At 69.7% G+C, this 49,182-nt stretch carries 37 protein-coding genes and 5 pseudogenes; 21 read left to right on the forward strand and 21 right to left on the reverse strand.

Going from position 1 to position 49,182, the window contains the following annotated elements; genetic code table 11:
* The first annotated feature begins 273 nt into the window (after nt 1-273).
* From H8R17_RS29380 to H8R17_RS29390, 3 genes are all read left to right on the forward strand, one after another.
* Nucleotides 274-3,123 (forward strand): AAA family ATPase, encoded by a 2,850-nt coding sequence (locus H8R17_RS29380; RefSeq protein ID WP_187826255.1) that lies wholly within the window; start codon nt 274-276, stop codon nt 3,121-3,123.
* 202 nt (nt 3,124-3,325) lie between these two features.
* Nucleotides 3,326-4,117, forward strand: coding sequence for a trypsin-like serine protease (locus H8R17_RS29385; RefSeq protein WP_187826256.1), 792 nt, complete (start codon nt 3,326-3,328; stop codon nt 4,115-4,117).
* A 154-nt stretch (nt 4,118-4,271) separates the two neighbouring features.
* Nucleotides 4,272-4,919 (forward strand): LysE family translocator, encoded by a 648-nt coding sequence (locus H8R17_RS29390; RefSeq protein ID WP_187826257.1) that lies wholly within the window; start codon nt 4,272-4,274, stop codon nt 4,917-4,919.
* Between the two features lie 18 nt (nt 4,920-4,937).
* Here H8R17_RS29390 and H8R17_RS29395 read toward each other — a convergent pair whose 3' ends face one another.
* A complete protein-coding gene (locus tag H8R17_RS29395; protein WP_262505598.1) occupies nt 4,938-6,350 on the reverse strand; it encodes a winged helix DNA-binding domain-containing protein in 1,413 nt (470 codons plus the stop codon).
* Nucleotides 6,351-6,492: 142 nt separating this feature from the next.
* Between H8R17_RS29395 and H8R17_RS29400 the strand changes: the two genes are divergently transcribed.
* Nucleotides 6,493-7,653 (forward strand): magnesium and cobalt transport protein CorA, encoded by a 1,161-nt coding sequence (locus H8R17_RS29400; RefSeq protein ID WP_187826285.1) that lies wholly within the window; start codon nt 6,493-6,495, stop codon nt 7,651-7,653.
* A 170-nt stretch (nt 7,654-7,823) separates the two neighbouring features.
* Here the strand turns inward: H8R17_RS29400 and H8R17_RS29405 are convergent, their stop codons facing one another.
* The 6 genes and pseudogenes from H8R17_RS29405 to H8R17_RS29430 form a co-directional block, all read right to left on the reverse strand.
* Nucleotides 7,824-9,884: a beta-galactosidase gene (locus tag H8R17_RS29405; RefSeq protein WP_187826258.1), complete on the reverse strand. Its 2,061-nt coding sequence runs from the start codon at nt 9,882-9,884 to the stop codon at nt 7,824-7,826.
* 363 nt (nt 9,885-10,247) lie between these two features.
* Entirely contained in the window at nt 10,248-10,703 is a 456-nt protein-coding gene (locus H8R17_RS49435) for a transposase family protein (protein ID WP_399477440.1), read from the reverse strand.
* 8 nt (nt 10,704-10,711) lie between these two features.
* Nucleotides 10,712-11,366 (reverse strand): annotated as a pseudogene (locus tag H8R17_RS49440) (ISAzo13 family transposase); the annotation flags it as partial.
* A gap of 26 nt (nt 11,367-11,392) precedes the next feature.
* Entirely contained in the window at nt 11,393-12,301 is a 909-nt protein-coding gene (locus H8R17_RS29415; RefSeq protein ID WP_223125629.1) for a transposase, read from the reverse strand.
* A 383-nt stretch (nt 12,302-12,684) separates the two neighbouring features.
* A pseudogene (locus tag H8R17_RS29420) lies at nt 12,685-13,227 on the reverse strand (ISAzo13 family transposase); the annotation flags it as partial.
* A 444-nt stretch (nt 13,228-13,671) separates the two neighbouring features.
* Entirely contained in the window at nt 13,672-14,019 is a 348-nt protein-coding gene (locus H8R17_RS29430) for a hypothetical protein (protein ID WP_187826261.1), read from the reverse strand.
* Nucleotides 14,020-14,192: 173 nt separating this feature from the next.
* Here H8R17_RS29430 and H8R17_RS29435 point away from each other — a divergent pair, with 173 nt between their 5' ends.
* From H8R17_RS29435 to H8R17_RS29465, 7 genes are all read left to right on the forward strand, one after another.
* A complete protein-coding gene (locus H8R17_RS29435; RefSeq protein ID WP_223125630.1) occupies nt 14,193-15,224 on the forward strand; it encodes a LacI family DNA-binding transcriptional regulator in 1,032 nt (343 codons plus the stop codon).
* Nucleotides 15,225-15,854: 630 nt separating this feature from the next.
* On the forward strand, nt 15,855-17,975 hold the full coding sequence (locus H8R17_RS29440) for an ABC transporter substrate-binding protein (RefSeq protein ID WP_187826262.1): 2,121 nt from the start codon (nt 15,855-15,857) through the stop codon (nt 17,973-17,975).
* A gap of 46 nt (nt 17,976-18,021) precedes the next feature.
* Nucleotides 18,022-19,008, forward strand: coding sequence for an ABC transporter permease (locus H8R17_RS29445; RefSeq protein WP_187826263.1), 987 nt, complete (start codon nt 18,022-18,024; stop codon nt 19,006-19,008).
* A 6-nt stretch (nt 19,009-19,014) separates the two neighbouring features.
* Nucleotides 19,015-20,142, forward strand: a complete 1,128-nt coding sequence (locus H8R17_RS29450) for an ABC transporter permease (protein WP_187826264.1) — start codon at nt 19,015-19,017, stop codon at nt 20,140-20,142.
* 80 nt (nt 20,143-20,222) lie between these two features.
* Nucleotides 20,223-21,320, forward strand: a complete 1,098-nt coding sequence (locus H8R17_RS29455) for an ABC transporter ATP-binding protein (RefSeq protein WP_187826265.1) — start codon at nt 20,223-20,225, stop codon at nt 21,318-21,320.
* Nucleotides 21,317-22,354: an ABC transporter ATP-binding protein gene (locus H8R17_RS29460; RefSeq protein WP_187826266.1), complete on the forward strand. Its 1,038-nt coding sequence runs from the start codon at nt 21,317-21,319 to the stop codon at nt 22,352-22,354. Before H8R17_RS29455 ends, H8R17_RS29460 begins: the two co-directional genes overlap by 4 nt.
* Nucleotides 22,351-22,884, forward strand: a complete 534-nt coding sequence (locus H8R17_RS29465; protein WP_187826267.1) for a hypothetical protein — start codon at nt 22,351-22,353, stop codon at nt 22,882-22,884. Before H8R17_RS29460 ends, H8R17_RS29465 begins: the two co-directional genes overlap by 4 nt.
* 399 nt (nt 22,885-23,283) lie before the next feature.
* Here H8R17_RS29465 and H8R17_RS29470 read toward each other — a convergent pair whose 3' ends face one another.
* Complete coding sequence (locus tag H8R17_RS29470) at nt 23,284-24,315, reverse strand: LacI family DNA-binding transcriptional regulator (protein ID WP_187826268.1); 1,032 nt, start codon at nt 24,313-24,315, stop codon at nt 23,284-23,286.
* Nucleotides 24,316-24,617: 302 nt separating this feature from the next.
* The gene (locus tag H8R17_RS29475) at nt 24,618-26,348 is read right to left on the reverse strand and encodes an RICIN domain-containing protein (RefSeq protein ID WP_223125631.1); all 1,731 of its coding nucleotides are present in this window, start codon (nt 26,346-26,348) and stop codon (nt 24,618-24,620) included.
* A 522-nt stretch (nt 26,349-26,870) separates the two neighbouring features.
* Here H8R17_RS29475 and H8R17_RS45875 point away from each other — a divergent pair.
* From H8R17_RS45875 to H8R17_RS29510, 8 genes and pseudogenes are all read left to right on the forward strand, one after another.
* Nucleotides 26,871-27,122 (forward strand): annotated as a pseudogene (locus H8R17_RS45875) (beta-xylosidase); the annotation flags it as partial.
* 50 nt (nt 27,123-27,172) lie between these two features.
* Nucleotides 27,173-27,268: an RICIN domain-containing protein gene (locus H8R17_RS29480; protein ID WP_262505602.1), complete on the forward strand. Its 96-nt coding sequence runs from the start codon at nt 27,173-27,175 to the stop codon at nt 27,266-27,268.
* A gap of 135 nt (nt 27,269-27,403) precedes the next feature.
* On the forward strand, nt 27,404-29,395 hold the full coding sequence (locus tag H8R17_RS29485) for a DUF4978 domain-containing protein (RefSeq protein ID WP_187826269.1): 1,992 nt from the start codon (nt 27,404-27,406) through the stop codon (nt 29,393-29,395).
* 142 nt (nt 29,396-29,537) lie between these two features.
* Nucleotides 29,538-31,235: a substrate-binding domain-containing protein gene (locus tag H8R17_RS29490; protein WP_187826270.1), complete on the forward strand. Its 1,698-nt coding sequence runs from the start codon at nt 29,538-29,540 to the stop codon at nt 31,233-31,235.
* 341 nt (nt 31,236-31,576) lie between these two features.
* Nucleotides 31,577-32,683 (forward strand): Gfo/Idh/MocA family oxidoreductase, encoded by a 1,107-nt coding sequence (locus H8R17_RS29495; protein ID WP_316959559.1) that lies wholly within the window; start codon nt 31,577-31,579, stop codon nt 32,681-32,683.
* Nucleotides 32,676-33,599 carry a PmoA family protein gene (locus H8R17_RS29500; RefSeq protein WP_187826272.1) on the forward strand — a complete coding sequence of 308 codons (924 nt, stop codon included), beginning with the start codon at nt 32,676-32,678 and terminating at the stop codon, nt 33,597-33,599. The genes H8R17_RS29495 and H8R17_RS29500 overlap by 8 nt, the downstream gene beginning before the upstream one ends.
* Complete coding sequence (locus tag H8R17_RS29505; RefSeq protein WP_187826273.1) at nt 33,596-33,760, forward strand: hypothetical protein; 165 nt, start codon at nt 33,596-33,598, stop codon at nt 33,758-33,760. Before H8R17_RS29500 ends, H8R17_RS29505 begins: the two co-directional genes overlap by 4 nt.
* Nucleotides 33,761-33,791: 31 nt before the next feature.
* Nucleotides 33,792-35,282, forward strand: coding sequence for a glycoside hydrolase family 43 protein (locus H8R17_RS29510; RefSeq protein WP_187826274.1), 1,491 nt, complete (start codon nt 33,792-33,794; stop codon nt 35,280-35,282).
* A 194-nt stretch (nt 35,283-35,476) separates the two neighbouring features.
* Here H8R17_RS29510 and H8R17_RS29515 read toward each other — a convergent pair whose 3' ends face one another.
* Nucleotides 35,477-36,301 carry an SDR family oxidoreductase gene (locus H8R17_RS29515; protein WP_316959560.1) on the reverse strand — a complete coding sequence of 275 codons (825 nt, stop codon included), beginning with the start codon at nt 36,299-36,301 and terminating at the stop codon, nt 35,477-35,479.
* Between the two features lie 139 nt (nt 36,302-36,440).
* Here H8R17_RS29515 and H8R17_RS29520 point away from each other — a divergent pair, with 139 nt between their 5' ends.
* Nucleotides 36,441-37,328, forward strand: a complete 888-nt coding sequence (locus H8R17_RS29520) for a helix-turn-helix domain-containing protein (RefSeq protein WP_187826275.1) — start codon at nt 36,441-36,443, stop codon at nt 37,326-37,328.
* Between the two features lie 12 nt (nt 37,329-37,340).
* Here H8R17_RS29520 and H8R17_RS29525 read toward each other — a convergent pair whose 3' ends face one another.
* The 7 genes and pseudogenes from H8R17_RS29525 to H8R17_RS29555 form a co-directional block, all read right to left on the reverse strand.
* Nucleotides 37,341-37,805, reverse strand: a complete 465-nt coding sequence (locus tag H8R17_RS29525; RefSeq protein ID WP_187826276.1) for a molybdenum cofactor biosynthesis protein MoaE — start codon at nt 37,803-37,805, stop codon at nt 37,341-37,343.
* A 34-nt stretch (nt 37,806-37,839) separates the two neighbouring features.
* Nucleotides 37,840-38,829: a GTP 3',8-cyclase MoaA gene (gene moaA, locus H8R17_RS29530; protein WP_187826277.1), complete on the reverse strand. Its 990-nt coding sequence runs from the start codon at nt 38,827-38,829 to the stop codon at nt 37,840-37,842.
* Nucleotides 38,830-38,903: 74 nt separating this feature from the next.
* Nucleotides 38,904-40,058, reverse strand: coding sequence for an XdhC family protein (locus H8R17_RS29535; protein ID WP_187826278.1), 1,155 nt, complete (start codon nt 40,056-40,058; stop codon nt 38,904-38,906).
* Between the two features lie 138 nt (nt 40,059-40,196).
* On the reverse strand, nt 40,197-42,410 hold the full coding sequence (locus H8R17_RS29540; protein ID WP_187826279.1) for a xanthine dehydrogenase family protein molybdopterin-binding subunit: 2,214 nt from the start codon (nt 42,408-42,410) through the stop codon (nt 40,197-40,199).
* On the reverse strand, nt 42,407-43,387 hold the full coding sequence (locus H8R17_RS29545) for a xanthine dehydrogenase family protein subunit M (RefSeq protein WP_187826280.1): 981 nt from the start codon (nt 43,385-43,387) through the stop codon (nt 42,407-42,409). Before H8R17_RS29545 ends, H8R17_RS29540 begins: the two co-directional genes overlap by 4 nt.
* A 12-nt stretch (nt 43,388-43,399) precedes the next feature.
* On the reverse strand, nt 43,400-44,059 hold the full coding sequence (locus tag H8R17_RS29550; protein WP_187826281.1) for a (2Fe-2S)-binding protein: 660 nt from the start codon (nt 44,057-44,059) through the stop codon (nt 43,400-43,402).
* A gap of 76 nt (nt 44,060-44,135) precedes the next feature.
* Nucleotides 44,136-44,415, reverse strand: a pseudogene (locus tag H8R17_RS29555) (flavodoxin); the annotation flags it as partial.
* Nucleotides 44,416-44,616: 201 nt separating this feature from the next.
* Here H8R17_RS29555 and H8R17_RS29560 point away from each other — a divergent pair.
* Entirely contained in the window at nt 44,617-45,324 is a 708-nt protein-coding gene (locus H8R17_RS29560; RefSeq protein ID WP_262505599.1) for a hypothetical protein, read from the forward strand.
* 117 nt (nt 45,325-45,441) lie between these two features.
* On the opposite strand, the gene H8R17_RS29565 is transcribed toward H8R17_RS29560, so the two are convergent.
* The 4 genes and pseudogenes from H8R17_RS29565 to H8R17_RS29580 all read right to left on the reverse strand — a co-directional run.
* Nucleotides 45,442-46,524: a rhamnogalacturonan acetylesterase gene (locus H8R17_RS29565; protein WP_262505603.1), complete on the reverse strand. Its 1,083-nt coding sequence runs from the start codon at nt 46,522-46,524 to the stop codon at nt 45,442-45,444.
* A 62-nt stretch (nt 46,525-46,586) separates the two neighbouring features.
* Nucleotides 46,587-48,458 (reverse strand): rhamnogalacturonan lyase, encoded by a 1,872-nt coding sequence (locus tag H8R17_RS29570; RefSeq protein WP_399477442.1) that lies wholly within the window; start codon nt 48,456-48,458, stop codon nt 46,587-46,589.
* 92 nt (nt 48,459-48,550) lie between these two features.
* The gene (locus tag H8R17_RS29575) at nt 48,551-48,763 is read right to left on the reverse strand and encodes a hypothetical protein (protein WP_187826283.1); all 213 of its coding nucleotides are present in this window, start codon (nt 48,761-48,763) and stop codon (nt 48,551-48,553) included.
* Between the two features lie 25 nt (nt 48,764-48,788).
* Nucleotides 48,789-49,182 (reverse strand): annotated as a pseudogene (locus tag H8R17_RS29580) (mucin-2); the annotation flags it as partial.

The raw sequence follows: 49,182 nt of genomic DNA on the forward strand, positions 1-49,182 counted from the left end.
TCACCACCACCCGAAGGACGAACCAGGACGAATCCTCAACCCCGACCGACCACCCCAGGCCGGCGCGCGCACGTGAATGATCGAGGCTGGCGCTGTTCGGTATTTCGAGAAGCTCAGGTCACAGCGCCGCTCTCCCACCCGTATTCAATCCGCCGACCGCCGGAATTCCGTCCATGCCCGCGCACACTGTTATTTCCCTCACGACACCAACCGTCCGAAATTCAATGAACCATTGCCTAACATTGGCCAGGACACGACACACGGAGGGGAGCGGTGACCGTGCCACGGGACTTCCAGGAGCCTGCGAGATGCCGCCCCGACCTGGTCATCGGCCGGGAGGAGCTGTTCGCCGCGGCGCGTGAGCAACTCGGCCGCGGCGGCAGCGTGCTGCTCCACGGGCCCGCCGGAATAGGAAAATCGACCGTCCTGCGGGCATTGGCCGCGGAATACGCCCCCACGGCGCGGACCGTCTTGCGCTGTTCGGCCACCGAGTCCGAATCCCATCTCCCCTTCCTCGCCCTCGCCGACCTGCTGGGCCTCGCCCTCGACCAGGTCGCGGGCCGGCTGCCCGCCGCCCAGCGCACCGCCCTGGAGTCGGCGCTCACCGGCCGCGGCGAGTCCACCCTGCAACGCGACGGCCTCGCACTGCGCCTGGCGGTGCTGTCCGCGCTGCGCGCGCTGGCCGCCGACGGACCCGTCCTGGTCGTCGCCGACGACCTGCAGTGGCTGGACCCGGCCAGCGCCGAACTCCTCGGCTTCGCCGCCCGCCGCCTCGGCGACACCCCGGTACGGCTGCTGTGCGCGGTGCGCACCGAGGGGCAGGAGTACGACCGGCATCTACGCGCGTCCCCGCCGGACACCCTCGCCGTCCGCCTCGGCCCGCTCTCCCGCGCCCAGGTCTCCGCGCTGCTCGACCACCGCGGCTACACCGGCCTGTCACGCTCCACGGTGCGCGACATCCACCGCACCAGCGGCGGCAACCCGCTGTTCGCGCTCGAGCTGGGCCGCGTGCTGGCCGAGAACCCCGCCCCGCCGCGGCCGGGCGAGCCGCTGCCGGTGCCGACCTCGCTGCGGGCCCTGGTGCTGCACCGGCTGGAGATGCTGTCCGCCGAGGCCCGCCGCACCCTGCTCGTGGCCAGCGCCGGCGCCCGCCCCACCCTGGCCCTGCTGCACGCGGCCGGCCGGGAGAACGCCGAGTCCGAGACCGCCCAGGCCGCCGAACTGGGGCTGCTCGCGACCGAGTCCGGGGGGTCCGCCGTACGGTTCGCGCATCCGCTGATCTCGGCCGCGCTGTACGCGGAGACCCCGGCGCACGAGCGGCGGGCCGCGCACGCGGCGCTGTCCACGGCCGCCTCCGACCCGATCGAGCGGGCCCGGCACCTGGCGCTGGCCACCACCGGCACCGACCCGGAGGTGGCCGCCCGGCTCGGCGAGGCCGCCGCGCTGGCCCGGGACCGCGGGGCCCCGTCGGTGGCCGCCTCGCTCGGCCTGCTCGCCGCCCGGCACACCCCGGCGGACGGCACGCCGGACCCGGACGAACGGCGCCTGCGGGCCGCCGAGGACGCGATCACCGCCGGCGAGGCGGACCTCGCCCGGGACGTGGCCCGCGAGGTGCTGACCCGGGCGACCGTGCCCGCGGACCGGGTGCGGGCCTGGATGGTGGTGCTGGAGTCGGCCGGTCAGGCTCTCGGCGAGGTCGACGCGGTCTTCCCGCAGGCGCTGGCCGACGCGGGTGACGACCCCGGCCTGCTCGCGCTGGTCCACTACCAGCTGGCGTGGCGGGGCCTGGTCGTGGAGGGCGACTTCGAGGAGGGCCGGCTGGAGGCCGCGCATGCGGCGGAGCTGGCCGCGCGGGCCGGCGACCGGCGCACCGAGCTGCTGGCTCTCGCCTTCCGGGCGCAGGCCGAGATCCTGATGGGACACCCGGACGCCCCCGCGACCATCAAGCGGGCGCTGAAGGAGCCCCAGGACCCGGGGGTGGCCTGCCACCACAACGGCGCCGGTTCCGCCCGCTTCCGCTGGCTGATCATGAGCGACCGGCTGGCCGAGGCGCGCGGCGTCATCACCGCGCTGCTGCGCGAGGTGCGGCGGCGCGGCATGGTCGAGAGCGAGGTGCACTTCCTGCGCTTCCTCGCCGAGACCGAACTGCGCTCCGGGCACTGCGGCCGGGCCCTGGACCTGGCCCGGGAGAGCCTGCGGCTGGCCCGGGACGCGGGTATGGGCGAGGGCGCCGGGGCGATGCTCACCTCGCTCGCCGAAGCGGCCGGCGGCGATGTGCAGCGGGCGCTGGCGCTCGCCCGGGAGGCGGTGGGCCGCGCCGAGGAGGACGGCGACGCCGTCTACCTGTCGCGGGCCCTGGCCGCGCTCGGGCACGCCCAGCTGGTGGCGGGGAACGCGCGCGAGGCGGTGCACGCGCTGCGCCGGCTGCGGGAGCTGGAGCACGGCATCGGCATCACCGATCCGGCGCGCGGGCGCTGGCAGGGCGACCTCGCCGAGGCACTGGTGCGGATCGGGGAGACCGCCGAGGCGCAGAACGTCATCGAGGTCACGCGCGGGCACGCGCTGCGGCTGGGCCGGGAGAGCGTGCTGGCGGTGCTGGACCGGGCGGAGGCGCTGGTGCGTGCGGCACGCGGCGAACACGAGGCCGCCGCCGCCCAGCTGACGTCGGTTCAGGACCGGCTAGCCAAGCTGGGCCTCGGCCTGGAGGAGGCGCGGGCCGCCTTCGCACTGGCCCGGCTGCGCCACGTCCCCCAGGCTCTCGGCTTCGCCCGAGCCGGGGGCATCTCCGTCCCCGGGCCGGTGTCGTACGACGAGGCGGCCCGCCTGTTCCGGCGCTGCCGGGCGCTGCCGTGGCTGCGTCAGGTGGACGCGGCCGCGGCGGAGCGCCCCGCGGAACCGGCCCGCGCGCCCGCGGTCGTGCCGGACTCCCTGGAGTGCCTGGCGTCGATGGAGCGTCAGGTCGCCTCGCTCGTCATGGAGGGGGCGACCAACCGGGAGATCGCCGGGCGTCTGTTCATCAGCGTCAAGACGGTCGAGGCGACCCTGACGCGGGTCTACCGCAAGCTGGGGATCCGATCGCGGGTGGACATCGTCAGACTGGCGGCCGGGCGGCGTACGAGCTGAGCCCCACGCGGGTTCGTCAGGGGGCAACCGAGGGTTTTCCCTGCCCAACTCCCCTAGGGGGTTCCCTCATTGGGCGCTCTGTACGCCGGGCTCTAGCGTGAGGCCGTGCCGCTCGCCGGGCACGCGGGGGTCTGACCCGAGACCCCCGGTGCATCACCCCCCACCCGCGCGACCTCCCCACCGGCAAACAATGAGGAGACTCATGTTCGGGCTCGCCCGTGCCAAGAAGGCCGCCGCCCTCGCCGCAGCCACCGCTGCCGCCGCCGCGACCGCACTGCTCACCGCTCCCAGTGCCACGGCCGCTCCGCAGCCGATCGTCGGGGGTACGACGGCCACGACGTCCGCGTACCCGTTCATGATGCAGATCACGGACGCCTCGCAGGAACAGTTCTGCGGCGGCACCCTCGTCTCCCCCACCAAGGTCGTCACGGCGGCGCACTGCATGGTCGGCGAGACGCCGGGCAGCGTGCGCGTGGTCGGCGGGCGCACCTACCGCGACGGCACCAACGGTACGGTCAGCCGGGTCAGCAAGATCTGGATCCACCCGGACTACGCCACCGTCACGCGCGGCGACGACGTGGCGGTGCTGACGCTGTCGACGGCGATGCCGTACACGACGGCGAGATACGTCTCCGCCTCGGACAACTCGGTGTACGCGGCGGGCACCACCGCCCGCATCATCGGCTGGGGCACCACCCGCTCGAACGGCTCCTCCTCCAACCAGCTGCGCACCGCGACCGTGCCGACGGTGTCCGACGCGAGCTGCCGCAGCTCGTACGGCTCCCGGTTCGTCCAGAGCGACATGGTGTGCGCCGGCTTCACCACCGGCGGCGTGGACACCTGCCAGGGCGACAGCGGCGGGCCCTTCCTCATCGGAGGCGTCCTGGCAGGGATCACCTCCTGGGGCGACGGGTGCGCCGCGGCCGGCTCCCCCGGCGTGTACACCCGGCTGACGACCTTCTCCGGCCAGGTGGCGGCGCAGGTCAACTCGTAGCGCACCCACGGAACTCCTGAGCAACCCCTCAGGTGAAAAACCAGGGGGCGTTGCGGGCCTCCACGAGCGGCCCGCAGCGCCCCCTTTCCATGGTGTTGGCTTCCCTGGGCTTGTTCGAGTGGGCTTGAATGGCCGGCGGATGGGAGTGATGCGCATGGTGTCCGCCGACCGTCTCCTCGCCTTCGTCGCGATGTCGGTGCTGGTGGTGCTGATCCCGGGGCCGAGCGTGCTCTTTGTCATCGGCCGGGCACTGGCACACGGCCGCCGGACCGCCGTGGCGACGGCCCTCGGCAATGTCGTCGGCTCGTATCTGCTGGTGGTGGCCGTCGCGGTCGGGGTCGGCTCGCTGGTCGAGCGGTCGGTGACCGTGTACATGGCGGTGAAGCTCGCGGGGGCCGCGTATCTGGTCTACCTGGGCGTGCAGGCGTTCCGGCACCGCAGGGAGCTGACGGCGGCGCGGATCGAGACGCAGCCGAAGGGTCCGGCCAGGGGCGATGTGCGGACCGTCCTGGACGGCGTGCTGGTCGGCGCCACCAACCCCAAGGGCGTGGTGTTCTTCGCGGCCGTCCTGCCCCAGTTCGTGGACCACTCGGCCGGGCACGTGCCGTTGCAGATGCTCCTGCTGGGCCTGGTGCCCATCACGATCGGCCTGGTCACGGACACGCTGTGGGGGCTGACCGCGTCGGCGGCGCGCAGCTGGTTCGCCCGCTCGGACCGCCGGCTGTCGGTGATCGGCGGGGCGGGCGGCTGCACGCTGATCGGCCTGGGCGTGACCGTGGCGGTGACGGGCCGGGCGGACTGACGGCGGCACGGGCCTCGGCTAGGGCCGGATCACGGTCCCGAACCGGACGTGGTACGACCTCTCCGGGTGCATCACCCCCAGCATCCGCGCCGCTTCCGCGGTGACCGCGTCCCGCTGTGCCTTGGTGAGCGTGCCGAAGGGCTCGACGGTGAGGGTGTCGTCCGCGAGCTTCCACACCCCCGCGAGAAAGCCGTCGACGAGAAACGTGCAGTGGGCCAGGTTCCCCTGCCAGGTGCGGCCCCGGTACTCCGCGGGTACGACGCGGGTGCGGTCGGCGTGGGAGAGGAGCAGGTTGTCGTACTCCGGCAGGAAGCGCGGCGGCGCCGGGGTGTCGGGGTCGGGGCGGGGCGCGTCCGGCAGGTCGAACAGCTCGACGCCGTGCGTGTCCCGGAAGGTGACGAGTTCGGGCCGCAGACGCTCGAAGGCGTCCCGCAGCCTGGTCAGCCCGGCCCAGGTCTGCATGTCCTTGACGGACGCCGGTCCGAAGCCGGTGAGGTAACGCAGGACGGTGGCGTCGGGTGCGGAGGCCGGTTCGGCGGGGCGGCCCAGCCAGTGCTCGGCGGTGGTGAGAGCGACCTGGCCGCTGCGGCCCCACAGCCCGCGCGGGGTGACCTGGACGAGGGGGAGTTTGCAGCGGGCGGCGATCGACAGGGCCCGGGGGTCGGCGTCCGGCCACTCGGCGGACAGCGCCTCGCGCAACTGCCGCATCGTGCGCGGCTCGTCCTCGACGAGGTCCCGCGCGAGCGCGGCGAGCCGCTCCAGGTCGACGCCGCCCAGACCCTTGCGGAAGTTCTTCAGTTCCCGGTCCCGGGCGGGCTGCACCAGCGGGCGCAGGGTGAGGCAGTCGTCGGCGGTGTGCGCGTGGATGGTCGACCGCATGGTGACGATCCGGACGACCTCCCGCTCGGCCACCAGCGCCGACAACTCCTGCGGGACGAACCCGTCGAGCCGGGCGGCGAGGGCGTAGTACGGCGGCTTGACGTTCTGTGCCTGAAGCCCGACCAGATGCGCGACGGCGTCCTTCGCGGACATCGGGGAACGGTGCAGCAGGAGCTGCCGGTGGAGGGTGGCCCGGTTGAGGGCGCGGGGGTCGAGGGTGAGGGCTGGGGTGACGGCCTTCGCGGGGGTTGCCTTCTTGACCGGGGTCTTGCTCGTGGCGGTGGCCTTCTTCGGGGTGGTGGGCTTCGATGCCTGGGCCGCGGATCCCTGCGGTTCGGGCGCCGTGCTCGTCCCCGGTGCCGGGCGGTCCGTGTTCGCCGTGGCCGCCTTCGACGCCGGACCGCCCGCGCTCGCCGGGCCCGACCTCGCCGCACCCTGCGCAGTGCCCGGTCCCGGTGTCGCCGCACCACCCACACCACCCGCACCCGGCACCGCCGCACCACCCGCGCCCGACGCCGCCGTACCGCCCATGGCCCTGGTCCGCTTCGTCATGTCCCGCACGCTAGCGCCGGACGCGGACAGCCGCTGTCCGCGAGGGCATCCCGTTGCGGGACCGCCCGCCATTGCGGCGCCATTTGCCCCGTATATCCTCACTGTGATCGATCCGACGAGCCTCGACCCGAGAGGCACCGTGATGCCCCAGCGACGCGCCCGCCCCACCGCGCACACCTCCCGGAAGTCCGTCTGGCGCCGTGCCCTGACCCCGCCGCAGCCGCCCGCCGAGCAGGACCCGGCGTCACCTGCCGACCCGCCGTCCACGGAACCGGCCGAGGTGGCCAGCGTCGTACAGGCTGTCCTGTACCAGGACGGCGTCCGCGTCTCCTCCCCCGCCACCCTCGCCGACACCTACCGCGAGCTGCGCCAGCAGCGGGCCGGCATGGCGTGGATCGGCCTGGCCCGCCCGACGGAGGGCGAACTGCTCTCCCTGGCCAGCGAGTTCGACCTGCACCCGCTCGCCGTCGAGGACGCGATGGAGGCGCACCAGCGGCCGAAGCTGGAGCGCTACGGCGACACCCTGTTCGTCGTCCTGAGCGCCGCCCGCTACCTGGACGCCCCCGAGCAGGTCGACTTCGGCGAGCTGCACGTCTTCGTCGGGCCGGACTTCGTGATCACGGTCCGGCACGGCGCCGCCCCGGACCTGTCGGCGGTGCGGCACCGCATGGAGGAGACGCCGGACCTGCTGAAGCTGGGCCCGGAGGCGGTGCTGTACGCGATCCTGGACGCGGTGGTCGACGGCTACCTGCCGGTCGTCGCGGGCGTCCAGAACGACATCGACGAGATCGAGACGGAGGTGTTCCGCGGCGACCCGGAAGTGTCCCGCCGCATCTACGAGCTCTCCCGCGAGATGGTCGAGTTCCAGCGCGCCACCCGCCCGCTCGTCGGCATGCTGCACAGCCTGATGGCCGGCTTCGCCAAGTACGGCACGGACGAGGAACTCCAGCGCTACCTGCGTGACGTCGCCGACCACGTCACCCACACCAGCGAACGCGTCGACGGCTTCCGCCAGGCCCTCACCGACATCCTGACGGTGAACGCGACCCTGGTCGCCCAGGAGCAGAACGCGGAGATGCGGTCACTGGCGGAGGCGGGCTTCGAGCAGAACGAGGAGATCAAGAAGATCTCCAGCTGGGCGGCGATTCTGTTCGCCCCGACACTGGTCGGAACGATCTACGGCATGAACTTCGACCACATGCCGGAGTTGCACTGGGTGCTCGGATACCCCTTTGCGATACTCCTGATGGCGATCGTATGCACCAGTTTGTACATCATCTTCAAGCGGCGGGACTGGCTCTGAGTAACCGGCTGACGAGCACCCGCCGCCTGAAAGCAGCGGTGTGCCTGCGTTGCCGCCGCACGTGCTCGGGACCGAAGACCCACGCGGCACGTTCCTCTTTTCTGGCCGCCTGCTTGAGGGGTGTGCGGAGCACAGTCATCGTCCTCGGGTTCCTGGACCGGGTGCGGGGTTCAGGAGCCGCTCGGCGGCGGCTCGGTGTGCTGCGACGTGGCCAGGGGGCTGCGCACGACGGCGACGTCCGCCGCGTCGAGGACGAGCGTCTCCCCGGCTTTCAGGCGGCGTCCGGTGATCAGATCGGTGCCGGAGCGGTCGAGGGTGACGGTCGCCTTGCCCTGCCGGTGGTTCAGCAGGAACAAGTAGGCGCTCGTGTCCGTCCGTCGCTCGGTGACCTCGACGCCCCGCGGTGCGGCCTGCACCGGTCGCACCCCGGCACGGTCCAGGACGTGCCGCACCAGGGCTTCGAGGGCGTCGCCGTCCAGACGCGTGCCGACGTACACGGCACGGCCCCGGCCGAGTTCCCGCTCGACCACCGCGGCTTGGCCGACGAGCCGACCCGTGCGGTAGACGGCGAGCGGCCGGGCGGTCTCAATATCGAGGTCGTCCTGCCACACGGAAGCGGTCGCGGAGAACCCGTTCAGTGCGGTCCGCTCGACTGCCGCCTGGACCGGCACCGTGGCCTCGGCGGGCAGCGGAGAGAACTCCTGGACGTGCGCGCCGATGACCTCGCGCAGGGCCCCCGGATAGCCGCCTCCGACGATCCGGTCGTCCTCGTCCACGATCCCGGAGAAGTACGAGACGAGGAGATGGCCGCCGTCCTCCACGAATGTCCTCAGCGCTGCGCTGTGTTGACGGGTCATCAGGTACTGGTTGGGGATGACCAGGACCCGGTAGGGCGACAGGTCGTCGTCGAGGGTGACGACATCGACCGCGACCTGGCTGTTCCACAGGGCCCGGTAGTGCCGGGCCACGGTGTCCCGGTAGTCGAAAGTGTTGTCCGGGTGGGCGCAGCCCTCCACGGCCCACCAGTTCTGCCAGTCCCACACGATCGCCACCTGCGCGCCGGTCCGTGCCGTGGCGACCTCGTCGATGGTGCGCAGCTCGTTGCCGAGCGCCTTGACCTCCTGCCACGTCCGGGTCTTCTCACCGCCGTGCGGGAGCATCGCCGAGTGGAACTTCTCCTGCCCCTGGCGTGAGGCCCGCCACTGGAAGAACATCACCGCGTCGGAGCCGTGCGCGACGGCCTGGTAGGAGCCCAGGCGCATCCGGCCCGGCTGTTTGACCTGGTTGGTCTTCCACTGGCTGACCGCGCCGGCCGCCTGCTCCATCAGCATCCAGGGCTGCCCGCCGCGCAGGGAGCGCATCAGGTCGTACTGGAAGGCCGCGGTGACCAGCGAGTGGGGCTTTCCCGGGTCGGGGTAGCAGTCGAAGGCGACGACGTCGAGTTCCTTCGCCCACCGGTGGCTGTCGGTCAGCCGGCACTGGAAGAAGTTGGTCGTCGCCGGCACATCGGGCGTGATCCCGTGGAGCAGGTCGCGCTCCTGTGTGACGAGTTCCAGCAGGAGGTCGGAGGTGAAGCGGGAGAAGTCCAGCTCACGGGAGGGGTTGTCCCAACCGCGCACGGGCCCGGGCAGGTGCACCTGGGACCAGTCGCTGTAGCGCTGGCTCCAGAACGCCGTGCCCCACCTGCGGTTGAGTTCGTCCAGCGTGCCGTATCGCCGTTGCAGCCACTCGCGGAAGCGGTCGTCGCACGAGTCGCAGAAGCAGTCGGAGTGGTACTCGTTGCCAATGTGCCACATCGCCAGGCCGGGATGCTTGCCGTACCGCTCGGCCAATTCGGTGGCGATGCGTCGGCTGCGGTCCCGGTAGACCGGGGAGGAGGGGCAGAAGTGCCCTCGGCTGCCGATGCCGTGCCGCACTCCCTGCCGGTCGGCCGAGAGTGTTTCGGGGAAGTCCGTGGCGAGCCACGGCGGTGGCGCGGCGTTCGGCGTCGCGAGGTTGACATGGATGCCGTTCGACCACAGCAGGTCCATGATCTCGTCGAGCCACGAGAAGTCGAACCGGCCGTCGGCCGGCTCCAGCATGGCCCAGGAGAAGACGCCCAGACTGACGAGCCGCACGCCTGCGGCTCGCATGAGCCGGATGTCCTCCTGCCACACCTCCGTCGGCCACTGCTCCGGGTTGTAGTCCCCGCCGTAAACGACTCCCGGCAGCCGACGGCGAAAGGTGGTCATGCGCGGATCGGGCACAGCGGGGGTTCCTTTCGGAAGCGCTCCTGCAAGCGGTTTCTCAGAACTGGGACCTTGTCCTTGGCGTACCGAGCTGCTGCGCTTGGTTGACCGCGAGCACCGCACCGGGTTGAGGGCTGCATGACCTCAACAATAGTGAACGTTCACGCAGCGAGCGTAGTGACGGACCACATCCCGGTCAAGGCTCTGCGCGGCGCTGCTCGAGCCCTCAGTGGGCAGTGTTCACCGTGAAGTCGCACGTCACGGGACTGGCGCGCGCGGGTCTCGGGGGACTCGGGCTGATCAGGGCGGAAGTCCGCCGCCAGCCTAAGGGCGTGCAGATCATCAACACGCTTTCTTGATCTTGTTTCAGGTGGGCTTGGAAGCGAGGAACGTCGCGACATCGGATGGTGTGCGGAAGCGGGCGGTGAAGGCGGTGATGTGGTGGCCGTGCGCTTCCAGGAGCGGACCGACTTCCTGTTTCGCGCGGCTGATGGTCGGGGCGGTGACGCCGAAGAGCTGGCCGAGGAGGTCCATTTTGGCGAGCTTGCGCAGGTGGAGCACGGTGACCAGGATCCGGTCGGCTGTGGTGAGCTTGGCTTTGGCGCCTGCACCGGGGGCCGCCAGACGCTCGTGCCCGCGACGTGTGCGGAGCACTTGCTCGCGTTGAACCTCCAGCGCGGGAGTCAGCGCGTCGATGAGTCCGCTGAGCTGTTGGCGGGTCATGCCGGTCAGTTCAGGGTCCTGCAGCCAATGCCGCGTGAGGCGATGCGGCTTGTTCGCCGGGGCCTGGCCTGACGTGCTCTTGACCGCCATCGCGTCCATCGGATGCTGGGGGTGGAGGGTGTAGTTCCGGTCGCCGTGGAAGCGGTGCCGTGTGATCGGCAGGGCGGCGATCTCGTCGTCGCTGACCTGGCTGCCGGTGGGGTACTGGCCGGTATCGAGTTCGGCATGCACGGCCAGGCCGGTCTTGGTAGTGGTCGCGGCGATGCTCTCGACGATGACTTCGTGGCTGGTCAGGGCCTGCCGCGCCAGTTCATGGTGATGTGGGAGAACAGCCGGTGCTCGATCCGGTTCCACTTCGACGTTCCGGGAGACAGGTGGCAGACGGTGACCGTCAGGCCGGACTCGGCTGCGAACCGGGCGAGCTCGGTCTTCCAGGTGCGGGTGCGATACCCGTTGGAGCCGCCCGCATCGGCGGTGATCAGCAAACGGCCGGCCGCCGGATAGAGGGGCGGCTCGGCTGCGTTCCACCAGCGGCGGATCGACTCGACCGCGAACGCCGCGGTGTCGTGGTCGGTGCCCACGTTGACCCAGCCCGTGTTGGCGGCGACATCGTAGATGCCGTAGGGCACCGCCCTGCCCAGCTCGCGGGTCGGGGAAGTCGTGGGTGTCGACCCGCACCGGCTGGCCCTTCGGCTCCCATTCACGGCCGTTGTTCTTGAAGGGGCCGACCATTTCCTTCTTCTTCGTGTCCACGCTGATCACCGAACCCGGGGTGCCTCTGTGTCTTGTCAAGCCGCCTGGTCAGCGAGGGACTTGACTCTTTGTTCGTCGGCGATCATGACGCGCCACACGTGGTCGGCCAAGCGGCGTTTCAGGCACCGCTTCGCTTCCTTCGGCGTCTTACCCTCGGAGAGTTTGCGCTGGTAATAGGCGTGTCCGGGTGATTTCGGCATCCGTATCTGCACGACTGCGATGGTGTGGAGGACAGAATTGAGCTGGCGGTCGCCGGAGCGGGAGAGCCGGTGACGGGCCTTGTCCGCGCTGGCGATCTCCACCGGGGCGGCACCGGCGTAGTTCGCGAACGCCGCCGAGGTGGGGAATCGGTGAGCCCGTCGGGTGCGGCCGATCAGCCGGGCGGCCATGACTGGCCCGATGCCCGGGGTGTCCATCAGTGCGCTGCCCGATGCCTCCACAAGGCTCTGCATCCGGGCAGCATTGTCCGCGAGCTGCTTGTCCAGTTTCCTGATCTCGGCGACCAGATCCCAGGCGATGTCCTTGCGGACGGTCTCGACGTCGCCAGCGGGACGGACGGACCGCAGCAGTTTGGCGGCCAGGTCCGCGGACAGCTGGGTCGGGGCGCCGCCGGGCAGCAGATCACGCAGCAGCGCGTGAAGCTGGTTAACTGCGCGGACCCGGGCCTGGGCCAGGTTCACACGCCGTTCGTCCAGAAGAGCCAGCGCCGTGGTGTGGTCCTCGGGCTCGACATCCCGTCCGTCTCCCTGCAGACAGGCGACGGTGGCCGCGGCCGCGGCGTCGATCTGGTCGTTCTTGCGCCGTCCACCGCGGGAGAGTTCGCGCACCCGACTGGTCGCTGCGGCAGGCACGTCGACGACGCTCTCGCCGCGGGCGATGAGCCACTGAGCGAGATGCCGGCCAATCCGTTGGCGTTCTCCACCGCCCACTTCCGCTGCGGCCACCGCTTGGCCCAGGCCAGCAGCCGCCGGTAGTCCGTCAGGCTCGCCTCGATCCGCATCGTCCCGACCTGCTGGTTTGATTCCGGCTCGACGGCGGTGGCGGTGTGAGTGGACTTGTGGGGGTCGACACCGAGCAGTATCACGGGACAGTGTTCCTCACGGTCGGACGACAGGGCATCCACGGCCGACACGCCGACTTCCGGAACCAACCGGCCGGGACACGCCTCTGTTGAGTCAGACCGCGGACGGACACCGGACCGGCGACATACCCCGGGAGAGCCAGCCCCGAAGAGCGGCAGACGGTTCACGAGTCACCCGGCCCGGCGTCCTACGGCACGCTACGAGCGGCCAACCCGACCGCGTCCCGCTACCCCCATACAAGTCGGCGGTTCATCCTGGTGGTTGCGGGCCTGTTCGTCGAGGTAGCGGAACTGGGCGTCCCGGTCGGGGTGCTGCTTGCCCTCCAGGGTCTTGGCGTTGCTTTGCAGGCTGAAGCCCTCCTCGCGCAGGAGGTCGCCCACCGTGTCCGCGCAGGTCCTGTGGCCTTGGCGGGTCAGTTCCTCCGCGAGCTTGCGGGTGGATTTGGTGGTCCAGCGCAACGGAGACATCGGATCCCCGCGGACATCGGGTTCGACCAGGGACAGGAGAGCCGCCCGAAGGGCCGGGTTTAGGCCGACGACACGTTTGCGGCCGCCGCCGACCCTGCGGACCCGTCCCAATGGAGCCTCGCCAGAGTCGAGTTCCCGCACCCCGAGCGACACAGTGGCCTCACGGACACCGGCGCCACGGGCCACCGCCCTGATCCCGCCGTGGCCGAGCGACCGGGCCTCCGCCCCTATCAACAGACGCCGCTGCCGCTCGTCGAGATGCGGCAGAATCGCCCCGAACTTCGCTGCCAGCACGGCCCGCGGTACTTCCAGCCCACCCATACCAGAGCAACGACCCACCGAACGGGAAGCCACGGGTTAAAGATCTGCACGCCCTAAGGGCAGTGCGTGACTTCCCCGCAGGTCAGCACCAGCAAGGCCGGTACCAGTGCGGTCGCCCACCTCGGGCCGGTGCGCAGCCTGGTGATGACCCGCCAGTTCTTCAGACGCGCGAAGCTGTGCTCGACCGGCGTCCGCATGGTGGTCAGCAGCCGGTTGGCCTGCTTTGTGCCCGGGTCAGCGGCCAGTGCAGGCGGCCCAGTAGCCGGTGATGACCGCCGCGTCGCCCTCATCGCCACTGTCGTCAGTCCGGCGTACTCCAGTCGGCGATCGCACCGAGCCCGGCCGCCCGCAGATGGGCGGGGAGATGGTCGTGGCGAGCGGCCACCGCGAGGCACGGGCCGGGCGGCACCGCCGAGACTCACAACAGCCGCCCCCGCTCCTCGGTCAGCGCCACCACCAGCAGCCGTGACACCGGCCGGAGAAGGCGCTGACCTCGGTCCACGAGCCGAGGACGAACAGCAGCAGGCCCAGCCGGTGGATGCCATGGCCCATCGCCGGGCAAGTACCACAGGGTTTCCCAGGTGACGGTGAGCGGGCGGCCGAGGGTGCCGTCGGCGACGAGGTGCCGAAGGCGGCGGCGCGGGTGGGGCCGGGCACGGCGAGCGCACTGAGGCGGTCGCGTCCGCGCAGGTCGGCGAGGGGCTGGGGCGTGTGCGTGGGCGATGCGGGCGCCGATGACGGCGGTGCGCGGGACGGTGACGCGGTGGGTGCGGTGAGGGCCGGGAGGAGCACCGGGGGCCGGCATCGGCTTCTCCCTCGGGCCGTCGACAGTCATCGTTCGTATTCCGCGACCCACGCATCATAGTGAACGTTCACCATCAGGCTCAATACTATGACCCGGAACTATAGTGCACTTGGCCGAGCTCCGACAATGGACCGACCGCAGAGAAGGGGGGAGCGCGCGCATGCCCGAGCGTTCATCCGCCGCCCGGCGTCCGACCATGAAGGAAGTCGCCCGCCTGGCCGGGGTGTCACACCAGACCGTCTCGCGCTACCTCCGCTCCCGCGACGGCCTCAAGCCCGCCACCCTCGCCCGCATCGACGCAGCGGTGCGTGAACTCGGCTACCGTCCCAATCTGGTGGCCCGGTCCATGCGCACCCGCCGCACCGGCCGCCTCGCGGTCGTGATACCGGCGATGACCTTCAGCCCCTACAGAATGCTCGTCGGAGCGGCCGCCACCGCGCACGAGGCCGGGTACGCGGTGGAAGTCGTCAGCCTCGAGGGCGGCGCTGGGGCCAGGACCGAGCGGGTGCTCGAACTGGCCGACTCCGGGCAGGTGGAGGGCATCCTGGCGTTGGCCCCGATCCGGCCGGAGGTCGAGAAACGGCTGCCGACCGGGGCGGCCGTCGTCGTCTCGGCCGACTTCGACGACTCCATGCGCGGCATTGGTGAACTCACCGACGCCCTACCGGTCGCCGAGCTGATCGAGCAACTCGCCGGGCTCGGTCACCGCCGCTTCCTGCACGTCGCCGGGGACCAGCAGTTCGCCTCCGCCCGCGCCCGCAAGGACGCCTACCTGCGGGCCATCGAGCGGCTCGGGCTCGAGTCCGTCGGTGTGGCCGACGGCGACTGGTCCGGCGAATCCGGGGCGGCGGCGATCCGCGCACTGGACGCCGGCCGGCTGCCGACCGCGGTCATCGCCGCCAACGACCTGGTGGCGGCGGGTGTCATCCGTGGCGCTCGCGATCGCGGGCTGGACGTGCCGGGCGACCTCAGCGTGACCGGCTGGGACAACAGCGACATCTGCCGCTACCTCCCGCCCTCGCTGACCACAGTCCACATCGACCTCGAAGGCCTGGGCCGCAACGCCATGGTGCGGCTGGTCGAGGCGATCAGCGGCCGGGCGCCGGAGCCGTCCCGGAGCCCGACGCACACGGTCATCTGGCGCGAGTCCGTCGCCCCGCCCCCGGCCGCGCGGCCCTCGTCCGCCTCCTGACCGCTTCCCGGTTCCGGTCGTCCACTCCTGGCCGCGTGGCCGGCACGCCGTCGGGCTCGGGGGTGCCCACTTCGCCGGCACTCCGAAGCACACACAACGTCACCGGTACGGCCGGGGTGTCGCCACCCGCCTGGGCACCTCCTTCGATCGGGAGAGCATTCGGCTGACGGCTCGTCAGGCCCCGGCGGCCGCAGGCGCGCCGCCGGGGCCTGGGCACCCTGGAGGGGGTGAGGCAGTTCGTCGGCACCCTCCCCCATCTGCCCCGGTTCGGACCCCACCGCGAGAGGCGGTGGTCGACCCGTACGGTGCCGGGCCGCCGGACACGACCGGCCTGTTGGCCCTCGACGCCCCGGTGGTCGGTCCGGGACAGACCCTCGCCCTGCCCTCGCACGGCGCCGCTGCACCGAGGTCCGATCGCGCCACACACGACGTCTCCTGGGCCGCCCACCCCGAGACAGAAAGCGATTACGCGCAATCCATTGACGCAAAGATGAACGTTCACTACGTTCCCTTCCACTCCACCCACGACGAGTTGTTCCCTCTCAGACCTGAGACGTCCCGAGCCGTCCTGAGCCGGCGACAGCGCACTGCCAACGATCTTCGTTCTCTCGATGCCACAGGGGTTGGATCATGAGTCAACTCAGCAGACGCCACCTGCTGCGCACCACGGCCGCCGTGGCCGGCGGTGTGATGCTCGCGGGATGCACGAGCGGCAGGTCCGGCACCCCGGACAAGAAGCCCGGCAACACGGGATCCGCCAAGAAGGGAGATGTCACCAAGGCGCTCAAGCGGCCGGGCACGATCCAGGAAGCGCCGTCGCTGAAAGGCAAGGGGCTGCCCCCGGTCGAGCAGCGGATCCCCATGGCCCCGTACGTCCTTCCGCACCGGTGGACCGGCGCCGGCAAGTACGGCGGTACGCTGAACACGACGGTCTTCGGGTCGACCGGAGCCGCGAACGCCTTTCCGATCCCCGAGTTCTTCTACGGCAATTCCCCGCTGCGCTTCCTCAACGACGGGCTGGACGTCGGTCCGGGACTGGCCGACCGCTGGAGTGCCAACGACGACGCCTCCGAGTGGACCGTCCACTTCCGCAAAGGCCTCAAGTGGTCCGACGGAGAGCTGTTCACGGTCGACGACATACTCTTCTGGTGGGAGGACATCGTCCTGCCCGGGCACAACGCGCAGACGCCGCCGCCGTCGAACATCTCCGGCAAGGGCACTCTGGTCAAGATGACCAAGATCGACGACAACACGCTGAAGTTCGCCTGGGACACCCCGCAGCCGCTCTTCCCGGAGCACCTGGCCACCTACGTCAAGGGCGGACTGGGCACAAACGGCCCGACCTGGGTGCTCCCGAAGCACTACCTGAAGCAGTTCCACCCGAAGTACAACAAGAAGGTCCCCAAGGACTGGGACTCGCCCGGCGGACTGTGGGAGCAGATGGCCGACTGGAAGCGCAACCGCGACTGCCCGACGCTGACCGGGTACAAGTGCAAGTCGTTCGACAACAACACCGGCATCGTGCTGGAACGCAATCCGTACTACTACGTCGTCAACACCAACGGCGACCAGCTCCCCTACATCGACGAGATCCGCTTCTCGGTGCAGACCAACGACCAGGCGATCAAGCTGAAGATCCAGCAGGGATCCGTCGACTACTGCCAGGGCTTCCCCAACAAGCTCTCCCTGGCCGACGTCTCGACGCTGTCGCAGAAGAAGGACTCCGGAAACTACGACATCCTGCTGTGGAAGAGCGGGGACGGAACCGGCTCGATCTTCTTCTTCAACTACGACTACATCGCCAAGGACGAGAAGTACGGCAAACTGATCCGCGACAAGCGGTTCCGGCAGGCGATCTCGCACGGCTGGGACCGCAAGACCGCGCGCAAGACGCTCTACTTCGACACCGGCGAGCTGACCACCGGGACGATCGGCCCCAGCACCACGGAGTTCCACGTCGGTCCGGACGGCCCCAAGCTGTACGAGCAGTGGCGGGACTCCTACGTCGAGTTGGACCGCGCGAAGGCGACGTCCCTGCTGGCCGAGATCGGGCTGAAGGACACCGACGGCGACGGCTACGTGGAATTCCCCGACGGTTCGAAGCTGACCATCGAGATCCCATACGCCGCCGACATTGCCGCACCGGAGGCGGCCAAGGACGACCAGCTGGTTGCCGACATGCAGAAGATCGGGCTGCGGATGAAGCGGGTCCCGATGTCGCCGACCGCGTTCGGCGAGAAGTGGATGGCCGGACAGTTGATGTCTCACACCAACTGGGCGAACGCCAACGGCACCTCGATCATGGTGGTCCCGAACTGGCTGGTGCCGGTGAACACCCAGTACTGGGCCCCGCTCCAGTCCGCCTGGTACGCCAACAGCGGCACCGGCAAGAACAAGGAGGAGCTCGACGTCGACCCGATCAAGCGCCACCCGCCGCGGATGGCGCCGGAGGACGGCGACTCGGTAGGCAAGCTGACGGAGCTGTACAACCAGGCCAAGGCCGAACCGGAGGCGATGAAGCGCAACCGTCTGGTCTGGCAGATGATGCGCATCCATATCGAGGACGGCCCGTTCTTCATGGGGTCGACGGCCAACTTCCCGGAAGTAATTACCAAGAACCGGGACCTCGCCAACGTGCCGGACCCCAAGAACCTGGCCCTGGGCGGGATCACCGGACCGTGGCACATCCCCGCCCCCGCCACCTACGACCCGGAGTGCTGGTACTGGACCAACCCGGACCAGCACCGCTGACCAGGCGTGTCCACGGATTCACGGCAGAGAACATCTGGAGGACCGCATGCTGGTCGTGGCCGCGCGCCGGACCGTCTACATGATCGTGACGCTCGCCATCGTCTCGGTACTGAGCTTCGCGATCATCGCCGCTCCGCCGGGGAGCGCGCTGTCGCAGAAGATCTCCCAACTTCAGAGCCAGGGTGGAGAGGTCACCGAAGCACAAGTCCAGGCGCTCAAGGAGCAGTACGGCGTCGGCGACTCGTGGTTCGAGCAGTACGGGAAGTGGGTCTCCGGCTTCTGGCACGGCGACTTCGGCCACTCCTTCACGCTGAACGAGCCGGTCGGCGACCTCATCTGGAGCCGCCTCGGCCTCTCGCTCGTACTGAGCATCGGCGCGCTGCTCATCGCCTGGGGGCTGTCGATCCCGCTCGGTGTCTACTCCGCCACCCACCGGCACTCGCTCCCTGATGCCGTGATCACAGTGATCCAGTTCATCGGGGTGGCGATCCCGGAGTTCCTGTTCGCCCTGGTCGTCATGGTCCTGGCGGCCAACTACCTGGGGACGGACGTCGGCGGACTCTTCTCCAATCAGTACGAGAACGCCGCCTGGAGCTGGGCCAGATTCGCGAATTTGCTGGACCACTTGTGGGTGCCGCTGGTCGTGATCGCGGCCGGCTCCACGGCGTGGCTCACCCGGGTGATGCGCGCCAACCTCCTCGACGTCCTCAACAACCAGTACGTGCAGACGGCGCGGGCCAAGGGCGTACGGGAACGCAGGGTGATCTGGAAGCACGCGGTACGCAACTCCCTGCACCCGCTCGTGATGACCTTCGGAACCACGTTCCCGGTCCTGATCTCCGGTGAGGCGATCGTGTCCATCGTCCTCAACCTGCCGACCATCGGTCCGCTGCTGGTCAACTCCCTGCTCAACAAGGACATGTACGTCGCAGGAACGATCCTGCTCATGCTGTCGGCGCTGCTGGTGATCGGGAACTTCGTCGCCGACACCCTGCTCGCCGTGATCGACCCGCGCCTTCGGCTGGGAGGGTAGGCGCAGATGACGACGATCGCATCCTCTCCGGAGACGGAGCACCACGGCCACGCTTCCGTGACCGCGCCACAGGGCAGGGCGGCGACGCTGCCGCAGTGGCGGCTGATGCTGCGGCGGTTCCTCAAGAGCCGGCTGGCGGTGACCGCCTCCGTGGTCCTCGGCCTGCTCTACCTGTGCGCGATCCTGGCCGGCTTCCTGTCCCCCAACCCCTACGACCAGCAGGACGCGGAACTCGTGCACGCCCCACCGTCCAGCATCACCTGGTCCGGCGGGCCCGCGATCTGCGGCCGGGAACAGCACCTGAACACCGCGACGTTCACCTACGAATACCGCAGCGACTGCTCCCATCCCGTCCCCCTGCACTTCTTCGGTAAGGGCCACGAGTACAAGCTGTTCGGGGTGATACCGACCGACCGGCACCTGGTCACCGTGGACAAGCCGCACAAGCTCCTGCTCTGGGGAACCGATAGGCAGGGCCGGGACGTGTTCGCCCGAGCCATGCAGGGCGCCCGCGTCTCCCTGACCATCGGCCTGCTCGGCGTGGCCGTCGGCACCTTTCTCGGAACGGTGATCGGAACCGTCTCGGGGTACTTCCGCGGCGCGGTCGACACGCTGCTGCAACGGTTCATCGAACTGCTGATGTCGCTGCCGACACTGCCCCTGTGGCTGGCCCTGGCCGCGATCCTGCCGTCGGACATGTCCGTCACCAGCCGTTACCTGCTGATCACCCTGATCCTGTCGCTGGTCGGCTGGGCCGGCCTGGCGCGGCAGATCCGCGGCAAGGTCCTGTCCTACTCCGAGGCCGACTACGTCGCAGCCGCCCGGGTGGCCGGAGCCTCCAGCGGGCGCATCATCTTCCGGCACCTGATCCCCAACGCGTCCAGCCACATCGTGGCCACCGCGATGCTGGCCGTCCCGGCCACCATCATCGCCGAGACCTCGCTGTCCTTCCTCGGCGTGGGCATGCTGCCCCCCGCGGTTAGCTGGGGCGTGCTGCTGTCCGAGGCGCAGAACGTCTCGACCGTCCAGCAATACCCGTGGCTGCTGCTGCCCGCCGCCCTGGTGGTGCTGGCGGTGACCTGCTTCCAGCTCATCGGCGACGGCGTCCGAGACGCCGTGGACCCCTACGGCTGACCGGCGGCGCGGCAGACGAGGCGACACCGGGGGCGCTCTCCACCGCCACCCCACGACCGACACAGCACGGGAGCCCACAGATGACCCAACGGTTCGAGGACGAACGAACGGCGAGCACGACGCCGGCGGCGACGGCCGTCGACGAGCCGGGTGACGCGGAGGACGTCGTGCTGTCCGTCCGTGATCTGGAGGTGGTCTTCCCCACCGCCCTCGGCGACGTCCAAGCGCTCAACGGCGTCACCTTCGACGTGCCGCGCGGCAAGGTGCTGGGGATCGTCGGCGAGTCCGGCTGCGGCAAGAGCGTGACCGCGCGGGCGATTCTGCGGATCGTCGAGAAACCCGGACGCATCACCGGCGGCAGCATCACCCTGCACAAGCCGACGGGCCGGGCAGAGATCACCAAGCTCGGCTCCGACAGTGAGCCGATGCGTGCGCTGCGCGGCAAGGAGATCGCGATGATCTTCCAGGAGCCGATGAGCTCGCTGAACCCCGTCCACACGATCGGCGCCCAGATCGAGGAAGCGGTACTCATCCACCAGACGCAGGACCGCAAGGAGGCCGCGGACCGCGCCGTCGACATGCTCCGCCAGGTCGGTATGCCCGATCCTGCCGCGACAGCCGCCTCCTACCCGCACCAGCTCTCCGGCGGCATGCGCCAGCGCGCCATGATCGCGATGGCGCTCTCCTGCCATCCCACACTGCTGATCGCGGACGAGCCCACCACGGCGCTGGATGTCACCACCGAGGCCCAGATCCTCGAGCTGCTCCGACGGGTCAGAGACCAGGCCGGGATGTCGATCATGTTCATCACCCACAGCATGGGCGTCGTCGCCCAGCTCTGCGACGAAGTGATCGTCATGTATCTGGGCCGGATCGTGGAGCGCGGCAGCGTCGACGGCCTCTTCCACGACCCCCGGCACCCCTACACCCGCGCGCTGCTGCGGTCGATCCCGCGGATCGGCGGCGACCGCACGGCGCCCCTGGAAGTGATCGAGGGCTCCGTCCCCGACCCCTACACGCGCGTGCCCGGCTGCGCCTTCCACCCGCGCTGCCCGCAGGCCCTCGCCGGCCGCTGCGACACGACCGTGCCGACACGCACAACGGTGACCCCGGGCCACAGCGTCCACTGCCACCTGTACGAGACAGACCGCACGGAGCCGACGGAGGCCGCGAAGTGACCGAGCCATTGCTCGAAGTGACCGGGCTGAAGAAGCACTTTCCCGTCCGGGGCGGACTGCTGCGCCGTCAGGTCGGGGCAGTCAAGGCCGTGGACGGGGTCGACCTCACGGTGGGCCGGGGCGAGACGGTGGCCGTTGTCGGCGAGTCCGGCTGCGGCAAGTCCACCACCGGGCGCGCGATCGTGCGCCTGGAGCCGCCGACCGCCGGCGAGGTCGTCTTCCACCACCGCGAACTCGGACCGGTGCACCTGGAATCCGCCGACGCGCGCACGCTCCGCGCGGTCCGCCCGCATCTGCAGATGGTCTTCCAGGACCCGTTCGCCTCGCTGGACTCCCGGATGACGGTCGGCAGCGCCATCGCCGAACCGCTGGTGATCAACAAGGTGCTCTCCGGTCGCGCGCTCAAGGACCGCATCGCCGAGCTGCTCACCCTGGTGGGCCTGCGCCCCGAACACGCCTCCCGCTACCCGCACGCCTTCTCCGGCGGCCAGCGTCAGCGCGTCGGCATCGCACGGGCCATCGCCCTCGACCCGGATCTGATCGTCTGCGACGAGGCCGTCTCCGCCCTCGACGTCTCGGTCCAGGCCCAGATCCTCAACCTCCTGCAGGAGCTGCGACGGGAGATGAACCTGTCCTACCTGTTCATCAGTCACGACCTGGCGGCGGTCGAGCACCTCGCCGACCGGGTCGTGGTGATGTACGTGGGGCGGGTCGTCGAGAACGGTTCGGTCGAGCAGATCTACACCGCCCCGCAACACCCCTATACCGAGGCGCTGCTGGCCGCCGTGCCCCAGCCCGACCCACGGCTGCGCACCCGCCCGAAACTGCTGACCGGGGATGTGCCCAGCCCGGCCGCTCCGCCCGGCGGCTGCTACTTCCACCCCCGGTGCCCCTACGCTCAGCCGGTCTGCGCCGAGCAGACCCCGCCCGTGCAAGACGTGGGGAACGGGCACCGGTCGGCCTGCCACTTCGCCGGCACCCTGCCACTCTCGGGCGCGGTAGTACCGGCGGCATCGACGAGGGAGGCGCAGTGAGCGAGGACGTCCCCCAGTTCACCGGCATCACCGGCTACCAAGAGCCGGGCGGCAGATTCTCCTTCCGCCATCCCTGGGACTGGCACGCCGAGAGCCTCGGCGAAGGCCGTGACGGCGTGCTCCTCACCCCGGACCGGACCGACCCGGACACCTACGTCGCCGCCTGGATCAGCCCGCTGCCGACAGAGGTCACGGCCGAGGATCTGCCCCCGTTGCGCGACGGATTCGATGAGGGTCTGGCGACACTGCCGGATCTGCATGTCCTCGACTCCCACGACGAGGCGCTCGGCAACCTGGTCAAGCTGGAGCGGACCGTCACCTTCTCCGATCGCGGAGCGAAGCGGAAGCGTCTGCTGCGGGCGATCTACGCGGACCGCATGCAGCTGCTCTTCGTGTACCAGGGCAGATCACCGCAGGCATTCGCGTACTGGCTGCCGATGGGCAACTACTGCTACGCCACGCTCCGACTCGCCGACGGAATCTGGTACGCCAGCGATCCCGAACTGCGGCCAGCCAGGCCTGTGGCCTGAAACGGACGGTCGGGCCACCACCGGTGCTTCGCCGATGCCGGCATCGCCGACCTCCCGGAGGCGGTCGGCGAGAAGGGTGGCGCGGCACACGGCGCGCCACCCTGGCAGCACCACGGCTGACCTGTCACGGCACCCCCGGGACAGGGTCACCGCCTCGGTGGCAGCCGCTTGCCGACCTCGCGGGACTGGGCGTGAGCCTGGGCCGCGCGGCCCGGACGTGACAGCTACAGGCCGCCAGCAGCCGATTGGCATGCTTTTGCTCCCAGGTCAGCGGCCGATTGCGGGCGCCGGTCGAGCACGGTTTTGGCACGTCTGAAGAGCATCACCAAGCTGCGCACCGACCGAGGTGGGCAACCACCCTGCCACGGGCCGTCGGTTTGGTGAGGGTGCGGTTGAGCTCTACCGGATGACCTCGCCGGTCCGTGCCGGGCCGGTCGACTCGCGCAGCACGAGGCGTGAGGTGAGGTCCAGGTGGAGTTCCGGCTCCGCCTCCTGGCGAATGCGGGCGAGCAAAGCTTTCATGGCCTGCCGACCCATGGCTTCGCGGTCGAGGTCCACGGTCGAGATGGAGGGATTGAAGTACGCGGTGAACTCCTGGTTGTCCCAGCCGAAGACGCTCACGTCCTGCGGGACCCGCCATCCGCGGTCCTGGAACCCGCGGATGACGCCCATGGCGACGTCGTCGTTCGCGGCGAGCACCGCGGTGACGCCGGAATCCGCCGACAGGCTCTGAGCCGCGTCGTATCCGGACCGCACCGACCAGTCACCGTCGATGACGGCGTAGTTCTCCAGGCCTCGCTCGGCGATCGTCCGCAGATAGACCTCGCGTCGCTTGCGCGCCGACATCCAGTCCGTGCTGCCGGCGACGTGGATGAAGCGCCGATGGCCTATGGAGGCGAGGTGGTCGATGATTTTGGCGGCCGGCTCGCCGTCCGCCGTGATGCCATGGGACCGCATCTGGTCGTCGTACTCGCCGACGACCACGGTCGGGGTGTGCTCCAGTCCGAGCCGTTCGATGTCGCCGATGGGCGTGAAGGTCAGCACTCCATCGGCCTGACCGGAGTCGAGCAGAGCACGGACACGGTCTCCCCGAGCCCTTTCGTCGCCTTCCAAGCCGACGATGTCCAGCATGTATCCGGCTGCCTGTGCTTCCGCGGACGCTCCCCGCAGAATCTGGGAGGGCACGAAGGTCGTCATGGTCGGCAGGACCACGGTGATGCGGTGCGACTTGCGGGTACGCATCGACCGCGCCACCAGGTTGGGACGGTAGTCCAGGTCGGCCACGGCCTGTTCTATGCGGGCCACCGTCTGCGGTTTCAGACCTCCGTTGCCCCGCAGGAAGCGGGAGACGGTCTGATGGGACACCCCCGCGTGCGCCGCGACGTCGAGGATGGTGGGACGCTTCTTGCGGGGAGTCCTCGATCGCTCCACATCCCGCTCCGATCGCTCCGGTCTCGCGTCCGCGTCCACAGTAGTTCCCCGCCGCCTCTCTCCGCCCCGAATGGCCGTCGGCACCTTACTGCCGAGGGCGTGACGGCCGTCTGTGCCATGACTCTCGTCGTCTCCTCGGTATGCCGCGACCGACTCCGCCGGTCGGCGGCGACCGCGCGCCTTGAATTCTCCCGTGTCACCATCGGTTCCTGGGACCGAGGCCACCGCGTTCCGCCGCCGGTCGCCGGCCGGCGGGCACCGTAGCGGTCTCACCCGCCCGCGACGCTGCGGGTCCCGGCTCCTCAGCCCTCGAGGTTCCACTGCTGGTTCTGGCCGTCCAAGCAGCTGTACTGCTGCAGACGGGCACCGTCCGCGGTCGAGGCCGAGGCCACGTCCAGGCACTTCCCGGAGTGCTGGGCGACGAGTTCGAAGTAGCCGCTGCCGGCATCGTGCGGCTGCCACTGCTGGTTGGTGCCGCCGTGACAGGTCCACTGGATGACCGCAGCCCCATTGGCCGTAGAGGCCGAGGCCACGTCCAGGCACTTCCCGGAGTGCTGGGCGACGATCTGGTAGTAGCCCCCACCGGCGCTCCGCAACCGCCACTGCTGGTTGTCGCCGCCCTGGCAGCTCAACTGCTGGACCGCGGCCCCGTCGGCGGTCGAGGAGCCGGCCACGTCGGCGCACTTGCCCGAGTGCCGCGCCTTCATCGTCGTCGGGACGAGTTGGGACAGCTGGGCGGTCAGCTCCGGCACGTAGAAGTCGGTGATCCCGGAGATGTTCGGATGGGTGCCACTGCCGCCACTGCCCGGGTAGCCGCCCGCGAGGCCGTCGAAGGTGTACGCCACTCGTTGAGCGTCGACACGGGTGTCGAGCGTCGTGTTCCCGAAGACGTCGGCGACCGCAACGCCCCACTTCAGGGCGGCCCGCAGGTTGATCTGGCGCAGGGCGAGCTGCGTGTCCCAGTCACGCGAGCCCATCTTGTGGGCGGCCACGTACACGAGTTGGGCGGCCGGCCACTTCTGCCTCATCGTGTAGATGGTGTTCTCCAGCGCACCGGCGTAGGTGCCCGTGTCGAACGTGGTGGGATCCTTGGAGCCGCCGATGGTGCCGATCGCGTACGTGTGATTGTCGTGGACCTCGATCGCGTCGTTCGTGCCACCGTCGAAGACGACGAAATCGGGCGCCTGTGAGCTGGCCGCCCGCACCTGAGTGATGATCTGTCCACCGCTGGCGTTGGGCGCCGGACCCACGGTCGCGCCGTTCCGTGCGTACTTCGTCAGCGTCATTCCTTCCCGCTCGGCGACGAAGTTCAAGAAGCTGCGCGAGTACTGGTGCCCGTAGACGATGCTGTCGCCGAAGGCGTAGACCGATTTGCCGACGAGGGATCCATAGGCGGAGTTCGCGGGCCGGACCAGCCGGAAGTTGTCGATCGACTGCTTGCCGGTCCCGTAGTAGTTGCAGGCGACGAACTTCGCGAGCTTCGTCCCGGTGATGGACCCGGTGGCGGATGCCATCACCACCGGCGCGGCCTCCTTGCTGATGATCGAGTACTGGACCTTGCCGAGGGTGAAGTCCATGTGCAGATCGACCGTGTACCACTTGCTCCGGTCGAAACTCGTCTTGATCCAGGTGGGGTTGAGCGAGTCCGGGGCAGCGGTGGAGTCCGAGACGGGCCCGGTCACGGCGTAGCGGAGTTCGGTGCCTGTCGCCGCGATCGCGAAAACGAGACGCCCGCCGTCGTCACGCAGTTCCAGACCGGTCTTCATCCCGCTGCTGGCGATGTCCGTCTTCCAGTCGAAGCGCAGATCGAGCGTCTTCTCCTGCAAGGTGGACGACGCGAACGGCCGTACCGACGTCGTGTAGTTGCCCATGCCCTGCGTGACGTTCAGAACGCCGCCGCTGATGCCGGCTCCGACGGGGAAGCCGAAGTTCGGCGGATCTGTCTGCGCGTCAAAAGTCTCGTTGATCAGCGTTGCACCTGGGGTTTCGGCAGCCGAGGCGGCGTGTGGAGTGAGAAGGGCGGACAGGAGCAAGGCCCCGGCGACGAGTGGGCGGGCCCATCTTCGGGACCGGGACCCCTGTCTGCCTTTGGCGGTATACACATTGATCTCCCTTGATCTCTGGCGGTGTCGACCGGTGCCCGGCGGGAACCGTGCTCGCCCGGGGCCCCTGATCAGCAGGGAGATCCATCGGGAAAAACGTGCCGTCCGACGACTGCGCAGGAAACGTAGTGATCGATCACCCCAGGGGTCAAGATGTCTGCGCGTGATCGATCACATAGCCGCACCGCATCCACCTCACGAGAAGGCCGTCTGCGGGCTCATCACCACCGCTCAGCGGCCGTCAGCTGGGCCGCCGCAGCCGCGAGCCGCGGCGAATTCACCTCGTTAACACCATTGACACACCAGCGGTCCCGCCAGTCTCATGTGCGACAGTGTTGGTTTCAGTCAACTTCTGTTCGATTGCGCTCGGTCGTCTCGGTCAATCTCTGATCGCTCCTGTCCCGCCGTGTTGCCTTCGTCTTGCAAGCGGCAGCCGAAGTGGAGGCACATTCCATGCGCCGCGCCTGGCTACTCGTCCTCGCCATGCTCGTTGCCCTGCTGCCGCAGACGCTCCTGGCGGGCACCGCACACGCGGCGACGGTCACCATCACCAACGGAACCCGGTTCACCGACACCACCGGTGCCGTGGTCCACGCCCACGGCGGCGGGGTGATCAAGGTCGGCACGTACTACTACCGGTTCGGTGAGAACCGCGGCGTGGACAACACCTTCCGGTACGTCTCCGTGTACCGCTCGACCGACCTGCCGCCGGCGACGGCTACGTCCGCCTCGTCTCCCGGCTCAGCGGCAAGTGCCTGGACGTCGCGAGCGCGTCCACGGCCGACGGCGCCAAGTTGATCCAGTGGACCTGCGGCTCAGGCACCAACCAGCAGTTCAGGCGCGGAGCTTGACCAACTCGCCTGCCTTCCCGAAGAAAACCTTGCCAGGGGCCTCCCCCAGGGAGTCCACATGGCGACAACGCATGACAGACGACACCAGCATTTCCATCAATCGGCGGTTGATTGCCGTATCACGGAGGTAGTCCAATGAAGTCGAACAGCAATCTGTGGTCGCGCCGCAGGTTCCTCGCCACGACCGGGTCAGCAGCCCTGGGGGGTGTCGCCCTCGATCTCGCCGGAAACCTCCCGCAGGCCGCGGCGGCCGACGTGGTCTCCTACGTCGACACCTCGAAGTCCACGTACGACAAGCTCGTACTCATGGTTGACGGGAAGCCCTTGTACCACAGCGGGATCCAGTTCCGGTACGAGAAGCACAAGTACACCTTCGGCTGGACGGACGCCCAGCTGAAGCCCGTGCTGCAGATGATCCGCGACGACGGTTTCACCGTGGTGAACATCCCGATCTGGTGGTCGCAGGTGGAGACCTCCAAGGACACCTTCAGCTGGACCGATATCGACCGGTACCTCGCCTGGTGCAAGGAATACGGCCTCAAGCTCGAACTCCTGTGGTTCGGCTGCGACTCGACCGGTTTCTCACTGGCGCCCCGGTTTCCCCCTTACGTGCTGAACGACTACCAGCTCGTGCTGAAGTCCGACGGCACGAAGTTGGCGCTGAACGGTACGAACCTACTGGACAAGACCGATCCCAACCTGCTCAGCAGGGAGAAGTACGTACTCGGCCGGCTCATGGCCCACATCGCGTTGGCCGACACCAGTCACACCCTCATCGGGGTGCAGGTACTGAACGAACCGAACGTGGCGCAGATGCAGTGGGGCCAATCCTCCGACCGGAGCTACAGCAGCTACAGCACCGACAGATGGAACAGCGGCGGGTACACCGACGCGGCGAAGTTCCGCAATGACGTGCTGCTCGATTACCTGAACCAGTTGGGGCAGGTGGTGAAGCAGTCGAACCACTCGGTCTACACCCGTGTCAACGTCGTCGGGGACGCCCGGCCGATCACCGAGAACGAGGCACTCAGGAACCAAGGGAAGACGTTCATCGACTTCTTCGGAAGGGACCCGTACACACAGAGCAACGACGTGCTCTACCACTACGGGACGGACGGTTTCTGGGCCCAGGGGAAGAACTTCCCCATGATCATGGAGAACTTCGCCGGCACCCCGGCAGCGGACGTTCAGAAGTTCAATGCCATCGCCGGCAACACCGCGTTCAACCTCTACGCCGCCCTGGACCCGGACTCCAGCACGGGCAGCAGCAACCACGGCCTGTACAACTTCAATCCGACCACCAAGGTCGTCACCCGCAAGGCCGTCTCCGACAAGGTCGCCGCCCTCAACCACGTGCTGAACAAGATCAGCCGGGATCTCGCCAGCAAGAGCCCGGTAGAAGCCGGCGGAACCAACCTGCAGACCTTCAATCGGAACGCGACCGCTGGCGTCACCACCACCAAACCCGTGGGCGGCGTGAACATCACGTACACGACATCGAGTGGTGGGCAGGCATTCGGTGTCAGGCGCGGTGCGGCCGAGTTCGCTTTCACCGGCACGGGCCAGGCCACGTTCACACTGCCGGGAACCGTCGGCGTCGTGAGGTCCGTCGAGACCGGACACTACGACGGAAACGACAACTGGGTGAGGGCCGCGGCCAAGACATACAGCACGGTTTCAGGGGACATCGCCATCGATCTGGCGGCCGGCGAATGCGTGCGGGTCACGTACCTCGTCAGCGGCGCGACCTACAAGATGAGGCACTCCTCCTCGGGTCTGTACCTCGACACCGATCTGAACGGTGCGGTGACGCTGGTCTCCAAGACCGTCTACGACGACCAGGACTGGATTGTCGCCAAGGACTCGTCCGGATCCTGGACCATCAAGAACGCAAGGCCGGGGCGCAACTACCTGGAAACCGTATCCAGCAACAACGGAGTCATCTGGAATTCCGGAGCCGTTTCGGACAGCTCGCTCTGGAGCCTGGAAGGGGTCGCAGGAGGCGGGTTCCGCGTGAAGAACAACTCGGCGGGGAGGGCATACCTGTACAGGAACCCCGCGGGTGAAGTGAAGTGGAACTCAGGAACGCAGGACTCGAGCACGGTCTGGGTGTTTGAACCGAAGTAGGCGGCGCCCGCGTTGCGGGCCATCCCATCAGCCCGGTGTCCGGTTCACCGACCGCCCCGGTCGGCGGACCGGACACCCTCCGATCACCGGGGGTGTCCGCCCACCCGAAATGTTCGACGTACGCCCGTGTAATGATTGCTGAATGAGTCAGGCTGACGTGCTGAAGGCGCTGGAAGAAAGGGCGGCCGACCAGTGGGGGCTGGTCACCACCGCCCAGGCCAAGCTGGACGGCGTGCAGGGAGTGCAGCTCCTGAGGCTGGAGCGCGCCGGCCTGCTGGAGAGCGTCGGCCACGGGGTGTACCGCATGGTCGCCTCCGCCCCGCCGGAGCACCTCAGGATCAAGGTCGCGTGGCTGCGGCTGGATCCCAGGACGCCACTGCGGCACCGCGGCGCCGAGGGCCCCAAGTCGGGCATCGTCTCGCACGCCTCCGCCTGCGCGGTGCACGGACTGGGCGACTGGCCCGCCGATCGCGTGGAGCTGACTGTTCCGGTACGCCGTACCACCCGCGACGAGAGCGTGGTGCTGCACTGCGCGCGGACCGATGCCGGCGACATCACCGTCGTCGAGGGCCTGCCCGTCACCACGGTGCAGCGGACCGTCGTCGACCTGCTGCGCGTCCGTGCCGACGCCGCCCGTGTCGGCGCGGTCGTCGCCGAAGCCGCTTCCCGTGGCCTGGTGGATGTCGACGACCTGGCGGCGCGGGTCGGGACCTTCGCCGGTGCCTACGGCCTGCGCGCACAGGCGTCCGGTGCGCAGCTGCTGGAATCCCTGTGCGAGCAGGCGGGACGTCCCCTGCGCGTGAGGAAGGCCGAGCGGGCCGCCGGGGAGGGACCCGGACCGGAGAAGAAGCGGGCGACCATCTGGGAGGTGGCCCGCAGGGCCGGAGTGTCGCACCAGACCGTCTCCCGGTATCTCAAGAACGACGGCGGCATGAGGCCGGCGACGCGGGCGAGGATCGAGCGTGCCGTCGCCGAGCTGAAGTACCGGCCCAACCTCATTGCGCGGTCCATGCGCACCCAGCGGTCCAACCGGATCACCATCGTGCTGCCCGAACTGAGCAGCTTCGTTCCGATCCCCTTGTTGAGGGGTGCGTCGGCCGCCGCGCACGACGCCGGGTACCTGACGGACGTCATCGGCCTTGAGGGCGGGAAGTCGCGGCGAGCGCAGACTGTGATGTCCCTGCTGGACGCCCAGCAGGCGGACGGCGTGCTGTCGCTGGTGCCGTTGGCGGACATGCCCGACGGTGCCGACGCCGGGCAACGGCCCGTCGTCGTGCTGGGCGAGTACGACGACGATCTGCACTCCCGGGGACGACTGGCCGACGGGCGGCCCGCCGAGCAGATCCTGCGTCACCTCGCGGACCAGGGGCACCGCCGGTTCCTCCACGTCGCCGGCTCGCGGGAGTGGGCCTCGGCGCGCAACCGGCGTGCGGTGTACGTGGAGGCGATCGAGCGACTGGGCCTGGAGTCCTACGGCGTCGTCGACGGGGACTGGTCGATGCGCTCCGGATACGACACCGCTCGGGACCTGCCGTGCGATTCCGGCGTGACAGCTGTGCTGGCCGCCAACGACTACGTCGCCATGGGTGTGATCCGCGGCTTCCAGGACCGCGGATGGCGCGTCCCGGAGGATGTCAGCGTGTTCGGCTGGGACGACGAGGAGTTCACCCAGTACTTCTCGCCGACCATCTCGACGGTGCACATCAACAAGGAAGAGGTCGGCCGCCGGGCGATGCTGTCGCTGCTCGCCCTCCTGCGCGGCGAGTCCGCGCCCGTGGCTGACGTCGACGACCTGTTCCGGATCGTTCCGCGAGATTCGAGCGGCCCAGCACGCCGGTAGGGCTCGGCCCCGTCGGGCATCCGGCCTGGCCTTCGGGGCCCACCGCCCATGACCTGGCGAGGCGAGACTTTCACAGCGAAATGTGATCGATCACTGCGTAACTCTTGACCTCAAACGTGACCGATCACTACGTTCTTGCTGCTGCCACGTCACGTCGGCGAGCGCCGGCTCCATCCGCGCGATGTCGTTCTGTTCGACCGCGCCCCGTGAACGCGCCCCTGGTGGCACATCGACGTGTCAGAGAGGGAGACATGGGCGCGCCCAGGCCAGGACCCGGTACCGCGCGCACCGCAGCACCCGAGCTTCTACGAGAGAGCCACATGACTGAGGACAGACAGCCCGTGAGGGTGGCGATTGTCGGCGCCGGAAACATTGCCGGTGGCTGCCACATGCCCGCCGTCCACGCCCAGAACGGCGAAGCCACCGTCATCGCGGTCGTCGATGTCGACCAGGAACGCGCCAAGGCCTTCGCCGCCCAGTGGGACATCCCCGCCGCCCATGACGACCTCCGGCAGATGCTCCGGGAGGAGCGCCCCGACCTCGTCATCGTCTGCACGCCCCCGGTCGCGCACCGCGAGGCCGTCACCGCCTGCCTGGACGCCGGTGTGTGGGTGTGGTGCGAGAAGCCCCCCACGCTTTCGGTGGCCGAGTACGACGTCATCGGCGCCCACGAGCGCGAGGGCGGCCCGTACGTCTCCTACGTCTTGCAGCACCGGTTCGGGTCCGCCGCCCGAGCCCTGCGGGAGCACATCCGCACCGGCAGCCTCGGCGCGCCCCTGGTCGGTGTCTGCCACACCCTGTGGTACCGGGACGACGCCTACTTCGACGTCCCCTGGCGCGGCAAGTGGGAGACCGAGGGCGGCGGTCCCACCATGGGCCACGGCATCCACCAGATGGACCTCATGCTGGCCCTGATGGGGGAATGGACCGAAGTCCGCGCCGCCATGGGCAGGTTGGCGCGGAAGGTGGAGACCGAGGACGTCTCCATGGCGATGGTCCGCTTCGCCAATGGCGCCATGGTGTCCATGGTCAACAGCCTGCTCTCCCCCCGCGAGACCAGCTACCTGCGCTTCGACTTCCCCGAGGCCACGGTCGAGCTGTCCCACCTCTACGGCTACGACAACTCCCACTGGAAGTGGACCCCCGCGCCCCACCGGGCCGAGGCCACGGCTGGCGAGCTCGGGGCACCGCTCGACGACGAGGCCAGTTCGCACGCCGCGCAGCTGCGCGTGCTCCTGCGGTCCCTGCGCACCGGACAACGCCCCGAGGCCAGCGGCAACGACGGCCGCCGCGTCCTGGCCTTCATCGCCGCCCTGTACGAGTCGGCGATGACCGGACGACCCGTCACCCCGGACATGATCACCCAGGACAACCCCTTCTACCACTCCATGAACGGCCCGCTCCGCGCCGCCCAGGACAACGCCGACAAGGAGGAGACCGGTGTCTGACACTCACTTCCGGATCGAACACGACGAGGCCGGGACCGAGTTCGTGGTGTCGACCGCGGGCACGGACCTCGCCACGTACGTCTACCGGCCGGACAGTCCTCTCGAAGAATCCCCCAAGCCGTATCTCTACCCGTTGAAGACCCTCTCCGGTGGGCCCGTGGGCGTCTACCGGCCCTGGGACCACCGCTGGCACAAGGGCCTGCAGATGACCTGGTCGCATCTGTCCGGCGACAACTTCTGGGGCGGGCCCACCTTCGAACAGGGCGCGCCCGGCCACGGCTACGTCTGGCGCGAGAACCACGGCCGGCAGGTGCACCGCGGCTTCGACCAGCAGGACGACAGCGGCAGCGAGGTGTCGATCGCCGAGGTCCTGGACTGGGTCGCCTCCAGCGACGAGGTGTGGATCGACGAGACCCGCGTCCTGCGCTTCCACAGCGCCGACACCGACGACGGTGTCTGGGCGCTGGACTTCACCACCGCCCTGACCAACGTTCACCACGAGCCCCTGGAACTGGGCAGCCCCACCACACACGGCCGCCCCAACGCCGGCTACACCGGACTGTTCTGGCGCGGGCCCCGGGCCTGGACCGGCGCGGACGTCATCGCCGACGGGGGTCATGAAGGCGACGCCGTCATGGGCACCCAGGGCGCCTGGGCGGCCATCACCGGCGAGCACGACGAGATCGACGGCGGTGCCACGGTCCTCGCCTACGCCGGCACCACCACGGCCGCCGTCCCGCTGAAGTGGTTCGCCCGCAGCAACGCCTTCGCCTGCCTCAACCCCTCCCCCGCCTTCGACACCGAGATCAAGCTCGAACCCGGTGAGACCCTGTCCCTGAACCACCGCTTCGTGTTCATCGACCGCATGGTGGACCGCCGTGAACTCGAGCCGATCGCCCAGAGGTTCGCGCCGTGACCGCCCTCCCCGACTTCCCCGGATCCGTAGGACTGAGCCAGCTCGAGGTGTACCCCTGGCCCACGGCGGACGACGAACACGGCGGCTCGCCCCACATGCACCTCGTCTGCTCGGAGTGCTACGTCGTCGTCAGCGGCCGCGGCCGGCTGGAGGGCTGCTGATCTGCCGGGTTCGAACCAAGGAAGTGTTCGCATGAGTTCGACGCTGCCGGAAAGCGGTGGGAGCGCCGACGCGGCGACCGCCCCGATCTTGTCAGGGATGTACCCCGATCCATCGGTATGCCGGGTCGGGGAGGACTTCTTCCTGGCGAATTCGTCGTTCGAGTACAGCCCCGGCGTCCCGATCTGGCATTCCCGGGACCTGGTTTCGTGGCGTCAGATCGGCAACGCCCTGACGAGGGAAGATCAGTTCCCCGCGGGCCGGTCGCCGTCGAGCCGCGGCGTCTACGCCCCGACGCTGCGCCATCACCAGGGACGGTTCTGGCTGATCACCACGAACATCGACGATGCTCGTGGCGGGCATCAGATCTACCACGCGACCGACCCGGCCGGGCCGTGGTCCGCGCCGGTGTGCCTGACCGAACTCGACGGCATCGACCCGGACCTGGACTGGGACGAGGAGGGAACGTGCCTGGTCACCTACTGCTCGTGGTCGGAGACCGAGATCGGCATCAGGCAGGCCGCGGTCGATCCGGAGCGGGGCGTGGTCCTCGAGCAGCCGCGGTGGATCTGGCACGGCACGGGATTGGCCCATTCCGAGGGGCCGCACCTGTACCGGCGCGGCGACTGGTGGTACCTGGTCATCGCCGAAGGCGGCACCGACCGGGGCCACGTGGTGTCGGTCGCCCGCTCACGCAGTCCCCGAGGGCCGTTCGAGGCCGCCGCGGACAATCCGGTCTTCAGTCACCGCAGCACGGCGCATCCCGTCCAGAACATCGGTCATGCCGATCTGGTCGAGCGCCCCGACGGGACGTGGGCAGCGGTGTATCTCGGCACACGGCCGCGGGGCCGCAGCCCGCGCTTCCACGTCAACGGGCGTGAGACGTTCCTCGCCGACGTCTCCTGGGCCGAGGACTGGCCACAGTTCGAGCCGGCGAGCCTACGCGTCCCCCCCTGGCAGCGGGACTTCGAGGACGACTTCTCCGCGCCCGCCCTCCATCTCAGGTGGGTCTCGCCGGGGGAGCATCCCGAGCGGTTCGTCCACAGCGTGCCGGAAGGGGTGGTCGTGGGCCACGCACCGAGCGAGACCGGTGAGCCCTCGGGCCTGTTCACCCGCGTCGGCGGCGACCACTGGGAGGCCGACTTCCTCGTCGATCCGGGACAGGGTGCGTTCACCGTCGCACTACGGCTCGATGGTGCTCATTGGTACGGGCTGCGCGTCACCGACGGCGAAGTCAGGGCCGTCGCACGGATCGGACAGATCCAGACGGTTCTCGGCTCCCGCCCGCTGCCCGACTCCCCTGTCACCCTCCGCATCCGATCCACGGAACCGACCTGGAACGGACCGGACGACATCGAACTGGGCATCGGTGACGGACCCGGAACCGATGTCCTCGCCCGCCTGGACGGACGCTATCTCTCCACCGAGGTGGCCGGCGGGTTCACCGGGCGCTTGGTCGGTGTGTGGACCGAGTCGCGGGAGATCCTGGTCCGCCGGGCCCGGTTCGCCGAACAGCGGGCGTGACACCGCGATACAGACGTACTCCGTGGACGTACCCACGGACGTGGAAAGGGCCGGCCGGGGCCAATCTCCCCGAGCGAGACCGCCAGGCCCAGGCACCGCTGAGCGGCGGGCGGGCTACTCCGCCAACGCGCCATCGCCCGGTCGAACCACCTGAAGGGTCGGCCCGCCGCAACAACTGCGGGCCTCCTGTGGGGCTATGCGGCCTCGCCCTGGGCCTGGGTGGCGACGTCGGCCCATTCCTCCCAGGTCTTCAGTCGCTCGGCGTAGACCTGCGGGACGAGGTGGAGCGGGGAGGTGCCGAAGAAGACCCGCAGGGGCGGGTTGTCGGCGTCCACGATGCTCAGCAGGGCCGCGCCGGTGGCGGTCGGGTCACCGCGCTCGATGTTCCTCCAGTTGGCGGCGAGGGCCGCGCGCAGGTCGTCGTAGGCGGGCAGTTGCCCGGCGAAGGTGGCGGAGGAGCCGGCCCAGTCGGTGGCGAAGCCGCCGGGCTCGACGAGGGTGACCTTGATCCCGAATTCGGCGACCTCCTGGGCGAGAGCCTCGCTCATCGCCTCCAGGGCCCACTTGGAGGCGTTGTAGACACCGAGGTTGGGGAAGGCGGTGACACCGCCGACGCTGGAGATCTGCACGAGGTGGCCGCCGCCCTGGGCCCGCAGGAGGGGCAGGGCGGCCTGGGTGACCCACAGGGCGCCGAAGAAGTTGGTCTCCATCTGCTCGCGGACCTGCTGCTCCGTCAGTTCCTCGACGGTGCCGAACAGGCCGTAGCCGGCGTTGTTGACGACGACGTCCAGACGGCCGAAGTGGTCGTGCGCCTGCTGGACGGCCTCGGTGGCGGCGGCCTTGTCGGTGACGTCCAACGTCAGCGGAAGGATCGCCTCGCCGTGGGCGGCCACCAGGTCCGCGAGGGAGTCGGTGTTGCGGGCGGTAGCCGCGACCTTGTCGCCACGCTCCAGGGCCGCCTGGACGAACTGGCGGCCGAAGCCGCGTGACGAGCCGGTGATGAACCAGATCTTGCTCACGAGAACACTCCCCTTCGAAACGAAGTCTTACGAGGAGACTCTACATCGTGCTGAGACGCAGTATCAATATGAGCCGTAGAGTCGATGCTGTACGCTGCTCCGCATCTGCGGGGAACGTTTGGATGACCGGAGGACAGAGATGTCTTCACATGTGGCGGACGGTGACCAAGTGACGTCCGGACTCGACCGGCGTACCGAGCTGAGGGAGTTCCTGCGGTCTCGCAGGGCCCGGCTCAGGCCCGAGGACGTGGGCCTGCCCTCGTACGGGCGGCGTCGGGTTCCCGGGTTGCGGCGCGAGGAGCTGGCGCAACTGGCGGGGGTTTCGTACGCGTACTACGCGCGCCTGGAGCAGGGATACGGCGACACCATGTCGGCCGAGGTGCTGGACGCCGTCGCCCGCGCCCTGCGCCTGAGCGAGGAGGAGCGTGACCATCTGATCCGGCTGGCCCAGCCCGAGCGTCAGAGCACGGCGCAGGCCGCGGCCGCGCCGCGGCAACTGGGGCCCAGCGTCCAGCACCTGCTCCACGGGCTCGGCGTGCCCGCCTTCGTCGTCAGCCGGCGCCTGGACATCCTGGGGTGGAACCGGCTCGCCGCCGCCGTCTTCGGGGACTGGGCCCTGCTGCCGCCCGAGGAGCGCAACGTGGCCCGGCTGGCCTTCCTCTCGCCCGAGACGCGCGACCGGTTCGCCGAACCGGACCGTACGGCGCTGAGAATCGCTGGCGTTCTGCGCCTGAACGCCGGTAAAAGCCCCCGCGATTCATACCTCTCTTCCCTGATCCAGGAGTTGTCGCAGAAGAGCGAGGAGTTCCGGCGGTTGTGGGCACGGCACGAGGTGAGCTGCGGGACCATCGGCGAGTCCGTGCGGATGCGGCACCCACTGGTGGGAGAGTTCGACCTCGTCCACGTACCCATGGCGCTGCCCGGGGGCGCCCCCATGCGGCTGATGACCTACCACGCCGAGCCGGGCTCCCGCTCTGAGGAAGCCCTGCGGATGCTGGCCAGTTGGGAGATGGAGCCGCTGCGCTGAGACATGACTGCGCTATGCGCCGACCCATTCATCGGTTCCGTCCGAGAACTTCTGGTGCTTCCAGATGGGCACCTCGAGCTTGAGGTCGTCGATCAGTTTCCGGCAGGCTTCGAAGGCCTCTCCCCTGTGCGGACATGCCACAGCGACCACGACCGCCGGATCTCCCACCTCGAGTTCACCGACCCGGTGCACCGCGGCGAGGGCACGTACCGGGTAGTTCGCCACGACCTTCTCCGCGATCCGCCGCATCTCGGCCTCGGCCGTCGGGTGGCACGAGTACCCCAGTCCGTCCACGTCCGCGCCTGAGTCATGATTCCGCACCGTGCCGACGAACAGCGCGATCCCGCCCGCCGCCTCGTCGCCGACAGCCTGGAAGATCTCGGCCAGGCAGAGCGGTGTCTGTCGTATCGCGATCAGCCTGATCGGCTGGGGGTGCGCCTGCTCGCCGGGGTGCTCGTGGGCTCGGTCGGCTGCCATGCCTCCGTACCTCCCTGGCCTGCCTGTCACTCGGTCAGCCCCCGATCACCGACATGGGCCTGTCCGGCTGGACGAACGTCGGGGCGTCCAGGCCCGCGCCCGTCTTCTTGCCCCACATGGCCAGGCGCCAGATCCGGGCGATCTCGTCATCGGAGGCGCTCGAGCGGAGCGCGGCGCGCAGGTCGGTCTCCTCGCGGGCGAACAGGCAGGTGCGTATCTGGCCGTCGGCGGTGAGGCGGGTGCGGTCGCAGGCCGCGCAGAAGGGGCGGGTGACCGAGGCGATCACGCCGACGCGGTGCGGGCCGCCGTTCACGAGCCAGCGTTCGGCCGGGGCGGAGCCGCGCGTCCCGTGGGCCTCGGGCGTCAGCTCGAAGCGGGTGCGCAGCGAGGCGAGTATGTCGCCTGCCGTGACCATGCTCTCCCGCTTCCAGCCGTGCTGGGCGTCCAGGGGCATCTGCTCGATGAAGCGCAGCTCGTAGTCGTGCTCCACGGCCCAGGCGAGGAGCTCGGGGGCCTCGTCCTCGTTGAGCCCGGGCATCAGGACGGAGTTGACCTTCACGGGGCTCAGCCCGGCGGCGCGGGCGGCTGCGATGCCGTCGAGGACCTCCTGATGGCGGTCCCGGCGGGTCAAGGTCCTGAAGACGTCCGGGCGCAGGGTGTCCAGGGAGACGTTGACCCGGTCCAGGCCCGCGGCCTTCAGGGCCGTCGCCGTGCGTCGCAGGCCGATGCCGTTGGTGGTGAGGGACATCTGAGGGCGCGGGTCGAGGGCGGCGACGCGCTCGACGATGCCGACCAGGCCGGGCCGCAGCAGGGGCTCGCCGCCAGTGAAGCGGACCTCTGTGACGCCGAGGACACGGACCGCGATGCCGACGAGGCGGACGATCTCGTCGTCGGTGAGCAGGCCGGGTTTGGCCAGCCACCGCAGGCCCTCCTCCGGCATGCAGTACGTGCAGCGCAGATTGCAGCGGTCGGTCAGTGAGACCCTCAGGTCGGTGGCCACCCGGCCGTGGGTGTCGATGAGCACGTGGGGCCTCTCGTCAGGGCATATCGGATTTCTTGTGGTCCGTCAGCGAGCGCGCGACCACTCGGCGCACGCTGTCATGCGGCCAGGAGTGCGGCTGGTGACGACATCCGGGCCACGGGGACGGACCCGTGGATGGGACCGGGGACGCGGGACAGGGGCAGCCCGGTGCCGTTGTGGGTGTGGGCGATGATCTCGGCGGTGATGGAGATCGCTGTCTCTTCGGGGGTGTGGGCGCCGAGGTCGAGTCCGATCGGTGAGTGCAGGCGCGCGAGGTGCTCCTCGGGCACGCCGGCCTCCCGCAGACGTTCCAGGCGGTGTTCGTGGGTGCGCCGGGAGCCCATCGCGCCGATATAGCCGACCGGGAGGCCGAGGGCCAGGTGGAGCAGGGGGATGTCGAACTTGGCGTCGTGGGTGAGGACGCAGATCGCGGTGTGGGCGTCTACTGCTGTGGCCTCCAGGTAGCGGTGGGGCCAGTCGACGACGACCTCGTCGGCGTGCGGGAAGCGCTGAGCGGTGGCGAACACGGGGCGGGCGTCGCAGACGGTGACCCGGTAGCCGAGGAAGCGGCCGGCCTGGCTGAGAGCGGCGGCGAAGTCGACGGCGCCGAAGATCAGCATGCGGGGCGGCGCTGCCTGGGTGTGGACCAGGAGCGTCAGCTTCTCCGGGCAGGTGTCGGCGTCCCCGCCGACCTCGACGCGGGCGGTCCGGCCCACTCGCAGCAGCGCGCGGACCTGGTTGGCCGCCGCCCGGTCCGCCTGCCGGCTGCCGAGTGTCCCGTCGTAAGCGCTGCCGCCCCCGAGGACGGACAGGGTGCGGCCGAGAAGGTGCTGCGGCCCGTCCACCACCTGTGCCACGGCGACGGGCAGCCCGGCCGGCACCTGTTCCAGGGTGGTGGCGAGATGGGGCTGGTCGGCGGGGTCGACCCGCTGCACCAGGACCTCCAGTTCGCCGCCGCAGGTCAGGCCCGCGGAGAAGGCGTCGTCATCGGAGTAGCCGAACGAGGCCCGTACCGGGGGTTCGTCCGATTCCAGCACTTGTTGGCACAGCTCGTAGACGGCGCCCTCCACGCACCCTCCGGAGATACTGCCGACCGCCTCGCCGTCGGTGTCCACAGCCAGTGCGGTGCCGGGTGGCAGGGGTGCGCTGCCGCTGACCTGGATGACGGTGGCCAGGGCGAAGGGGCGGGCCTCGCGGCACCAGCGGTACAGCGTGTCCGCGATGTTCAGCATGAGTGGCTCTCCTGGGGGAGGTTGGGAAGCCCGCCGCCGTGCCGGCATGGGGATGGGGAGGCACGGCGGCGGGCCGATCAGTGGGACGGCCGTCGGGACCCCGCCGGGATGACGGGAGGGGCCCCTGCCGCCCGGGGTTCAGAGCAGGGCTTCGGCGGTGATGGGCAGGTCGCGGACGCGACGGCCGGTGGCGTTGAAGACCGCGTTCGCGATGGCCGGCGCGACCCCGACCTTCACGATCTCGCCGAGGCCCTTGACGCCGATGGGGTCGGCGTGGCGGTCCTCCCCGTCCAGATAGATCGCCTTGAGATCGGGGATGTCGGCGTTGACGGGGACCAGGTAGTCGGCAAGGTTGGCGTTGAGGATCCGGCCATCGCGGTGGTCCGTGACGGTGTGCTCCAGGAGGGCTTGGCCGATGCCGCCCACCATGGCGCCGAGTGCCTGGCTGTCGGCGAGTTTGGGGCTGATGATCCGTCCGACGTCGTAGACGCCCAGCATCCGCCGCATCCGCACCAGGCCCAGCCGCCGGTCGACGGCCACCTCGGCGAACACCGCGCTGTAGGCGTTCATGGAGTACCGGTCGTCGCCGCTCGGGGTGAAGGTCCCGCGCGTCTCCAGGTGCGTACGGCTGTTACGGGCCAGCAGTTGCCGGTAGGTCTCCCCGCGCGCGGGGTTGCCCTTGACGTGCAGCCGGCCGCCGCGGACCACGATGTCGTCGGCGTCGACGCCGTGCAGCGGTGACCGCTCGTCCTCGACGGCGAGTTTGATCGCCTCCTGTCGCAGCTTGTCGCAGCCGTCCTGGACGGCGGAGCCGACGCCGGCCATGGTCTGCGAGCCGCCGTGCGGCGGGGCCGCCGGGAAGGTGGAGTCGCCGAGTTCGAAGCGGACCGTGCGCATGGTCAGGCCGAGGGCGTCGGCGGCGAGCTGGGTCATGGAGGTGTAGGTGCCGGGGCCCATGTCGCTGGTCGACGCCTGGACCAGGGCCGTGCCGTCGGCGTCCAGCCTGACCCGTGCCTCGGACCGCATGCGCAGGGTGTCGTAGATACCGCTGGCCATGCCCATGCCGATCAGCCAGTCGCCGTCCCGCCGGGAGCGGGGCTTGGGGTTGCGCCGGTGCCAGCCGAACTCGCGGGCTCCGGTCCGCAGGCACTCGCTCAGGCGCCGGGTGGACCAGGGCAGCCCGTTGGAGGGGTCCTCCTGCGGTTCGTTGCGCAGCCGCAGCTCGATCGGGTCGATGCCGGTCTCGTGGGCGAGTTCGTCCATGGCCGACTCGATGGCGAAGGCGGCGCTGGACCAGCCGGGCCCCCGCATGAACGTCGGTGTGTTCACGTCCAGCGGCACGGTCCGAAACGCCTGGCGGACGTGGGGCGTGGCGTAGAGCATCTGCCCCGGGGCCATCACGCCCTCGACGTAGTGCTCGTACGAGGACGTCTCGGCCCGTATCCGGTGGACCGCCGCGGTCACGCGTCCGCCTCGGGTGCTGCCCAGACGCAACCCGTACTCGTAGGCGGGCCGGTAGCCCACCCCGTAGTACAGCTGCTCGCGGGTCAGGACCAGTTTGACCGGGCGGCGGAACTGGCGGGCGGCGAGGGCCGCGATGGTGGTGTGCGGCCAGGTACGCAGCCCGTTGCCGAACGCGCCGCCGACGAACGGCGAGATGACGCGTACGTTCTCCGCTGACATGCCGAACACGGCGGCAAGTTCGTCCCGCGCGCCCACCACCCACTGGGTCTTGTCCCACACGGTGAGTTTCCCGCCGTCCCAGCGGGCGATGGTGGCGTGCAGCTCCAGCGCGTTGTGGTGGTTACGGGTGAGCCGGTAGGTGCCCTCCAGTTTGACCTCCGCCGACGCCAGTGCGTCTTCGGGCTTGCCGCGCGCGTAGTCCTGCGGCGGCAGGGGGTCGTTCTCCCGGACTCCGGATGCCGTCATGTCGGTCGACGGCTTCTCGGCGTCGTAGGAGACCTTCACCAGGTCCGCGGCGTGCTGGGCGGCCTCCAGTGTGCGGGCGACGACCACGGCGACGGGCTGTCCGAAGAAGCGGACCTTGTCGTCCTGGAAGACGTGCAGCCGTTCGCCGGCGAAGGGGTCCAACCAGGCGCCCGGGTTGTCGCGGTAGGCCAGCCTGGGCTTGTCCAGGTGGCTGATGACGCCCAGGACTCCGGGCTGGGCATTGGCAGCGCGGGCGTCGATGCCGGTGATACGGCCACGCCCGACACTGCTGTCGACGACGACGGCGTGCACGACTCCGTCGATGTCGTGGTCGGCGGCGTACTTGGCCTGGCCGGTCACCTTCAGCCGCCCGTCCACCCGGGACAGCGGCGCTCCGACGGCTGCCTGCGGCTGCGTGCTCACTTGCCACCTCCTACGACGCGCAACTGGCGCTCGACGGTCCGTTTGAGCAACTCGACCTTGAAACGGTTGTGTGCGAGGGGCCGGGCCCCGTCCGCCGCCTGCTCGGCGGCCTTGCTCCACAGGGCGTCGGACGGCCGCCGCCCGACCAGCTGCCGCTCGACGGCAGCGAGCTTCCAGGGCACGGTGCCCACGCCTCCGGCAGCCACCTTCGCCTCGTGGATCACCCCGCCGCGGATGTGCAGCGCGACGGCCGCCGAGGTGAGCGCGAACTCGTAGGACTGCCGGTCACGCACCTTCAGATAGCCCGACTTCAGCGGGCGCGGAAAGGGCGGAAGCTCGACAGCGGTGATCAACTCGCCGTGACGCAGGGCCTGTTCGCGGTTCGGTGTGCTGCCCGGCTTGAGCAGGAAGTCGGCGAAGGGCACGGTGCGCTCGCCGTCCGGCCCCATCAGGTGCACGCTCGCCTCCAGGGCGGCGAAGGCCACGGCGACGTCGGAGGGATGGGTGGCCACGCAGTCGTCGGAGGTGCCGAGGATCGCGTGGGTTCGGTTGACGCCGTGCAGGGCCGCGCAACCGGAGCCCGGTTCACGCTTGTTGCAGGCGGCCGTCACATCGCGGAAGTACGTGCACCGGGTGCGCTGCATGATGTTGCCGCCGATGGTCGCCATGTTCCGCAGCTGCGCCGACGCGCTCAGCTCCAGCGCCTGCGAGATGACCGGATACAGGGCGCGCACCCCCCGGTGGGCGGCGGCCTCGGACATCCGTACCAGCGCGCCGATGCGCAGGCCCCCGCGCCGGGTGACCGTGACCTCGCGCAACGGCAGGGCGCTGATGTCGACCAGCGTCTCGGGACGTTCGACAGTCTCGCGCATCAGGTCGACCAGCGTGGTGCCGCCGGCGATGTAACGGCCGCCGTCGCGGCCCGCGGCGAGGGCTTGCCGGGTGTCAGCGGCCCTGGTGTAGGAGAAGGGATGCATGGGGACCGTGCCTCATTTCCCGTGCGCGGCCTGCTCGACCGCCCGCACGATCTTCACGTAGCAGCCGCAGCGGCAGATGTTGCCGCTCATGAACTCCCGGATCTCCTCCGGTGAGCCGGTGTGACCCTCGTTGATGCAGCCGACGCCGGACATGATCTGGCCGGAGGTGCAGTAGCCGCACTGGAAGGCGTCCTGGTCGATGAACGCCTGCTGCAGCGGGTGCAGCCGTTCGCCGCTCGACAGGCCCTCGATGGTGGTGACCTCGGCGCCGTCCATCCGGACCGCCAGTGTCAGGCAGGAGTTGACCCGGTGGCCGTCGACCAGGACGGTGCAGGCGCCGCAGGCACCGGCGTTGCAGCCCTTCTTCGAGCCGGTCAGCCCCAGGTGTTCGCGCAGCAGGTCCAGCAGGGAGGTCCGGTTGTCGACCGTGACGGTGCGGCGCTCGCCGTTGACGGTCAGGGTGACGCGGCTGCTGGGCGGCGCCTGGGCGGCGTCCGCAGGCTCGGCGCCGAACACGGACTGCCCCGCTATGAGACCGCCCGCCACGACCGCACCGCCGACGGCTGTGGTCGCGATGAACGTGCGCCGGGACGGGGCGGACGCAGATCCCTCGGGGGGAGAAACAGTTGACGCGGGGGGAGAAACAGTTGACTCGGGTGGTTTGGTGGACATGACCACTCTCTCGGTCGACGGAGGACGGGCGTGACAGCGCACGTGCCGGCAGCGGCGTGGTGACTCCGCAAGACGGTTATGCGGCGGATTCCGTGTCGGACTCGGGCCGTGTGTAACCGCCCGGGAAGCTGGCGGGCGGCGCGTCCTGGGCGAAGAACGTCTTCGCGTGCGCCAGCGCCTCCGTGCCCTTCAGGATGTCCCCCGGGGCGGTGCCGTTGCCGCGAAGGACGCCACCGACGTTCATCTTCATGAAGGCGGCCCCGTTGTTGATGGTGCTGACCAGCGGTTCGGCGTGCCAGGGCAGGTCACCCGCGGAGGGTGACGCCCCACAGGGTGCGTCCGGCCATGGCCGCCCGGACAGCAACTCGGTGTTCCCGTTGCTGCGGTGGCTGCCGAGGATGAAGAGGAATCGGCGGGGCAATGGGGGGGTTCTCCTTGGGCGAGCGCGTGGACGACTGCTGCGGGTGAGCAGTCCCGCCGGGTGGCGTCATGGTCTGTGTGTCCCGCGGTGCCGGTCGAGCAGACGTCTGTGGACACGGTTCGCGCCGCGGCGGACGATGCGGGCCCCCGGCCCGGGAGGAGTGCGGCGGCCGGGGTTGAACACGATCGGCAGCCGCCTCACCGGGCCTTCGGTGCGGCACTGCATCCACTGTGCGGCACACGGCGCGATACAACGAGCAGACAGTTTTGGGACGACTCCCGTATGTACCACTGCCGTTGGTACGTCTGGCAGTAGTAGGAAGAGCCGTCCGCTGGCCCGTACCGGTACCACCACGCCGGCGATCTTCGGCACCGGCCACCAAGCCGCCTACGAGGTGGGGGCCGTCAGCCGCGTCCGGCCCAACGGCGAGGTCCTGGGCGTGGGACGTAGCGCCGAACGCACCGAGCATATGACCACGGCACTGGCAGCACGAGGCCACACCGCCCGTGGCGCGGGCGCCGAGGAAGCCTGCGCCCGGGCCGATGTGGTCGTCACCGCCACCACCGCCCGGGCCGGCACTCTCCCGCTGTTCGAGGCCGCGTGGGTCCGCCTGGACGGCACCCTCGTCCCGGGCCTGGTCATGACGGCCGCAAGCCGGGAACACGGCACCCTCACCGCCCGTGACGGCGCCCGCCTGCCCGTCGGCACCCGCCTGCGCATCCTGCCCAACCACGCCTGCGCCACCGCCGCCCAGCTCCACGGCTGCCACCTCGTCGACAGCACCCCGACCACGAACACCGCACCGGCGATCCAGGCCTTCCGAAAGCGCGTCACCGGCTGGTGACCAGCCGGTGCAAGGCCGGGACCGCCGCCCGCCACCCGGGACAGGAACGGACGGCGACCACCAGCAGGTACGGCAAGGACGCCATTCCCCGCAGGCGCGGGCGCCGCCGCGGGTCGGTCAGCGCAGGTGCGCGGCCAGGGGCAGGCGCTGCTCCCGGATGCTCTGGAGCACCAGCCCGCCGATCTGGGTCGCGCCGTACTGCGAGAAGTGGGTGTTGTCCTTGACGCCGTCGACGGAGGAGCGCAGGAAGAGCTGCGCGGAGGCGGACGGTCCGAGGGACTCGACCAGCGCCTTGCTCTTGGCGGTCAGATCGATCACCGGCACCTTCTGTGCCGTGCCGACCGAGCGCATCTGGGCGGGCAGGTCGACTCCGACGCCGTTGACGTGCAGCGCCGTTGCCGTGAGCCGGTTGCCGTCGAAGTGCCGGCGGACCGGCGGGGTCACCAGGACCGGGACGCCGCCCTTCGCACGGACCTGCGTGATCATGGAGGTGAGGTTGTTCCGGAAGGCGGACGCGCTGGTCTGCTTGTCGTTGTGGCCGAACTGGATGAACACCGCGTCGTTCGCCCTGACCTTCGGCAGCAGCGCCCGGAAGAGCGCCGAGTTGGACAGGAAGCTGCCCGAACTCTCCCCCGAGTCAGCGTAGTTGGCGACGGCCGCGCCGGGCCCCACAGCCGGCGTGATCATCTGGCCCCATCCGGTGTAGGGGGCGATCAGCTGGTCGCACACGGTCGAGTCACCGGCCAGGTAGGCGACCAGCGGCTGGGTCGCCGGTTTCACGGAGACGGCCGACACCTGCGGGTTGGTCCCCGCGAACCGGATGTCCAGACCGGGGTTTCCGGTGCCGCCCTGACCGGTCGGCTGCCCCTCCGGCTGCCGCACGTTGACCGTGAACGAGTACGTGGCGACGGCACCGGCCGCCGTCCTCGTCGCCGGGAGCATCAGGCGCCGGGCCTCCACCCACATCTCGGTCTGCCCAGCGGAAGCCGCGCCGCCGATGGAGACCGTCACGTCGTAGTTGCCGGGTGAGACCGCGTAGTGACACTTGATCGGCGCGGTGCCGGAACAACCGGCCGGCAGAGCCCGCGCGGCGGCATCGGCATGCGCCGCACCGGTGCCGGCCAGCGTCGCAAGGGTCAGCAGGCCCGCTGCTCCCAGCCGGGCCCCATGCCCTCCGGAGCGCATTAATGGCATGCCCATTACAGTCACCAGTTCCATCCTTGACCGAGTCGATGCGCGGGTTGAGGTCTACGGCCCGTCGCTCAGGCCTTGGTGAAGCCGTTCATGATGACGGTGGGCCGTGGAGCCGTCGGCATCCCGTTGCCGATGAAGAAGCTCGGGTGCGGCGGCTGGTTGTACGCGGTGTTCTGCCAGGCCAGCGCCGTGCGATACTGCGTGTCGTGCAGCAGGGTCGTGATCCTTGTGTTCGTCTGGTGCGGCGTGGAGTAGATCCGCAGGGCTCTGTTGTTCGACGTCGGCCAGATAACCTCTTCACGCCAGTCGCCGAGGATGTCCCCGGAGAGCGACGGGGTGGCCTTGGTCCCGTTGTTGGAGTGGACTCCGGAGCCGGTCAGCAGGCGGGTGTCGCCGGACGTGCCGTACTTGTCGATGCGGGTGCCGTCGAGGAGTTCGCGCACGGTGTCGCCGTCCCACCAGCTGACGAAGTTCATGCTGGACGGCTCCCGGCCCAGGGAGGCGCCGGTGGCCGAGCGCAGGGTGGTGTCGGAGGCGGACCAGGCCTCGGCGCCCGGGCTGCCGGCGTGGACGTCGGCGGCGACGCCGCGGCCGTTGTCCGCGCCGGAGGCCGTACGCCACAGGATCTGTCCGGTGCGCGCGTCGGCCATCCACGAGCCGGGCTTGCTCCGGTCCTCGGACACCTTGAAGTACTCCAGGCCCGCCCGGGAGGGGTTGAGGTCGCCGACGTGGCCCGCGTCGCCGTGGCCCAGCCTCGTGGTCCACAGGCCACTGCCGTTGTCGTCGACAGTCATGGCGCCGTAGACGATCTCGTCCTTGCCGTCGGCGTCGACGTCCGCGACGGACAGGCTGTGGTTGCCCTGGCCGTCGTAGCCCTTGCCGCTGTTGGTGGAGGAGTTGGTGTCGAAGGTCCAACGGTGGGTGAACTGGCCGCCTCGCCAGTCCCAGGCGGCGATCACCGTACGGGTGTAGTAGCCGCGCGCCATGATCAGCGAGGGACGTGCGCCGTCCAGGTAGGCCGTTCCGGCCAGGAAGCGGTCGACGCGGTTGCCGTAGTTGTCGCCCCAGGACGAGACGTTGCCGCGGGCCGGGACGTAGTCGACGCTCTGCATCGCCTTGCCTGTCTGCCCGTTGAACATCGTCAGGTACTCGGGGCCGGACAGCACGTAGCCGCTGGAGTTGCGGTGGTCGGCGGACGCGCTGCCGATCTCGGCGCCGGTGCCGTCCCGGGTGCCGTCGGCGGTCTTCATGGCGACCTCGGCCTTGCCGTCGCCGTCGTAGTCGTACACCTGGAACTGCGTGTAGTGCGCCCCGGAGCGGATGTTGCGGCCCAGGTCGATGCGCCACAGCCGGGTGCCGTCGAGCTTGATGCCGTCGATGATGGTGTTGCCGGTGTAGCCGGACTGGGCGTTGTCCTTGGCGTTGGTGGGATACCACTTCAGCACCAGGTCGGGCCTGCCGTCGCCGTCCAGGTCGCCGACACTCGCGTCGTTGGCCTCGTAGGTGTACGCCGAGTTGCCCGGGGCGGTGCCTCCGGCCGGCGGCGAGATCGGCACGTCCAGGTAACCCGACCGGAACTGCAGCGCGCGCTCGGAAGGGGCCTGCTCGGTGCCGTTCACCACCGGGCGCACCGTGTAGTCGGCGGAGTCCTGGGCGCCGGAGTCGAAGTAGTTCGTGGAGCCGGTGATCGGCGAGGAGTTGAGTTTGGTGGCGCCGCGGTAGACGTTGAACGCCACGTCGTTCGGGTCGGTGGCCAGCCAGCGCCACGACACCAGGTTCCCGCTGCTGGTGTGGACACTGGTCAGTCCCCGGTCGAGGCGCTCCACCTGTCGCGCGGTCGCGGCCTGCGCGGTCTGGGGCAGCACGGTGAGCGCGGAGGCGGCCAGCGCGACGGCGGCGGCGAGAACGCCTGCCGCGCGGCCGCCCGAGGCTCGGCGGATTCTTCGTGGACGCGGCGCCGTGCGGGGGCACGGGTGAGAGTCGGTCACAGTGACCTCCGGTGTGGGGGGATGTGCATGCCTAGGGGACGGGGTCAGTTGTCGGCGATGACTGTGCCGTGGTGGACAGTGCCGGACAGGCCCGGGAGTTCGCGCAGGGGCGAGAAGGTCTTCAGGTCGTCGGTACTGTCGGCGCAGTAGAACTTTGTGGTTCCAGTCGTCGCCGCACCGGCGGTGCCCGGAGACACCATTGCGAGGCCCGCCGCAGACATCACCGCACCCGCCCCGGCCACGTACGGGAACGTCACGCCGGGCGTGTGGAGCGGTTGCTCCTCAGCCCAGGACGGCTTCCCACCTGGTGTTGGGTCCGGCCGCGTCGGCAGGGAGGCGGTCCCGCGCGGCGGTGTCGCCGTACATGCTCCAGCGGGCCCAGTCGACGACGGTGTTCGGGAAGCGCTTGTCGCTCCAGAAGCTGGTGTGGCTGCCGCCGACGAAGGTGAGGAACGCCTTGGGCCAGGCAATCTCCTTGTACGCCTGCCGGGCCGAGTTGTACCCCGTGGTCGAGTCCCGGTCGCCGTGGACGAAAAGGACCTTGGCGGAGACCGAACTGGACGGGTTGCCCATGTCGGTGCAGGACTGCGGGTTGGCGGAGATGATCCGGCGGTCGGGCCAGGAGGTCAGCAGGCCATGGGTGATCATGCCGCCCAGGGAGTGGCCCGAGACGCCG

It is taken from the genome of Streptomyces sp. TRM68367 (genome assembly GCF_014495685.1).
In the GTDB taxonomy this organism is placed as follows: domain Bacteria; phylum Actinomycetota; class Actinomycetes; order Streptomycetales; family Streptomycetaceae; genus Streptomyces.

Coding starts and splice junctions, on each gene's coding strand:
- H8R17_RS29455 (WP_187826265.1), top strand. CDS start 20,223: ATGACCCAACGGTTCGAGGACGAACGAACGGCGAGCACGACGCCGGCG.
- H8R17_RS29450 (WP_187826264.1), top strand. CDS start 19,015: ATGACGACGATCGCATCCTCTCCGGAGACGGAGCACCACGGCCACGCT.
- H8R17_RS49435 (WP_399477440.1), bottom strand. CDS start 10,703: ATGGACGCGATGGCGGTCAAGAGCACGTCAGGCCAGGCCCCGGCGAAC.
- H8R17_RS29395 (WP_262505598.1), bottom strand. CDS start 6,350: ATGACGAAGCGGACCAGGGCCATGGGCGGTACGGCGGCGTCGGGCGCG.
- H8R17_RS29405 (WP_187826258.1), bottom strand. CDS start 9,884: ATGACCACCTTTCGCCGTCGGCTGCCGGGAGTCGTTTACGGCGGGGAC.
- H8R17_RS29485 (WP_187826269.1), top strand. CDS start 27,404: ATGAAGTCGAACAGCAATCTGTGGTCGCGCCGCAGGTTCCTCGCCACG.
- H8R17_RS29490 (WP_187826270.1), top strand. CDS start 29,538: ATGAGTCAGGCTGACGTGCTGAAGGCGCTGGAAGAAAGGGCGGCCGAC.
- H8R17_RS29535 (WP_187826278.1), bottom strand. CDS start 40,058: ATGCTGAACATCGCGGACACGCTGTACCGCTGGTGCCGCGAGGCCCGC.
- H8R17_RS29565 (WP_262505603.1), bottom strand. CDS start 46,524: ATGGGCATGCCATTAATGCGCTCCGGAGGGCATGGGGCCCGGCTGGGA.
- H8R17_RS29445 (WP_187826263.1), top strand. CDS start 18,022: ATGCTGGTCGTGGCCGCGCGCCGGACCGTCTACATGATCGTGACGCTC.
- H8R17_RS29525 (WP_187826276.1), bottom strand. CDS start 37,805: ATGGCAGCCGACCGAGCCCACGAGCACCCCGGCGAGCAGGCGCACCCC.
- H8R17_RS29435 (WP_223125630.1), top strand. CDS start 14,193: ATGCCCGAGCGTTCATCCGCCGCCCGGCGTCCGACCATGAAGGAAGTC.
- H8R17_RS29385 (WP_187826256.1), top strand. CDS start 3,326: ATGTTCGGGCTCGCCCGTGCCAAGAAGGCCGCCGCCCTCGCCGCAGCC.
- H8R17_RS29510 (WP_187826274.1), top strand. CDS start 33,792: ATGAGTTCGACGCTGCCGGAAAGCGGTGGGAGCGCCGACGCGGCGACC.
- H8R17_RS29550 (WP_187826281.1), bottom strand. CDS start 44,059: ATGTCCACCAAACCACCCGAGTCAACTGTTTCTCCCCCCGCGTCAACT.
- H8R17_RS29545 (WP_187826280.1), bottom strand. CDS start 43,387: ATGCATCCCTTCTCCTACACCAGGGCCGCTGACACCCGGCAAGCCCTC.
- H8R17_RS29520 (WP_187826275.1), top strand. CDS start 36,441: ATGTCTTCACATGTGGCGGACGGTGACCAAGTGACGTCCGGACTCGAC.
- H8R17_RS29390 (WP_187826257.1), top strand. CDS start 4,272: ATGGTGTCCGCCGACCGTCTCCTCGCCTTCGTCGCGATGTCGGTGCTG.
- H8R17_RS29400 (WP_187826285.1), top strand. CDS start 6,493: ATGCCCCAGCGACGCGCCCGCCCCACCGCGCACACCTCCCGGAAGTCC.
- H8R17_RS29440 (WP_187826262.1), top strand. CDS start 15,855: ATGAGTCAACTCAGCAGACGCCACCTGCTGCGCACCACGGCCGCCGTG.
- H8R17_RS29560 (WP_262505599.1), top strand. CDS start 44,617: ATGCGGGCCCCCGGCCCGGGAGGAGTGCGGCGGCCGGGGTTGAACACG.